This window comes from Candidatus Neomarinimicrobiota bacterium, assembly GCA_016784545.1.
Classification (GTDB): domain Bacteria; phylum Fidelibacterota; class UBA8477; order UBA8477; family JABMPR01; genus JABMPR01.
In genome coordinates, this window is sequence record JADHUM010000001.1 from 1 (window position 1) to 57,671 (window position 57,671).

A 57,671-nucleotide genomic window follows, 5' to 3' on the forward strand; every position below is an offset into this window, starting at 1 on the left:
GATATTATGCACTTGGTGATGGTATTTCGGCCATTCTGACCAGAAATCCTGGACAAATCAACCCGATTTACACCAAGAAACACCGATATCGACAACTTGACCTAAATTTTAACTGATATAACGGGGGAACTTCAATTAAGACAAGTATTTGATACTGTTGAATTATTTTGTAAATAAGAGGCTCGAATAGAGAACAAGTAAAATGATCAAAAAGGGAGGCGAGAGGCTTCAATGGACAAGATTAGCGTTCGTGATTTTATGACAAAAGAGCTGGTTGTCTTTACTCCTGAAACGGATATCTACGCAGCTATAGATGAATTGGTAAAATCTGAAATCTCAGGTGCACCTATTGTTGATAAGGATGGCAGGCTGGTTGGCATTATCTCGCAAAAAGATTGTCTGCGTACTCTGGCAAATGGTGCTTTTCACAACGCACCAGCTGGTCCTGTTAGCGAGTATATGACCGAGGCTGTTATGAGCATTGGACCGGATATGGATATTTTTACGGTAGCTGACCTCTTTTTAAACAATGTATACCGTAGAATTCCCGTCGTACAAGATGGTGTGGTCATCGGCCAAATCAGCCGACGTGATATCCTTCGGGCTATTCAGCATATGATTGGCAGCGCCAAAACTTAATTGCCTCGCTCGCCTTGGACCCAGTTTACATCGAGCACCAGTAAGGTAAAAAAACTCCTCTTGTCAAGGGCTCATGTTCAGATATCTTGGCGCCATGAAATTTGATACTAATATTGTAATATTAACAAACACAGGAGAGACCCAGTGAAGATCGGTATACCCGTCGAGACAACTTCTGGTGAGACCCGCGTTGCGATGGTCCCCGGAATGGTTACTGCATTTACTCGCTTGGAGCATGAAGTCATTATCCAGAAAAATGCCGGAGCTGGCTCGTTCATTTCAAATGCAGAATTTGAAAAAGCCGGAGCCAGTATAGTTGATGATGCACCATCGCTTTTTGCGGGAGCAGATGTCATCTTTAAAGTTCAGCCACCCACTGTTGATGAAGTCAGCATGATGAAGGAGGGGGCCATCTATATGGGTTATCTCGCTCCACTGAGTAATCATGAGACCCTCAAGGCAATGAATGCAAAAAAGATTACCAGTTTTGCCACTGAGTTCATACCTAGAATTTCCCGCGCTCAGAGCATGGACACCTTGAGTTCCATGGCTACCCTGGCCGGGTACAAGGCTGTGCTTATTGCTGCCAACCATCTTGGCAAAATATTCCCCTTGCTCATGACCGCAGCTGGATCTATTCCACCGGCCAACACTTTTATCTTAGGTGCTGGTGTTGCCGGACTGCAGGCTATTGCTACTGCAAAACGTTTGGGCTCCCGAGTTGAAGCGTTTGATCCCCGAGCTGCTGTTGAAGAACAAGTAAAGAGCCTGGGCGCTACTTTTGTCCACATGGAGGTTCCTGAAGAGAATGTTGAAACAACTGGTGGCTATGCTAAACAGCAGTCTGATGCATTCCTCATTGCTGAGCAGAAAGCTATCGGCGCACGTTTGCCAAAGGTAGATATTATTATTACTACGGCTCAGATCTTTGGAAAAGCTGCTCCCATTCTCATTACTGAAGAGATGGTAAAAATGATGCGACCTGGTTCGGTCATTGTTGACCTGGCCATTGAAGGTGGCGGAAATTGTGAGATCTCCGAAGCTGGTAAAACTGTGGTTAAGCATGGCGTCACAATTGTTGGGACATTGAACTTGCCTGCCACCTTGCCTATCAATGGCAGTGGAATGCTTGCCAAAAACCTGCTCAATCTTTTCAAAAACCTTTTTCAGAAAGAAGATAACTCTCTTGATTTCGAAGAGGAAGTCACCGCTGGCGCATGTATCACCCACGCTGGCGAAATTCAGAATGATCTTGTTAAAAAATCTATATCAGGAGGGAATGCATAATGGAAAGTCTAGTTGTATCCATCTATGTTTTCACTCTCGCCGTTTTTATCGGCTTTGAGTTGATTACAAAGGTTCCACCGCTGTTGCATACCCCTCTCATGTCTGGTTCAAATGCCATTTCAGGTATTACCGTAGTGGGTGCCCTGTTGGCTGCCAATGCCAATAATTGGAAAATCAGCACCATCCTGGGAGTTCTGGCCATCGTTTTCGCCATGATCAATGTGATTGGTGGATTTATGGTAACAGACCGCATGTTGGGGATGTTTAGAAAAGATAAAAAGACTGAGAAAGGAGCTTGATGATGATCTATTTAGAACAGTTCACCTATCTCCTGGCTTCAGCACTTTTTATTATTGGATTGAAGTACCTTGGTTCAGCTAAAACTGCCCGGAAAGGCAACCAATATGCGATGATGGCTATGGCCATCGCCATTGTAATCACCCTGGTGGTGTCTGGTATCGCCGGTCCCGTTCAAATCATTGTCGGTATGGTTGTTGGTGGACTCATTGGTGGAGTTGTTGCCAAAAAAATCGAAATGACCTCCATGCCACAAATGGTAGCCCTTTTCAATGGGTTTGGTGGTATCGCTTCAACCCTGGTGGCTTATTCAGAATATCTTGAGCCAACCACGCTGCCTGTGACACTGGATGTGAATATTACGCTCATTCTGAGTTTGTTCATCGGTACGGTCACCTTGACCGGTTCATTGATTGCCTTCGCTAAACTACAAGGTCTTATGCCAGGTCGTCCCATCGTTCTGCCCATGCACCAAATACTTAACTTTCTATTAATGATCAGTGTTGTGATTTTCGGTGTCATGTATGTTTTGGCTCCCGATGTACCTATGTGGCCACTCCTCATTATCGCAATTGCTGCTGTCTTTGGTATTACCTTTGTAATTCCAATTGGTGGCGCAGATATGCCGGTGGTGATTGCCCTCCTGAATTCCTATTCAGGTCTGGCTGCTGCTGCAACAGGTTTTGTACTATCCAATAATGTATTGATCATTGCGGGTGCTCTGGTTGGTGCCTCTGGGTTGATATTGACCCAATTAATGTGCGATGCCATGAATCGCAGTCTTTTCAATGTCCTCTTTGGTGCTGTAGGTACCGATGACAGTACAGGTGATGCCGGTACAGGCGGTGGCGAGCAAAAGACAGTGACACGCTATACTGCTGAAGATGCTGCCATGATTATGGATACAGTTCAATCCGTAATCATTGTGCCAGGTTATGGTCTGGCTGTTGCTCAGGCTCAACATGTTCTTAACGAAATGGCTGAGATCCTTACAGCACGGGGAATCGATGTTAAATATGCCATTCACCCAGTTGCTGGAAGAATGCCTGGTCATATGAACGTCCTCTTGGCTGAAGCCAACGTACCATACGATGTGTTATATGAGATGGATGACATCAATGATGAATTCCAGAACACCGATGTTGCCCTCATTATCGGAGCAAATGACGTTGTAAATCCGGCTGCCCGGACCAAGAAAGACAGTCCACTTTACGGCATGCCTATTTTGAATGTTGATTATGCCCGAACCGTTATGTTTGTCAAACGATCCATGGGTGCCGGTTTTGCCGGTGAAGCTAATCCATTGTTCTTTGATGATAAGACTATGATGGTCTTTGGTGATGCCAAAGCTGTGATTACAGGTCTTGTGAAATCCCTGAAAGAAGAGTAAAACGCTTTATATAATTGAATAAAAAAACCTCGGTCCCCGGGGTTTTTTTATGTCAGTTAAATGGAATTCTAAGGATTTCCTGCCATTGATTTGGCGCGCCATTGGTGTCGACCAACACAGCAGCTTCGATTCTCACCGAGAGAGGGGATTCAAGGGCAATGCCGTGCATCAAGATCTTCTTCTGAGATATTTGAAAATTGCTATAGAGCAGGCTTAGGTGTGGCATAAATGCATCTCTAGTCTCTACCTGAAAATGGATTTTTGCGCTGGCCTGCATCTTTTCAAGGTCAGGATTGGGATGAGTGTGCAGGACGATACTTCTGAAGTAGGTATCAAACATCCCGGTATGACTGAAGCTGAGATAAAATGAGGTGGCATCTTTAAAAAACGCCATCATTTTAGATTTTATCCAATCCACATCTGATGTCATTTGACCTAACAAGGTAACATGTGGCGAGAATAGCGCTGTTGTTCCTCTCTCGGAGAGTTGGGTTATCAAGTTTTGCAGATAGTCATATTCAGGACTTGCCGGGATGAGCCAGATTGAATGGCCCTGTGTCTGTTCAGCTACGATAATTTACCCCTTCATCTCATGCAACACTGCGATCTATTCAAGATGAGTCAAAATATGCTGTTTAGATTTTCTACCAAGAGCAATTCTAGCGAATCAAATATACTTTTTTGAGACAGGTCCAGACTTTTCCAGCCTGATCATCGAATAGCAGTTTCATGATATATAGGCCTGTTACAGCCTTGCCCCCATAGTTTGCTTCACCATCCCACCAGACCTGCCCGCGATGACTGACTGGTTTTAATTGAACAGGCCAGGCTATTTGTCGGCCTGCCAAATCAAAAACCATAATGGACATCAGACCCCGCTCAAATGGGAGTTCATATACGATGCCTAATTGATCATCTTGTCCGTCCCCATTGGGTGAGAAGGGATTGGGACTCAAGTCAACATCAAGCTTTGATCCAAGAGCATCCAGGTAGAGGCTGTTCTCTTCACCAGGTGTTGAACCGAACTCAGCTATGCATATACTCCAGTTTCCCGGGTCCTCACCAGACGTGTGTGAGCGGATTCTTTCCAAAGAGCGTCCCGTTACCAACTCTGTAAAGTTGTTATAGGACATCTCATCCATGGTAATGCCCTGGGGATCAAATAATCTAAGCATTTCTTCCGTATTGTTGAGAGTCGGGAAGTGTTGAATTCCCTGATACACCCCTTCAAAGATGTCTGGCCCCATAGAATCATCAGGACCAAAAACGAGGTAATGCTTCGGTTCCAGAAGCAGACTGGTATCAGAAAGACTTACACTTGCCCCTGAGTTATCAGCCAACAGCCACCCCATCAGGTCAATGGTTTTATCAGATCTATTGTAAATTTCCACCCATTCGCTCTGTTCCACCACGGGCAGTGACATCACTTCATTGAGGATAGCACCTGTGGCATTTTCAGAGATATATATCTGTTCGAAGATGGTGTCATCATAGGGGGTTTCATCCCCTTCATAATGAATCGTGACTTCCAGGGTAACCCAGCCTGCGGTTTCTGAAATCAGCTCGATGTCCGTGGTAAGAGTATCTCCTGCGGCCAAATCAACCAGTGTCCATGACCAATTCCCGATTGGCAATTCATTTTGTGCCAGTATTGCATTCAGGACGGCCTCCTCTACAAAATCAACCCCTGCATTCAGTACGGGAATACGGACAAAAAAACCTTCACCCACCCATAGAATCGAATCCAGGGTTGTCAATTCTTGGAGCGTAAGGTTACGGGGTGTCAGAACCGTCGAATTTTTCACCCCAGGAGTAATGCCTGCTGGATCTTGACAGACAGACCAACTGGTTACCAATTCTTGTGACTTCCAGAGCGCTAACCGCTCAAGACTTTTCCCAAATTCAGCATTGGGAGGAGATTCATAGCCATGGGCTATCATCCTGTGACCCAGGGGATCAAGAATGATTATTGAATCTGAGCTATTGTTCAAACTTGGCCAATTTGAAAGCTCAACCATACTGGCAGATGGAGGAGACCAATCAGAGAGCTTGAGGACATCACCCGTCCATAAAAACAGGCTGTCTGGTTGGACAACCAGCTGAGACACCACATCGCCTTCAGCACCACTTCTATCCCTGTAAGTCCAGCCTCTCAAGTCAATTTCTCTTGAGCTTATATTTACAAATTCGAGGAATTCGACCTGATCTTCATGGGGAATATAGTGAATCTCGTTAATTGCTATTTGACCAGGCTGATAACCCAAGATGACCTGCATTGAAGTATCAGCCAGAACCTCCTCACCATGAATGATGCGAATTGGAATCTCGTTATAACCGGGCCACAGCATGGAGCTTGCGAAAGTAAGGGAGTCAAGTCCGAAGCTTGATAGGATGCCAGACCAGTAAATGTCAGCATCAGAATCAAGTTCCAGTATATGCAAAGTGTCCATCCCCATATTTTGAAATTTTAAAAACACTTCAGCCTGTGTCGGCCCAATCATGGTTGGCATTTCTATCTTGATTTCATCGACCTTTATCTCCACGGGAAGCAGATGTCTGGTATTCATTTTAGAAGGGGTTCCCCCATCTGCCTGAATACTGGCCGCCCAGTTTATCTCATCACGGGGATAGATGTTCGGATGACGTCGTTCCAGAGAAGTGGCGGATTCACCCCAACTGCCTCGATAAAATACTGATGCTACTTCATGACCACTGGCATCAAATAAACGAACAGAATCGGACGAGCTATTTAAGGCAGGCCAGGAACTGAGTTCGTGGACTTGTTCTAACTCAAGACCAAAGTAGTTCGCCATATTTGAGGAAGCACATAAGGTCAAATACTCTAATGGATCAACAAACATGAGTGTGTCACTAATCCTATGTCGAGTTTGATTGGCATCTGAAAAAGTCCACCCCTGCAATGAGACCCTTCCATCACTTCTATTTTGAATTTCGATCCATTCCCCCTGTTGATCAGAAGATGGACTGTACATAATCTCCATAATACTGATGCTGTTTCGAGGGTAGGAGCCGACTACTTCAAACCGCAGAGAATCGTCTTCCGCATTTTCATCATTTGCAGTGAACACCCCGGCCTCAAGTTGATGCATTCCAGGGATGAGGGGAAATAGCTGAAGTGGATATGCAATCACTTCCTGTGGCTGTACCTCTGTATTTACCTGTGAGACCATTTCCCACTCGCCATTATTCTTTTCACCATTTTGGTTATCATCGCGATAAATAGAAATTGAAAAAGTTGGCACCAGATTTTCCCCCGTATTTTTAATTCCCAGTATGATTTCCACAGGTTCACCAGCTGTAGACGATTCGATTATCACGTCTACTAAACGCAGATTAATAAGAGGAGGGGTGACTGAATTGCGATATCCAGGTGTACCATTTATCTCCAGGGATTGCTGCCAGACACTCAATGAATCCTGGGTATTCAAAGACACTCGTTCCCAGGAAAAGCCATTTTGAGTTGATGAGACCCAGGACATTTCACTGGAGATTAACGAGTCAGGACTCTGTATGAGAACAGACTCCCCGGCATTGGAAAGTCCACCACTACCAAAACTCCCATCTGTGGAAATAGTATATATTGGAAGCGTGTCATTCAGGATGTCAGTGTATGGTCCTGATGAAAAATTATACCCAGGATCCAGGATAAGGGCGTACCTGGCAGGTTGAATCTCAGTTGGTCCTGATAAATGAGAAATGGTATCCACGCCATTTCCATCACTTAGAATCCAACCATTGATGTGAATCACATGATCTGAGGCATTATAGACTTCGATAAATTCATTTTCATATTCCGATCCCTGAGGATTTGACATCACTTCAGAGATACGTATGTCATTGGCATGTAAGCATATAGCCAATAACACAAGGCATGTCTTGTGCATAATAATCCCATCTGTTTGTTTTGAGGTTTACTCGATGTTTGGAAATTAGTCAGGAACAAAAGCCATTGCCAACTTTTTCATGATATCAGCGAGAATTAACTTATATTAAAATCGCTTCGCCAAAGTGAGTTTGAATAATGAGGAGGAAACATGAAGATAGTAAAACTAAGTTTTTTAATTGTACTGACCGCTTTGGTCATGCTTAACTGCTCAGGTGGAAAAGAAGTCATCGATATGCCCGATGGTGCCAACAATCCCAAGGGACCCGCTGATTTACCCGATTGGTTTACCAATCCCCCTGAAGAAGATGATATGTATATCTATTCCGTGGGAATGGGTGAATCCAGAAAAATGGATTTAGCCATGGACAAAGCCAAACAAGCTGGTAAAGTTGAGCTGTCAGAACGCATTTCAGCCAAAGTCCAAAGCCAGGTTAAAAGTTTTACCCAAGAAGCAGGTATGTCTGAGAATACTCAGATTGTTGAATTCTACCAATCCACCTCAAAAACGGTAACTGACAACACTCTAAACGGTGTTACCGTATTGAAACGCTATCCCTATGAGAAAAAGGGTGGTACCTGGATTGCTTATGTTCAGCTCGGTTTGAAAAAAGATGCTGTTAGTACAGCAGTCGTAAATGTCATCAAGAACGAAGAAGCACTTTATGCTGAGTTTAAAGCTTCACAGGCATTTAAAGAACTGGAAGCAGCAGTCGGAACCGCTAAATAGTCCTTCATACTTCAATTGAAAAAGGCTCTCGTTTGAGAGCCTTTTTTGTTTCACTATAATTCTTCCTAATTCCCTATAAAGTTAACTCTATCAAAGAATTCCTTTTTAAAGGCGTCACCAATAGGAATTTCCCTACCCTCGATCTGGATAAATTGTTTGTGGATAACTTCAATCCTGGGGATAGCTACCAGATAGGAGCGGTGGATCTGGATGAATTCATCTCCTGGTAGTAGTTCGAGCAGCTGAGTAAACGTCATCCGTGATAGCAATTCCTTGCCATCAATCTTAAATATTATGTAATGGCCATCTTTTTGAATGAGTGAAATCTTGCGGGTATCCACCTGGTGGATCTGGGAGCCACTTTTAATAAATATCTGATGAGTGGGGCCTCCCTTACTCGTTCCCACATCTGGTGCTTTCTCCACTCGTTTTTGAAATTTGTTCACCGCTGCCAAAAATCGATCAAAGGGAATTGGTTTTAGCAAATAATCCAATGCTGGAATTTCATAGCTCTCCACAGCATGTTCGGGATAGGCAGTACAAAAAATGATATCCGTTTGCTCCGGAGGGATCAGGCGAGATAACTGGAGCCCACTGAGATCTGGCATATTGATATCCATAAAGACCAGATCAACTGAGTTGCGTGAGAGATGGTTCAAAGCTTCCATGGGATCACGAAACACTGCTTCCAATTGAAGCCAGCTCACCTTTGACACATAATTTGTCAGAATTTCTATAGCACCATTTTCATCGTCTACAATAATGCACTTTACCTGGTCAGTCAAAACTGAATCTCCAATGCAATGGCATATTCATCCTCTGATGTCTCAATAGATAAGCTATGCTGTTCGGGATAATGATGGTCCAGGCGACGCTTCACATTGTCCAGCCCAATTCCCTTGTGGTCAGCTGATGCCCGTCGGTCTGGAAAGTGGGAATTCTTAACAGAAAAGGAAATCTTGTCTGTTGAAAGGTTCAATAGGATTTTGATATAGCCCTGGCCTTGATTATCAATCCCATGTTTAAAGGCATTTTCCACAAATGGTAAAAGAATGAGGGGAGCGACCTGGGTTGTTTCAGGATTTCCTTCTACTATCAGTTCTACCTGTGGTAGATCTTCCTTATCATATTTCAGGAGCATGAGATCTATATAGTTGTTGAGGTGATCTATCTCCTGCTGGAGCCCAATAACATCACCCTCACTATCATATAGCATATATCGCATTAATCCGGAGAGACGCAGAAGGGCATCGCTGCCTTCCTGGTCATGGTGACGTTGGGTAATGGCATAAATATTATTCAAGGTATTAAACAGGAAATGTGGATTGATTTGGGAGCGAAGATATTTTACCTCCGCTTCAAGATTCTCCAGCTCCAGACGCTCTTGTCGACGAATCTGCTGATTTCGTTCACGCATGAGCCCATAGAAGATGCCCCCTACCATTACCAGCACATTTCCAGGGAGGATGGTCAATTTCAAGATCTCTTTCCGGGAGGTTAGCAACATCTTATCAGACACCTCTCCCGGTGAAGTGGGGAGATTGAATGCCCTCAGCACCAGTTGGTCCCATCCCCATTCCAAACCAGAACCTAATAGTAACAAACCCACAAATAACCCTACAACTTGCAGGAGGGTTGCCAGGTTGAGCCGATTGGGAATCAAGGTTCGCGCCACCAGCATAACCAATGCGACGGAAAGTAGGATATCAAAAATGCGGACTGCATACAGACTGCCGTCCAAATTATTAAACTCGCCGTAAAACACCGGCCTGGTGGCAGACTGAATCGGCGAAAAATAAGCAACTCCAAAGAGCAGTATAAGCAGGACAGGTTCTATCCATTTACGTAACATAGTGAGCCAATATATCTTTTTTTTTTACTTCTTCGACCCCTAAGGCGCTCAAACCATGTATCTCTGGCACAAATGACGCATTACATGGCACCAACGAGATATTGAATAAATCAATTGATTCAGAGCCACGAATCAGTGTATTCATGCCATTTCTCTCATTTGCTCTTTTTATTCTCTATCTTCCCCTCCATAAACATTGAAAAGGAGTCTAATATGACATCAAAGAAACACATACTACTTATACTGCTTCTTGGGGTTTTTGCCCTCTCAGCAGTAGCCCAGGAAAAAAAGGTCATTGTCCATAAACAGCCCCAAGGAGAGAAGCATCATAAAGAGATCTATCTCATCCAGGATGGTGACGAGTCAGATTCAGTAGCTGCAAACATCATTGTACATAGAATGCCACGACATGAACAGAAAGCCGCACGTATCGTCATCAAGAAATCAGGATTTTTCAAAAAGAATAAGATCATCATTGATTTTAACCCAATGACTAAAAAGATCATTAAAGTTTTGGATAATGAGAAGGAGATGCCAGAAAAAAAATTCCATAAATATCAGGAATACCTTGAGGATGCCACTGAACTCGCTTCCCTGGAAGCTCTCCATCCCGTTATGGAAGAGATGGACCTGAAAATTGAATTAGGAGAACTGCCCAGCCTTGAGGGTTTAGAAGGCTTGGATTCTTTGATTGTCCATCTTGAAGCGCTTGAATCAGCACACGCTATTATTAAAAAGAAGCACTACAAATCGATCAAACAAGTCATCAGGCTAGACAATTTGGCCGAGACCATTCAAAACATTCTGGCAGAAAGCGGTGCTACCCCTCCTCAAAAGATTGAAACCATCTCGATTGAAAAGGGCAAGTTTTTTGTCAACGGTGATGAGATAATAGGTGATACTGGCCAAAAATGTCTTCAGGCCTATATGGCCAATTCAGACCTTACTCCTGAAGATATGCAGAAAAAAGGAGAAGAGATCAGCATTAAAATTCTCTTCGATTGATCCAACAAAAATTGATTCTTCCACTAACGCTCGACTATCGGGGTCCGCGCTAGTTAAAAACCGCTCGCAAGGGCGGTTTTTTTATTCATCCCCCTTATGCGAACGGCGGTCTCGTTCATTTCCGAACTTAAATTTGCCTGTGATCTTGGCCATAATATGTTGAGAGTCCAGATCACCAGCACCGCTAATCTTAAACAAAAATCGCTCCGCTTCTTTCCCCTTGATAGTTTTGGCAAGTCGACCTGAATAAAATATTTGGATCTGCCCATCTTTTATTTGCTCATAAGAAAAAGGCTCATGGGACAGGGGATCGCCTTTCTTGAATTGATTCATGTTAACCAACCTCCATACTCATCATTAAAAAACCGGTGAACGCAGCATTGTTGGGTGCCAGTCTGCTATCAACTTTGGATTTCATCTCATTGATGATAGAACGGAATTCATGATAAAATTCCCAACTGGGACGGGGTTTGTATACCAGGGAATCCAATTCGAATTGTTGGATCACCCCCTTGGCCGTTGTGGGTTTAACAAACACTTCTTCATATGGCTTATGATACACAGGAAGAATTGAAATGAGAGACCACTTGGCCAGTTTTCCAGTGAGCAGCACATCCAACATCATATTAAAGCCCTGCTCTTGATTACCATGCAACATTTCTTTCAATCCATTGGCAAGAATAGTCTCATGCTGATGATTTAGTGTGTTTACAAAATCTCTAAACTTGGGTTTCTCGAAGAGACTGACCATGGATGAACGACTCACAAACTTGCTCATGGCTTGAACAATGGTTTTAGAAACTCCAAATTGATCCTCTGAGAAGGCTTCCTGAACCTGAATAATGGTCTTGTCCATATTATGTTTTTTACCCACAGCTACCATATCAGGGTGTTCAAATCCTCCGGGATACATGTTGAAGAATTTCTCTTCTGCCAGTTTTAGCTTTTTTAAATTCATTATCTACCTTAGCATCAATTAAGTTGACTATTGAAATCTTGGGACACAAATAAAAGTTATTTAGTAAGTATCAGAAACTTCCTACACGAAAGAAATTCTCCACCATTTCAAGCCCACAGCTTTTAGCTTCGGATAAACTCCCCTGGAACAGGATCTTGCCTTTATCCAGAAAAACAATGCGGTCGGCGATTCGATGGATGCTAGCCAGTTCATGGGTTACCACAACAATACTCATCTGTAACTGATCACGCAAAGTCAAAATGAGTTCATCAAGCGCGGCGCTGGTAATGGGATCCAGCCCAGCTGAGGGTTCATCACAAAACAGCAATTCCGGATCCAGAGCGATAGCTCGGGCAAGTGCGGCCCGTTTACGCATACCCCCAGACAGCTCTGAAGGAAGCTGAAAAGCAGCATGAGCCAGACCCACCATTCCTAATTTTACTGTAGCCATTCGACGAATCATTGCCTTATCGAGGTTTGTGTGCTGCTCCACTGGAATAGACATGTTGTCGAGAACGCTCAAAGAATTCAGCAAAGCCCCATTCTGAAAAAGGACCCCGATTCGTTGGAGGGTTGTCTTGACACCCTGCTCATCGAAGGTATTAAAATCCTGGCCAAAGAGCTTGACCTCTCCTTCATCAGGTATTACCAAACCCAGGATACTTTTTAGAAGTGTGGTTTTGCCGCTCCCGCTGCCACCGAGTATTACCGCGACCTCACCGCGATAGAAGTCAAGATCAATGTGGTCAAGAATGGTTCGATCACCAAAACGAGTCACCATGTTCTTGATTTGAATGATGAGTTCAGTAGTCATATCAGAGCATATATATCAGGCTGAAAAGTGCATCCAGGATTATTACAGCAAAAATAGAGCTCACAACTGCAGAAGTGGTCACACGACCCACACCTTCTGCTCCGCCCTGGACTCGAAAACCAAAATAGCTGCCAATGATGACAATGACTCCGGCGAAGAACAGACTCTTGCTTAGACCAACAAAAAAATCCTCCAGGGTTAAAACGCTCAATGTTTCAGTGAAATATGAGAGAGGAGTTAAATCTAGATATGTAATCCCGATTATAAAACCACCAATAATTCCCAGGATCATTGAAAGGATCACCAGCAGCGGCATACTAATGCAAAGAGCGATAAATTTCGGAACTACAACATAACGAATGGGATTAATGGCCATCATACGCAAAGCATCGATTTCCTCACTGACCTTCATTGAGGATATTTCTGCGGCAAAGGATGAACCGCTGCGCCCTGCAACAATAATGGCAGTCATCATGGGACCCATTTCGCGGACCATGGAGACAGCAATTAGATCTGCGACATAGATACTGGCACCAAATTGTCTGAGTTGAGCTGCCGATTGCAGCGCCAGGATTAGTCCCAATACCAAAGAAAGTAGAGCGATAATGCCAACTGCATCACTCCCAACAAGGAGGATCTGATGTAAAATCGCGCCTTTTCGACGACCTCTTCTACTGAATATTCCAACAGCGGACCAAAAGGTAACTTCGGAAATCAGCAGAACTAATTCACTGATGGTGTGGCGTAGGCTGTAGACCCCGGCTCCAAGCCTCTCGAAGAGACCAGTAGCTGGAGGAAGGGTGGGTAAGGCGTGATTTCTAGAGGTAAATGTTTCCAGGGATTGCCGATGTGTTTCTGACATATTTGTGAGTTTAGCTTCTGGACATTGTTGCTCAATGACCTGATCCAGAAATGCCACTCCAGCACTATCCAGCTTGGTGATCCCGGAAAGGTCAAGGCTGTTAATTCCGATGATTTTCATCCGTTTGAGCTGTTTGTGAATATCCGGAATCGAATCATGAGTCAGGGGGCCATTCAGATATAGGGACTGGGCTTCGACTTTAATATTTGAATTGTCTTGATCCACTTTTTAGCTATCTCGGAGATTATGCATTAGCGCAGGAAATAAGTTAACCTTACAAACAAAGCGTGACGATACTCTAGGTAGTCCTTCCCGTTTTCATCTTCCTTGTTGCGCAAGCGTATACGATCATCAATGGAAATATGTTTAAACACCTTGATGTTGAACACATTTTCCCAGTCGATGGTGGTTGATTCAGTATTGTCGAACGGGATCAGAAAATCAGCACTGGTGTAATAGGTCAGATTAAAGGGTAACTGAAAATTACCTACAATGGATATTTCAGTTCCTCTTTTGTTTAGAGATTCCCGAGAATTCCAGATTTTGTAGGTTACGCCATTGCTATCGATTTCAGTGACATCAGAAGGTAGAAAAACAGAATTGTAGTAGTCCTGGCGCAGACCTAGTCCAACACGGATGTTTAGGTTTGATCGCCCATTGTTCAAAGCTCGGAAATTTAGCCCCATCCCTTCTTTAAGGGTAAGCGGCATAAAACTGGGGCTAATCTGAACTGTTTTAACACTATGTCCATAAGCCACAATTTTATCCTCAAGATCCTTCTTGCGATAATTGATCGATTCTGTAAAATACTGAAACTCATTCAAAATATGGGATTCAACATCACCACGACCGTAAAGACCAAGATTCTTCATGAAATAGACCACCAACGTATTCCTGAAATAAAATTTGTCATTGGAAATACGAAACCCTGAACCTGTCTCTGAATCCTGTGTGGTTCCCAACTCAACAAGACTGCGCAGGGTGTAACTCCATGGGAAATCGTCATATGTGATTTTATTTTCAAACTGGGTGTTCAGGGTGATTGACGATTCATCCTGGTTCCGGCCTTTTTCATTGTCACCCACATAGGTGGCATTCCCAAAGACTGCGTTGAGAAAACGCCAGTTACCAGTTCGACCTGCAAGTTCATTTTCCTCAAGCAAACCTGCGCCAACTAGATTGTTCGGGGTGCCATCCTCATTGGTCCCCACCACAATGGTCAATTTCTGGTGCTGTCCTTCCTTCAGATAGACTGTTGAAAAATCCAGGTAGGTATTAAATGGCTCACTGTTGAGTGTGATTTTGTATAATCCCGGCTTTAGCAGCCAAACTTTTTGGGCTTCACCATATTCACGATCGACAGGGATATGGGTCCCATAACTCTCCCCATTTTCTGAGGAAAAAACCTCATATCGAACTTTGGCTACTTCTCTGCGTTCGTCAATAATGTCAACAATTAAAGTGCTCCAATCAGGCTTGAGAATAGTTTTATAGCGAGGAATGATCTCAATATTTTCCTGCTTTAATATTTGACTTGTGCTTCCAGACCCATATTCGATTTTATAGTTCCCTGCTGCCAACGGCATGCCTTTATCAGGAATTCCTATGCTCTCCTCGCCGGTTTCACTAATAATTTTATAGGGAAGCTCATTATCTGTTTCTGAAATGGCTGGAAAGAAAAGAATCCCCAACCCTTTTGACCCCCCGTCTAGAGAATCAATGAAGGTGGAATCTATTTCTGTGATCAGACGGTCTTCGGGCTTCTTTTCCGTTCCATTGAAATGTTGTATGACTTCCGTGAGAAAGTTGTCCGTCTCTTCAAGGATGGTTTCGTTGATGACCTGTACAAATGTTTCCATCTGATCATCGGCCAGGACCACCTCGCGGTTGACTGAATGTTCCACCGTATATTCCTTGGTACCCAGGCGCTGCAGAGTAAAATCCATATTCAAGCGCGAAGCTGTTAAATCTTCTGATTCATAGACCTCAATATTGTTGATCTTTGCCCGAATCTCATAATCAGGACGTGAACTCAGAAACTCGCGGGCCACCTGTCTGAAAATGCCATAGCGACTGATGCGTTTTGTCATAAGACTTGGGATGATTTCAGTTAGGTCAACCGCCCAAATATCGTTTTCAGAGTAGGTGATCCGCGGTCCAAAATGGCGAATGACTATTTCTCTGCGGTTATAGGTATTGGGAATGGTTACATCGCTTACCTGCACCGCGAAATTGAATGGCTCTTTTTGAAATAATTCCCGTTTCTCCGTATGCTGAAAATATTCCAGCACATAGTAATTCCTTGATATGGGTGCCTGGCTGGCGCAGGAGATGAACAGAAATGTCAGCAGCGCTGCATGGAAGCGTTTCATTGCATCACCTTGATTTTAACGTTTTGAGCGCAGCAGGAGCGAAGGATCATCATTCACTTTTCGTGAAAACTCACTCAAATATTCTGCGGATAATTTTAAAGATTCAATAGATTTAATCAGATCCGGACGTGTTTTTAGAATAGTCAGATCAATATGGGTAAAGGTTTCATTTACTGTATTTAGTGTCTTGTTAATATCAGCGACAATAACAGCGATGTTAGCATCAGCCAGGTTGTCACTAAAAATTGCTGCATTATTTAGTACCGTATCCAACCGGCTCAAGCTCTGGCGGGTTGCAACCATAAAACTGGCCATGGCCAGGCTTGCAGAGTCCATTTGACTAAAAGTTTTTTGTAGCGGAGCGCGACTTTCCTCAATGAGGGAATTTGTGTTTTTTAGCGCCAGACTGAGCGTGGCTCGATTTTCATCAATGAGTTGATTAAATGAATTGATGGTCTGCTTCAGGTTTTTGCGATTTTCTGCAAGGAGGGCATTCATGTTTCCCAAACTGGCATTGAGCACTTCTCGGTTCTCAGCAACCAGATCCTGAGTACTTGTAAGGATATTACCCACCTTAATGCGATTGTCTTCTGAGGTTAAAGCGATAAAGTTGTTCAAGAGGACTTCAAATTTTTCGGCAATCAATTCTGCCTTCCCCGTAATATCCTCCATATAGGAGGTACCCGGCTGGATATTGGATCCCGGGCTGAGTAGTTTGGCTTCATTGGTACCACCGGTTAACTCCACTTGCTTTATTCCAGTAATACCCACACTGACCAGGGTGGCCAGTACATCTTCCTTGATGGGTGTGCCCTTTTTCAGACTGAGCTTCACCGTCACATTATTAATGTCATTGTTATCAATACTGATATCATCCACCTGACCAACATTAATACCGTAATATTTGACCGAACTTCCTGACTGTAAACCAATAACGGAAATGTTGCTGTATTGAATAAAGTAGTGGTCCCGTTTCTCCAATAAGCTTTTTCCTGCGACAATTACCAATGTCACCAGTAACAATACCGTGGTAATAAATAAAAATATGCCTAAGCGGATTTTTTGTGCACCGGTAACCATAGCCTACCTTTCCGAGATATCCCACGAACATTTGAGCATCGAGACTGCGTCGCCTTATTAATCTTGCTTAACGCATGCCCTGTTGAATTATTTTTCCTCACGATTCCGTGGAGTGATCAGAACAATATAAACCGAAAAAATGATGGTTCTGATAGAGTTCTGAAGTTTGTTTGTTTAAATCAATTGAATTGGTCTTCTAGCAAGAATAAAAGCAGGAAAACTGTTTATTGACCTGATACTTAATGTAAAGTGGAACTATTTTTATCATATATCGTAAAGAAGCGCATGTATATTGTGGTTAGATTAATTAGAAAGAGGAGGCCATGCGAAGCCAAAAAGAATCGAAGTGCTGCCCAAAATCATTGGCCATCCTGCTTATTAGCCTATCATTTTTTAACTGCAACCAAGCGCAGGAGCCTATGAAATACAATAAATTGACCCCGGAAGAACAACGAGTGATCCTCAAAAAAGGCACTGAAAGACCATTCAGTGGTAAATATGAGCATCATGAAGATACTGGAACGTATACCTGTAAACAGTGTGATGCTCCCCTCTATCAGTCCAGTGATAAATTTGATGCCCAGTGTGGCTGGCCCAGTTTTGATGATGAAATCCCAGGTGCTGTAAAACGTGTAACTGATGCAGATGGACGGAGAACTGAAATTCTTTGTTCAAATTGTGGTGGACATCTCGGACATGTTTTTCTGGGGGAAGGATTTACTCCCAAGAATACCAGGCATTGCGTGAACTCAATTTCTTTAAATTTTGAACCAGTGGAGATACACATGGAAAAAGCTATTTTTGCATCGGGTTGTTTTTGGGGTGTTGAATATCAACTTCAAAAACTGGATGGCGTCATCTCAACCAGCGTGGGCTACACCGGTGGGTTTCTGCCTAACCCTACCTATAAACAAGTTTGTACTGGAACCACAGGACATGCTGAAGCTGTAGAGGTTGTTTTTGACCCAAAAAAAGTAAGTTATGAAACGTTAGCAAGACTGTTTTTTGAGACCCATGATCCTACTCAGGAAGATGGACAGGGTCCAGATTTGGGAACGCAATATCGATCAGGTATCTTCTATCTCTCTGAAGAACAGAAGGCTACGGCTGAAAAGCTTATCGGCCTGCTTGAAAAGAAGGACCTGGATGTGGTAACGGAAGTGACCCCCGCCAGTGAGTTTTATTCTGGTGAGGATTATCATCAGGACTATTATATCAAGTCAGGTGGTACACCCTATTGTCACACCTACACAAAGAGATTTTGAATAAATATTCTCTAAACTAGGATTTGTCTATTTCAACATCCCCATAGAGTTTTTGCAGTCTGACTAATTCTTGTTTGGTCTCCTGAACGATTTTGGCATAAGCCGGATCTGAATAAACATTGTTCATTTCAGATGGGTCTTTCTCCAGATCAAACAGTTCCCAGAAACCATCTTCCTCATAATAGTGAATCAACTTGTAACGTTCGGTTCGAACCCCATAGTGCCGTCTCACATCATGCCAGCCATGGGGATGCTCATAGTAGTGGTAGTATATGGAATCTCGCCAATCCGCAGGTGGATTTCCCCTCACAATGCCCCGTAATGAATGGCCCTGCATCTCAGCTGGAATCGCAATCCCGGCAAAATCAAGGAAGGTGGACGAAAAATCCAGATTCATAACCATATTATCAGATACCTGACCTGGCTGAATCTCCTGGGGGTAGCGCATTACCAGGGGCATGCTCAATGATTCTTCATACATAAACCGCTTATCATACCAGCCATGTTCACCAAGATAAAAACCCTGATCTGATGTATACACAACCAGCGTGTTCTCAGCCAGACCATTTTGATCAAGATAGTCAAGTACGCGACCAACATTTTCATCAACGGACATGATGCAGCGTAGATAATCTTTGAGATAGTGCTGATATTTCCAGTTTAGTAATTCATCGCCAGTAAGTTTGAGACGCTTAAACTCCTCATTTACTTTATCATAGTGGGCATCCCAACCAGCCTTCTGCTCATCTGTCATCCGATTGTAGGTACTTTTCCAGGTCTCGGTGACCTTTTCTGCAAAAGATTGCTTGCCACCAGAGCCTGTTTCTTTTTCGATTGACTCGGCGTGAAGCTTCAAATCGAAAGTGAGATACATATCATCAATACGCATATCAGCCTCACCTGCTGCTATCCGACCTACATATTCATCATGAAAATTTGCGGGAAGGGGAATTTCCTGATCGGTGTAGGCATCCAGATGTTTCAAGTTGGGCATCCAGTTGCGATGGGGCGCTTTATGATGGATTAGCATACAAAATGGGTTTGACTTATCCAACTTGTCCAGGGTCTCAATGGCCTGGTCAGTGATAATGTCAGTGGCGTACCCGATGTGGGTTTTCTTTTCGCCATTTTCGTTAAATTCTGGATTATAGTATTGCCCCTGACCCTTGAGAATATTCCAATAGTCAAACCCTGTTGGCTCAGTCTTCAGATGCCATTTGCCGACAATTGATGTGTGGTAACCTGCCTTTTGAAGCAGCTTGGGAAAGGTGAGCTGGCTGCCGTCAAAGGTGCAACTATGATCCAACATCCCATTTAAGTGTGAATACTTTCCGGTGAGCAGGGTAGCTCGACTGGGTCCGCAGATAGAATTGGTGACAAAACTGTTCTGGAATCGAACACCCTCAGATGCAATACGATCAATATTAGGGGTCTGGATCAAGGAGTCGTTATAGCAACTGATAGCCCGCTCGGCATGATCATCACTCATAATGAAAATGATGTTGGGGCGAACCTTCTTCATACACGAATTCAAAAATAAGTTTGGCGCCATCAAAGCAGTGGTACCCATACCTACGGATTTGAGAAATTCTCTGCGTGTTGTTTTCATAGTCTCCCCTTTTCTATACTGTCTGAACTGACAGTTTACACATTGATAATATTAAGCCTATATCAGAATATGTTTTAATTAAGTTTTGCAGCAATAAAAGCTGTGGTCCAGGCTGCCTGGAAATTATAGCCACCAGTAATGCCATCAATATCCAGAACCTCACCGGCAAAATACAGATTTTTACATACTTTGCTCTCCATGGTTTTCCCATCAATACTGTCCAGGCTTACTCCTCCGCAGGTCACAAACTCATCCTTAAAACCTGTTTTTCCAGATACTTTATATGAGTCGTTGGTGAGAGCTGTAACCAGCTTATTCAATCCCTTATTGCCAAGCTCACTCCACTTTTTCGTCGGAGACAATCCACTTTTTTGAAGCAGATAGCGCCACAACCTATCTGGCAAACCGAAGGGTCTTATGTTGGGTAGGAGCTTACAGGCATGTTCTGCAACCACTTCCTTTAACTGGATCAAAACGAGTTCATGATTGGCTTGATCCAGCCAATTGACTCTGAGATTAAAATTATAGTCTTTTTCATTGAAAATTCTGGCTCCAAAAGCTGAAAGCTTCAGAATAGCTGGCCCACTAAATCCCCAATGCGTGATGAGTAGGGGTCCTCTTGTTTTCAAACTGGTGCCTGGTATGCTGACCAGCACCGGATCTACTGCAACACCCGTAAGCTCAACAATGGATTCATCGGGCATATTGAATGTGAACAGGGATGGTACAGGTTCCACAATGTGATGCCCAAGCTTTGCCAACCACTCCAAACCCTCAGATTTAGGTGATCCACCACTTGCCACAATCACCTTATCAAAAGTCCTGGGGCGTAAATCCTGACGGGAAAATTCCAGTTTTAACTTATTCCCTATAGGAGAAATAGCTTGAATGCCAGACCAATACTCACAGGCAATACCCTTTGCTTCCGTCTGGTCCATAAGGCAATGAATAATACTTGTAGAATCCTGGGAAACTGGAAATACGCGCATATCTTCCTGGACAAAGAGCGGCACACTCCGAGATTCAAACCACTCCATCGTATGTTTGGTGTTAAAAATTTTTAATGCTTTTTTCATGAGTGCTTTGCCCCGGGGATACCCGCTGGCCAGCACGCTGATAGATGTATTGCCATTGGTGATATTACATCTCCCCCCACCGGATATCTTGACTTTGGCCAGGGAGAAATGTGTTTTCTCAAAAATAACCACATCGGCGTCTGGATAATTTTCTTTAACGGATATGGCTGAAAAATAACCTGCTGCTCCTCCCCCGATGATGGCAACATCCACGTCATTATCCTTTACGATTATTTGTTCAGAAGATACTGGAAGTAGCTGGGAATTTTTGCCTCAAAGGTCATTCTTTGTTTTGTGCCTGGGTGTTTGATGTTGATGGATCCTGCATGGAGGGTCAATCTCTTTATACCTTTAGCACTATCGCCATAGACTTTATCTCCAGCTACGGGACAGTTAATATCAGCGAATTGAACGCGTATTTGATTTTTTCGACCAGTGATCAGATCAATCTCGACCAGGCTATATCTTTTAGACTCCTGGAGAACCTTATAACCTGTTTTGGCAAGCTTGCCCACTTTTTGATCCTCAGTGGAATACATTTTGTAGACCACATTTTCAGCCAGATATGAAGAAAGGATACCCTCCTTCTCATCAAGATTCCCATGAATTACTGCATAGTATTTTTTACTGAAATTTTTCCACTCTTCCTGCAAATAGCGTTTGTTCTTTTCACTTTTTGCAAAGACCAGGACACCTGAAGTATCTCGATCTAAACGATGAACTATATAGATTCGTTTTCGAGATTTTGCATTCCCCTTGCGGACATAATTGTTCAAGACAAAATAGGCTGTTCTATCACGGGTTTTAGCATTACTCATAGACAGGAGGCCACTCATCTTATCAACAACCAGAATATCGTTGTCTTCAAATAAAATGGTGAGCCCTCGTGGCTGGTGACGCTTGGAAGGTTTTTTGGTTTTCTTAGTTTCGAAAGGATCCATGGGTTTAGAATTTACCTTAATTATACTTTAAGAGTAGAAGGATCTTGGAAATAATCTCGTTTGAAATATACATAGGCTACAAAACCCCACCATGCAATCAGTGTGGCAACAACAGTCAATGCAGAAGCCTGGGCCACGACATCTTGCCCCCCGGCTCCCATCATCTCACCGTATTCACTTAAGAGGCTGGATGTAGCCTGACCATACATGATAAAGAGAAGCCTGTCAACCGTGTAGATCAAGGTTCCTGAAAACAGCATTTGAAAACCCCAATATTTTGCAGTCCACAAGCCCAATCCCACGCCCCCATATATTCCCAGGTATAAGAGGTGGTAAACCACTGCCATAAACCCCGCGCGCTCAGCACCAAACAAGGATACTGGAGAACCAATTGTAACAACCTCTATCAATGCCGAGATGAAGAAAAAGAAAGCTGCAAACCTCATGGTAAAACGTGGTCCTATGAGACCACCAGATTCAGAACTTTTTCCTGCAGAGGGCGGTATCCAGAGATCATTTTCTTTCATTGCTGAACAGTAACGGCAAAAAATTGCACCATCCTGGATTTCTTCAGCACAATATGGACATTTCATTCAGCACACCTCATGGTTTGGTGAGAGTATAATACTATTTCCCCCTTTTCCTCAATGAAGCTTAAGACCTCCAGCGAATAATAATTGTTTCTCGCGACCCTTTATCTGATCAATATCGTATGAATAGTGAAAATTTGTGTAATCATAATCCATTTTTAATTCAAAATAGAATTCTGTTGAGTAGCCTGGTTTTAGGGGTTCACGGACCACAAAATTCTGAGAAAGTAGCACTTTTGAAGAATCCAGAGAATCTGCTCCGGCGTATATTTCAAATTTGAAGATAGATGAGGTGATATTATGGGTGCCATTATTCTGAATTTTACCTCTGATATAATCCCTATCCATATTGACTTCAAAATCGCTGATCTCCACCTGGGTAAACTGATCCCTGGGGATGGCATTATCATCCATTTGGGAACAGGTCATAAAGAGAACTGCTGGTAACATCATCAGGATTGATTTCATTCTAGTCAAAAATCAGCCTCAGGATTCCTTGATTTCTTCTCTACCATCAGCGTATCTGGCAAATCTGCCCTGACCTATAGGGTTTACGGGGTCATTTCTGTCCCAGGGCCATCCTCCAAATTGTGTCGACCTAAAATCATCAAAGGCTTTCTGAATCTCAGCCTGAGTGTTCATGACAAAGGGTCCATATCGAACCACGGGTTCGTCAATGGGCATGCCTTGCAGGAGAAGTATCCGTGACTGCTCCCCTCCATTTTTGATCTTGACTTCATCTGGCGTTGTCAGTTCTACGGCATGATATCCTGGGATTTTTTGACCAGTAATATTTATGGAGCTGCCCTGGTAAAAGTAGAGGTCTCGATTTACTCCCGCCTTACTCGATGGGAGAACGAACTCAGCCTCCGCCTCCAGTGTGATCACCCAGATTGCTACCTGGTTTGTTGATTGGGCTGCCCAGGAGTCAGGTGCAGGAGCCGGTGCAGATGTTTTTTCAAAATTGCCGGCAATGACCCGGGTTTCTGTTTTTCTTCCATCTTTGTCATGAGATTTGATGACAGGAATGGATTCTGACCAGAGCATTTTAAATGCTGGTTCTGCAGTTTTTGACCTTGCTGGAAGATTTATCCAGATTTGAAACAGTTCCATGGGATTGGGTTGGTTTTCGTGAACCAGAGGGAACATCTCTGAATGCTGTAGACCACTTCCAGCAGTCATCCACTGCACATCTCCATTCCCATAGCGACCAGCAGCTCCAGCTGAGTCATGGTGATCTACCAGGCCATCCAATACGACAGTCACTGTTTCAAACCCTCGATGCGGGTGAGCAGGGAATCCTGGTATCTGACGACCATGATACATATTCCAGCCATCTTTTTGGTCGAAATCCTGACCTATATTGCGTCCAGATAACGAAGCTGACGGACCCATTTTTTCCATCACCTACAGGATAGGCATCGTTATGATGAACACAGAAGAGAAAGGGGTCTCTGGTTTTCCACATGAATCCCAGGGGTTTTATGTTATTGATCATAAATTATTACTTCCTTTTATCCCCCGAGATACAAGCCTAACAGGCCTCAACATGAATCGTTGAATGGTACGCAGAAAACTATTCTTGATGCTTTGAGATACAAGGTGGATATAGGGCAGGAAGCCTGGAATTTTTGCTCATTCTGATTTTATGGGCTCAGCCCAAACAGCAAATTCGTTTCCATTGGGATCGGAAAAGTGAAACCGTCTCCCCCCAGGGAATGAAAATATTGGTTTAATGATCTTACCCTGGGCCTGTTCAACTTTCGCAAGCGTTTCCTCGAGTGCATCACTATAGAAGACAATAAGCACACTTCCTGAACTCGTCTCAGCTGTCAGATCTGACTTAAAAAACCCGACATCAATCCCTGCATTGGCACAAGCGACATAATCAGGTCCATAATCAACAAAGGACCAATCAAACGCCTCCCCGAAGAAGGTTTTGGTCTGCTCCATATTTTTCGCAGGAAATTCCAGGTAGTTTATTTTTTCATGATTACTCATGTAATATTCCTCCATAAGTTACGCCACTGAGGTCTGCCATCTCGCGTTTCCAGGTGGTGAGATCAGTATGATTAAATTGATTTAAATGAGTGTGTCCACAGGCTCTTGCCATGACTTGCATTAACTCAGTAGACGCTCTGAAAAAGTTGTTCAGCTGTTGGGCTCCTTTTTCAATTTTAATGCGTGCTCTCAATTCAGGTTTCTGAGTGGCGATCCCCACGGGGCAATTGTTGGTGTGGCAAGCGCGCATTCCGAGACACCCAATGGCCTGGATAGCAGAGTTGGAAACTGCTATGGCATCAGCACCCAAAGCCAAGGCTTTAATAAAATCTGCTGGTAATCGAAGTCCTCCTGTGATAACCAGTGAAATATCCTGACGACCCTGCTGATCCAGATAACGGCGAGCACGAGCGAGAGCTGGTATGGTTGGTACAGATATATTGTCTCTGAATATGAGCGGTGCTGCACCGGTTCCTCCGCCTCTACCATCCAGAATGATGTAGTCAACGCCAATATCCAGAGCTGCCTGAATGTCCTTTTCAATATGCTGGGCTGAAAGTTTTACACCAATGGGGATTCCACCGGTAGCTTCTCTGACCTCCCCAGCAAACTGTTTATAATCTTCCAAGTCTTCCCAATCTGGAAATCGAGGTGGTGAAATGGCTGGTTCTCCCTCAGCCAGGCCACGGACTTCAGCGATTTTACCTTTAACCTTGTTCCCTGGGAGGTGACCACCTGTTCCCGTTTTTGCGCCCTGGCCGCACTTAAAATGAAAGGCCTGACATTTTTGGACCTTATCCATGGAGTAGCCAAATCGAGCTGAAGCCAATTCGTAGAGATAACGGCTATTGGCTGCCTGTTCATCGGGAAGCATGCCGCCTTCACCTGAGCAGATGCCGGTTCCTGCCAGTTCGGCGCCTTTTGCCAGGGAAACTTTGGCTTCTTCAGAGAGGGCGCCAAAACTCATATCTGAGACGAAAAGAGGTCGGTCCAGAACCAGTGGTTTCTTTGCATTTGGACCAATAATTACCTGGGTTCCAACTTGGGTCTCATCCAAAAGGGGTACTTTATGCAGTTGAGCTGTCAACAATTGAATATCATCCCAGCTGGGTAGCTCCTGTCTGGGAACACCCATGGCGTCAACGCGCCCATGATGCCCTGTTTCACTGAGTCCTTTTTCGGCCAAATGTTGAATGTATTGGGCATGTGGTTCTTCTGGAGCACCGTGAACGTCCTGATATAGCCCCTGATACGCATCTCGGTTATAGGGCTGAGGATTTTGGATTTCCCAGGCTTTAATCTCATCTTCATCTACCCAGACTTGCCCATCCTCAACCCATGCTGTAAATTTATGAAGTTTTTCTTCATTATTGTAGGCACTAACCCCTGACTTATAATTGTAATCCCAATTATGCAAGCCACAGATGAGGTCATCCCCCTGAATATGTCCATCTGCCAGCAAAGCGCCCCTGTGGTGACACCTCCCATAGAGAACTGAGACCTCATCTTTATCTTGAAATCTGGTGATAACCAGATCAACATTGGCAAGCATGGCATAGACTGGCACCAGTGGTTCAAGTTTATCCCATGCAGCGATGGCGATTTTATTCATATTTTGGCTCTTTCGGTTAATATTTCAGGGATTTATCTAATCAATCTGCTCAATTTCCTTTGGCCGCTCTTTGCCAGGTAATCCGGTTCAAATTCATTCTCAGAAGCGTCCATTTATCATTTTCCAAATTTGGAATGGTTATGTATGGCTCGAATCCAAGCTGCTTGTAGCAATGCACGGCTGTTTTGTTAAACTTGAATACACCAAGATCAAGATTGTCCAGTGCCAGATCATTGAATGCAAAATTCAGGGCTGACTGAATCATTGATTTGCCCCAGCCCTTACCTCGATGATTTTTGGGACCAATAAGTATTCTGGCAAGTACGCCACGCTTCTCAACATAATCCACAGCCATGATTTCAACATGACCAACTGTGACGCTGTTTAACATCGCTTTGAACATGAAATGGGAAGGATGAGCGCCTCTGGTTTTTTTGAGAGTACGATTAAGTTGCGCTTCATCCAGGGGAAAAACATACTCCGGGCCGGCCCATTGCAATAAAAAATCAGAATCTGGTATCCAGTCAATCAGTCTCTGGATATCGCTTGTTCCAAATATTTCCAATGTAATCATTGATACCCGGTTCCTTTTCAAATCTCTGAATAACCAAGCGCCCCAAACTCTAATTGATAGAGCAGGACGCTATAACATTCTTTCCGTGTATACAATAATATTTTTATGGAATCATTGTGTCTTCAAGCTTACACATAACCAAGTGGATTAGATATTTTAAAACCCCATTAAACCACAACAGCGGCTGCACTGAGGCAGGGTTCCCCCTTCTTTATTCAGAAGGGTTCTGAATTCACGAAAACGGTCATTGTTCCACAACTCGAGTATGGGGGTTTCCTGAATGTTACCCACTTTTACATCAATATAATCTCGGCAGGTCACAACATCTCCGTTTGGCATGATATCAATCATCAAGTAGGGAGCAACGCAGGGACCATAACCCAGGAAGTTTTCAGGCTCCTCATAGTAAGGAATAAGCTGGTCAGGTTTAATAAAGGGTACGGGAAACCAGCCAAAGGGATATTTCTTTTTAGCAATTTTCTCCAGGCTTGCTTTCACCCCTGGCGCATTAATCCTGGTGTTTTGTCCGATATAGGATTTCCAGGTATTAGCATCTACATCCATTTCTGTTTTAAGAATACTGGCGTGTTTCTCACCAATTTCCTGGGTGGTGAACCAGGAGAGATATAAAATGAGGCCATCGGGACCAAGCTCAGCGGCTGTATCAAACATTTCTGATAGATGATCTTGATTGGTCTCAGACACGGTAGAGGAAAGCAAAAAATAGGGGTCGGGTTTTCGCCCCCGTTCTTCAAGCAGCAATTTTATTCCACGAGCTGTTTTCTTAAAGGTTCCTGGAACGCCGCGGGCTTTATCATGAATCGCCTCTGGTCCGTCAAAAGAACAGGTGAGCATATCCCATTTCTGTTCAACAATCTGCCTGGCATTGCGTTCAAGAGAGGCGCCATTGGTGATCACATAGACGTAGCAGCCCTTTTCTTTGATATATGCTGTAAGCCTGAACAGATCCTTATATAAAAGGGCTTCCCCTCCTGTGATATAGAAAATTGGTTTATAGTGAGATGTGTCATCAACCACTTTTTTATAATGTTCAAATTTCAGCTCCGAAAGCAGATAGTCACCCTCACCCTCATTCATATATCCAGTATCACCAAATTGTCCGCAAATGGCACAGCGCTGATTACAACGATTGGTGATGCGCAAACTGATTTGATAAGGAGGTCTTCGGGCAAATCCGTTTCCGGCTTTCAGGTCACCTTGAACATGGAGGTGTTTACGCCAGGCAGCACGAGTAACAACAGGTAGGTATTTTAATCTGGGTGCCAATGCTTTGGCGAACATTCCAATGGGGAGGCGACTTAACATGTGAAAACCTTTTCAGAATAATTGGTTAAATTGATTCAACTCAATGAGCGTCAGTTCAAGCTGTCAATTTCTAGTATTAAATATTGCTCGGCTTTGATTATAGCTCAAGATTACCTAAAACAATTAAATTTTATGGATCAAAGATTAGAATCCATAGGCTTCTGGTATGAAATATTGTCCATATCCCTTGATGAGGTATTCCAGAGCCTCTGATTCGTTTTTGGGTAATGATTCCAGAGCTTGGGGGACACTTTGTAACCAGCCTAGATCAGCATCTTTGATCTTAAGCGTTTTCTGCTTATGGGCGGTGATAATTGATTCGTAGGCTACTTCTATGGCTGCTTTAGTTTGCAGATATCCATCTGTTTGACCAATAATGGCACCTGCTATTTTAATCACAGTTTCAGGTTCAAGCATGAGAGCTTCGGGACTGTACTCCAGATCACTTTTCACCAACATGTCTCTAAGGGCAATTGGATTAGATTGAGATGCCGTATTAAACAAACGACAATCATAGGCCAATAATTCCATAAAGGCTTCAGGAGCTGAGCCGCTGAGAAGTTGGATGTTCTGTACTGACTCATTACTCCATAGATCTGCCATGGCTCCGGCTATGTTTCCCAAAGGGCTGAAGTGAGCACAACATGAAGATCGGCCTTCCATGCTGATGGGCACACCTGTGATGGCCTTGATAATTGGACCCTCGTAGGCGCAATCCTTTGACGGACCCACTGCTCCATGTTCAAAGGCAGCCAGACTTCGGGGAGCAGACGCGGCTCTATCCAGGGCAGCCAGAGATGAGGGCAACATGCCCCGTCCTGCCAGTTGCATGGCGGTATTTGAAAATCCACATGCTGTATCGCCACCTGCAACGACACCATGCCTTTCTGCGATTTCAGTAATCTCTTCCCATAACCAGGCAACGTCCCGGAAAGCCAGGACGCCAAGACTGGCAACGATTCCTGATAAATCTGCATAGAGCAAAGCTTGATCGTGAACCTCTTTTCCACCCACAGACTCAATGGACAAAATATCAGCACCTGCCTGGGCAGAAAGTTCGAAAGCGTTGCGAGTATGCTCCCAGCTTTCACCCCTTCTCAGCAGAGGCGGCTTGTCAGCATCGCGCAAATCAACCACTGTAACACGCAACGCATTGGGGATGCCCGAAGCTTTAAAGAAATCATCAAGCTGTTTTTTGATTAGCATGGTGATTTCAGCACCCCACTCAGGATGCATAGTCATAACAGGAAGTTGCTCAAACTCAATGACCAGACCTGGCACTTCAAGTGTTCTGGCTCGGTGGATGACACTTTCACATATACTGGTGTAGTGGTCTAGTACTGTTTTCCAATTTGCTTCATTTATGAGTATTGTTGGGAGGGTAAAATTGATTTCCGGGATTACCAGACCATTACCAATGACGAGACCATTCCCGCAGTGCACTTTTTTTGGGGATACGCCGAAAATTAGATCTTCCGGGTTACTAATAGCTAGCGAAGTATATCTGCTCATGATAAAATCTCCAATTATCGGGTGCGGAGAGACCGGGCAAAACTGTGTGGATCCCGAAAGTAGCCATCGGCACCAATTTCTTCTGAGAACATCTGTGAGACTGGAGCTCCTCCAATGAACACCCGTGTCTTTGGATTTCTGTTCTTTAGAGCCATAATCACCTCCTCCATATTTAGCATGGTGGTAGTCAGCAATGCACTCAGCCCCACCAACGCCTGAGGATTCGCATCAACTGCTGTTACAAATTCGTCAGCGCTGACATCTGTCCCCAGATCGATAACATCCCAGCCATCTCCTTTCAGGATCATTTTGACTAAATTTTTACCTATATCATGGAGGTCGCCCCTGACGGTTCCCAGAACGAGGGTACCCGTTGACTTTATCTCTCCAGATTCAAAGAATGGGCGTAGATGTTCCATAGCCGCATTCATAGCCTGAGCAGAAATGAGCATGTTGGCGATAAAGGCTTCACCCCTGGAAAACTTTTCCCCAATAACACTCATCCCCAGTAAAAGACCTTTGTTCAAAATCTCATTGGGAGCAATACCGAGTTTAACTGCCTGGGCAGCAAGTTCATCGGCACCATCCATTCCAATCATATCCGCAGGCCGAGGTGTATTTTTGTTAATTTTTCCAACTGCAACCATATGACCTAATCGAGCCAAAATATTGTCCATTGCTCTATCCTTTGATAATTCTATCAAGTTATTAAAATTCACTTCTTGCAGATATCATGGCGAAGTAATTCTCATCAGGTATATAGTCAGGAATGCTATTCCCAGACCCCAGAGCGTAGCCACCTCGTGCCATACCGATTCGGAGCATCTCTAGCGATCTTTGCTTAATTGATTCGGTGTCTTTCCTTGCCAGAAAATCCATATCGATACCACCGAGAATAGCTATGCGATCTCCCCATTCCTCATAGGCATCTTCAACTCTAGTGATTTGGTCCTCGAAAGAGTGCTTGGCATCATACTGCATATCATCTATGACATCATCCATGACATCCTTGAGCTGGCCGCAGGAATGCAGGATGGCTGACTTCCCTGATTCGTGTATCGCAGTAACGATTTTTTTATGCCATGGAAAGACCCAGCGTCGCAACATTTCGGGTGAAAACATGGTCTGATTTTTAAAGCCCCAATCATCATTTACGATACAGGCACCTACCGTTTCGATACTGGCAACGATTTCATAGAATTTTAGTAATCTGGAACCAACAGCATCAAAGATTTCTGTAGTCAACTCTTCATCTAGAATTGTCATGAGACTCAATGCTTCGAACCCAACCAGATCAATGACATTTTCCAAAAGTCCGCCATTTCCACTAGCTATCAACTTCATACCTTCTGGTAGCTCGGGCTTCAAATCCAAATACAGGTCATAGTCTCCGACATTTGGGTCCGGCCACAGGTATTTATCAAAGCTCTTGTGGTCTGTAATCATGCATCCGGAGTTTAAAGATTTACTTTTCTTTTCCTCAATTTCACCCTTGGGAAAACTCAATGTATTGGTACGAAAACCTGATACCGTTGCATAATCATATCCTGCTCTATGGAAAGCTTTGATAATCCGGCTGAGTGGCGCCAGACGCTGTGTCCTGTTTTCTTGAATTTCTCCAGACAAGATGCCCAATAAACGATCATTGATACCAAACTCAAAAAGTGTAGGTCGACCAGGGATTTGACGGGCCAGGACCTGGCTGATATTATTGAAATCTGCTGCTGTCCTGGTCACTGGAAAATTCGATGTCATGATTTTACCTCTTTTAATTGATATCAATTTAGGTCCTTTGCAGCACAAGAACTTCCACCCCATTTGCAAAGAATTACACTATTTTGATGTTTTTATGTGTTTAATCAATATAGTGTGTTATCATTAGCATAAATTTTTACTGCAAGGCCAATGAAGATTTGAAGTTAAAACAAGAGAAAATCATCTTTCCTGTAAGAAGTGCTTTTAAGGCTATTAAGTACTCTGTCCCATATTTCGACATGTCATTTCATCATCATCCTGAATTTGAACTTGTGTATATCGTTAGCGGTACTGGTACGCGAAACATTGGAGCGTCTGTTCATCGATACAAAGCTGGTGACATGGTGTTTATTGGACCTGATCTGGCTCATGTCTGGATGAGTCCCAAGGTATACTTCACTGAGGATTCCACTCATATTGTTGAATCCATCGTGGTTCAATTTTCTAAAGACCTTCTAACATCAATGCTTGATATTCCAGAATTTCTCCAGATCAAAACACTGTTGGAAAGAGCGCATCTTGGGATCAAGGTCGGCCAGAAGGCTGTGGCAGAAATTGCAGAACTCCTGGAGGCATTATTAACTCATAAGGGAGTTGATCGGATACTGGAGCTAATAAAAATTCTGGATTTATTGTCCAGAGACAATCAACAAGTTTTACTAAACACGCCAGATATTCTTCCAATTTCAAGCAAGTCAGGTGGACGGATTAATGCAGTGCATCAGTTTGTTCTTTCCTGTTCAGATCAGAATATAAGTAGTCGGGATGCAGCCCGCCTGGCGAACATGGACCATGCTTCCTTTTGCCGATTATTCAAATCCAAAACTCAAAAGACCTTTACTGAATTTCTGAACGAAACTCGAATTGATCAGGCCTGTCAGCAGTTACTTAGACGACAAAAAACGGTTACCAGCATTGCCTACGACTGTGGATATAAAAATCTTGGGCATTTTTATAAACAGTTCAAGAGAATTATGGCTATGACACCGCAAGAGTATGTTCGGGATTCAGAGAATTGATTGCCGGAAAGAACCCTTGAGGTATATGCGAATGGTCAACTTTTCTTTCTCTATATTCAGATATCAGACTAAATTACAGACCGGCTCAAAAAGAAACCGACTAGAATTGATCATAAACATGTACTTGAGATTGAGACCATGACATATAACTCCTTTTCCCTCTCTGGAAGCATTGTTGATGTTTTAAATCAACGTGTTTTTTCCGGTACTATCCATATTGAAAACGGCAGAATTAAGTCTGTAATTGAAGAAGCCGTTATCGAAACCCATCATATCCTACCAGGGCTCATTGATGCCCACATTCATATTGAAAGTTCCATGTTGGTTCCAACTGAGTTTGCCCGTGCTGCCGTTATTCATGGAACAGTTGCCACCGTTTCTGATCCCCACGAAATTGCCAATGTTCTGGGTATGAGAGGTGTGGAATTTATGCTGGACAACGCAGGTCAAACACCCTTCAAATTCCATTTCAGCGCACCATCCTGTGTGCCGGCTACCCCTTATGAAACCGCCGGCGCTGAGTTGTCCGCATCGGAGATAGAATCTCTTTTAGCAAGACAAGATATTGTCAGTCTCTCAGAAATGATGAACGTGCCCGGCGTCCTGAATGATGCCGCAGATGTGACCGAAAAATTGAAACTCGCCAGGGTTGCCGGGAAAGTTGTTGACGGTCATGCACCAAGATTACGGGGCGCGGCAGTTAAAAAGTATGTGGAATCAGGAATTAGCACTGATCATGAATGTTTCAGCCTGGAAGAAGCCCTGGAGAAACTGTCGCTGGGGATGAAGGTGCAGATTCGTGAGGGTTCTGCTGCGCGCAATCTTGATGATTTGATGTCCCTCCTCAATGAACATTATAAAGAATGTATGCTGTGCAGCGATGATAAACACCCTGATGACCTTGCTGAAGGACATATTAATGAGATGGTCAGACGCGCCATCGCAGCCGGAATAGACCCCCTGAAAGTGTTGTGGAGTGCTACAGTTACACCAATCAAAACCTATGGTCTTGGTGTAGGACTATTACAAACAAATGACCCGGCTGATCTAATCATTGTAGATAATCTGACCGACTTTAATGTTCTCAGCACATATATAGATGGAAATCTCGTCGCAGAACAGGGTGCCACAAGGCTTGTATCTCAGCCAGTTATCGCCGTGAATCGCTTTGAAGCAGAACGTCAAAAACCTGCAGCTTTTAAAATCAAAACAAGTCTCTCTGATGTACCAGTGATTGAGGTTATCGATGGCCAGCTCGTAACCAATAAGTATATGTGGCAACCAGAGTTGGATTCAGACGGATTTATCAAGACGAACCTGGATGAAGATATCTTGAAAATCGCTGTTTTGAATCGCTATTCGATTTCCCAACCTGCTGTGGCATTAATTCGAAATTTTGGACTAAAAGAAGGTGCCATCGCGTCCTCCGTTGCCCACGATTCACATAATATTGTAGCAGTGGGTGCTTCAGATGAAAGCCTGGCGAGGGCCATTAATTTGATTATTGAGAACAAAGGTGGCATTTCAGCGGTTACCAACACCCATGAACACATCCTGCCTTTGCCTGTTGCTGGGATCATGTCTGACAATGATGCTTTTGCGATTGGGAAACAGTATGGGAAGATGGATGATCTGGCTAAAAAGATGGGCTCACAACTCAGTGCACCTTACATGACATTATCCTTTATGGCACTTCTGGTTATCCCGGATATCAAGCTCAGCGATAAAGGTCTTTTTGATGGGGAAAGCTTTCAATTTATGGATGTCTTTGAGAATGGGTCTGGGTAGGTTTAAGGGTATAAGGGTTTAAGGGTATAAGGGTATAAGGGAATAAGGGAATAAGGGAATAAGGGAATAAGGGAATAAGGAGCTTAGTTAGTGGTAGAAGAGAATCAAGATTACCAAATTATGGATGAAACAGTTTTGCTTGATAGTTCTATCTCTGAACCAAAGAATGGATATCAGAACCAGAAAGATTTTACTACACTTATTGCATGGCAAAATGCTCGAGAGGTAAAATTGTTTTTCTATAAGAAAGTGATTCCCCTACTCCCAGCTTCAGAAAAATATGCCCTTAGCAGCCAAATCCAACGAGCCGCAGTCAGTATTACTGCTAATATTTCTGAGGGATATGGCAGATTTCATTATAAAGAAAGTGTACAATTTTATAGAATTGCCCGAGGCTCATTGTATGAGCTAAAAGACCATCTCATCACCAGTCTAGATTTGGAATATGTTGATAAAAATATTGCGGTAGAGGGGTTCACACTCATAGAAAAAACAAAGATAAGTCTAAATGGTTTTATTAATCTTATCCGATCAAAATATGAGAAGCGATAGCCCCTCAATGGCCATTTTCACTCTATACCCTTATACCCTTTACCTTCGAGAATGCTGGTCACATATACGAACTGTTTGGTTACTCCAGTGAACTCTCCCAAAACAGGAATAGGTGCCAGACTCCAACGCATTGATGCTCGTGGTAAGACTACTGGTGAAACCAAGTTTCTGACTGATATCAAAGTGGATAATATGCTACATGCAGCACCCGTTTTCTCGCATGTTGCCTCTGGACATCTGCTGGGAATTGATACTGTCGTGGTTGAGAATGACCCTGACTTTATTGCCTTTTTCTCTGCAAAGGATATCCCTGGTGAAAATCAGGTCGGTGTCATTCTGGAAGATCAACCGCTTATGGCCGATGACGTGGTTAGATACATTGGCGACAGTGTCGGTATACTCGTTGCCAGGACAGCTGAATCAGCCCAACGTTTATCCAGGTTGGTGATGATAAACATTGAACCCTCCCCTCCCATTTTCTCAATCAATGATAGCCGGGATGCAGCTGATAATTTTATACATGAAACCAATCTTGCCTGTAAGCATCAGGTAAAACGGGGAGATCCTGATAGTGCTTTTAAAGAGGCGGATCACATCATCGAGGCTCGTTTTGAAACACCCTTTCAGGAGCACTATTATCTTGAACCTCAGGCCTGCATCGCCCAGGTGACACCTGAAGGCGGAATTGACATTCTGGGATCCATCCAGTGCCCCTTCTATGTTCAAAAAGCGGTTTCCAAAGCTCTCGCCATTCCCTTTGCCAAGATACGAGTGGAACAAGCGCCCACGGGAGGTGCATTCGGAGGCAAGGAGGATATTCCCTCTGAAACCTGTACTCGAGCAGCCCTGGCAGCCCTTATTCTCAAGCGCCCCATCAAAATGGTATATGATCGAACCACAGATGTTCAACTTACCAGCAAGCGCCACCCTTTTCAAATGCACTACAAAGTCGGTGTCTCTAACTCCGGGAAACTGCTTGCCGCAGAAATACTCCTGGAGGAAAATGCTGGAGCGTACGCCACCCTGTCATCCGTAGTCTCTTATCGGTCAGCCATGCAGGCCATGGGTCCGTATGTCATTGATAATATCTCAGTCGAATCTAAATCCTATTACACCAATCTGCCTCCCACTGGAGCGTTTCGTGGTTTTGGGTCACCCCAGGCAGCCTTCGGTCATGAACGCATGATGGATGTCATTGCAACGGAGCTGAATATTGACCCAATTGAAATACGCCTACAAAATATTTTGAAAGTTAATACTCAAACCCTCACAGGCCACCTCCTGAAAAGCAGCGTAGGTGCGGAAGAAACACTTCATACAGCTGCCGAGGCTAGCGATTGGACAAATCGGGAATTTGAAAATGATGCCCGCTGGAAAACAGGCTATGGGGTCTCTCTCATTCACTATGGCAATTGTCTCGGTGCGGCCGGTTGGTTTATGGATGGTAGTGGAGTTAAAATAAAACTACACCGTGATGGGTCTATTTCAGTGGCATTTGGTCTTGTTGAAATGGGACAGGGAGCCCTTACCATCGTCCAGCAAATGACTGCTGAAGCCCTGGGTGTGGAACCCTCGAGAATTACCGTTTTGCCAACAGATACGGACCAGGTACCAGATAGTGGTCCATCAGTAGCCAGTAGAAATGTTGTGATGACAGGAAACGCGATTCGTGATGCGGCGAGAAAATTACTCCCCATCCTGAAAGAAGCCGCAGCAGAACTCATGCAATGCGATTTGAAGGAGATTGGTATTGAGAATGGTCTGGTAAGCAATGTCAGGAATAAAGAGATCTTAAGTTTTTCAGAACTTACTAATTATCTCTATTTGTCCAACCGCCCTATGGATGTGTTGGGCTGGTGGCACGTGCCTGAACTCGAATACGATCCAGCTATGGGAGTCGGTGAAGCTTATTTTACATATTCTTACGCTACACAGATAGCCCGAGTAAAAGTGGATACCCTGACTGGAGTGGTGAAAGTGGTTAAGATCTGGGCTTCCCATGATGTGGGAAGAGCCATTAATCCAGCTGGTCTGGAAGCTCAAATCGAAGGTGGGACCGTCCAGGGAATTGGTTGGGCACTCACAGAGGATTTCATAGTTGATGAGGGGCGGGTGCTCACTGATAACCTCACGACCTATCTCCTGCCAACAGCTATGGATGTAGGTGAAATCGAATCAATTCTGGTTGAAGCCCCTGAACCTGAGGGCCCCTGGGGCGCCAAAGGTATTGGGGAACCCGCCATCATTCCAACAGCCGCAGCCATCGCCAATGCAGTGAGTAATGCCCTGGGGAAATCAGTTACTCACATTCCAATAAAACCAGAGTACATTTTAGAAATGGTAGGTGATTGAAATGGGACAACTCTTACTGCATAATTTGCGCATTATCGATCCATTTGGTGAAAGAGAGTTTCTGGAGCATGCTTCCATTCTCATTGAAGATGAAGTCATCAAATTTGTAGGACGCGGCTTCTCACATGTTGGCTTTGAGGGGCAAATTTTGGACATGGAGGGCAAAACGGTCCTGCCTGGAATTATCAACGCCCATACCCATCTTTACTCAACTTTGGCCCTGGGAATGCCACCACCCCAGAAAACCCCAAAAAACTTTGTTGAACATCTCGAAGAAGTCTGGTGGAAACTTGACCGAGGACTGGACAAAGCTTCTACCCGGGCCTCCTTTGAAGCAGGACTGATGGACTGTATTCAGAATGGTACAACCACCATCATTGATCATCATGCAAGTCCTAACCTGGTTGAGGGATCGCTGGATATCCTGGCTGATCTGGCGGAGTCATTCGGGCTTAACATCAGTCTTTGTTTTGAATGTTCGGACAGAAATGGCGAGTCCAACTTTAAGGATGAGTTGATAGAAAACATCCGCGCAATGAAGAAATATGCCACCAACCCTCATGTCTCTCCACGGCTCGGGCTTCATGCTTCATTCACATTGTCAGATGAGTCTTTGGAGCTGGTTAGCAAACACTTGCAAAAATTCCCTGAATGCGGCATTCACATACATGTCGCCGAAGATCTGGCGGATGAAAAAGACGCCCAGGCCAGGGGATATCGTTCAGTTATTCAGCGTCTGGATGATTTTAATCTCTTATCCAATCAATCCCTGATTATTCATGGTATCTTTATGTCTCGTGAAGATCGCCATATCTTATTGAAACATGGCTGCAAGCTGATTCACAATCCTTCGTCCAACGCTAACAATCAAGTCGGTGTTCTGGAGACGGAGATCATTGAATCGATGACTCCTGGATTGGGTACTGATGGCATGCAAAACAATATGCTAAAAGAAGCCAAGGAAGGTACACTCATCCGTTCAGCCACCGAGAGCCCGGCGGTAGATTATCTAGAACTTCTTTTTCACAACAATCCCGATATTGCCGTGAAAATTTTCGAAAAACTTATAGGTCACATTGAAGAAGAAGCGCAGGCTGACCTGGTCTTTTATGATTATAAACCCCGTACTGATTTAAACGCTGACAATTTTGGCAGTCATCTTCTCTTTGGATTTGGAAAACCCAGTGATGTCATGACTCGAGGTGAATTCCGGATGCGAAATAAACACCTGGTCGGCATTGATGAATCCCGGATTCGCGAAAATGCCCGCAAACAGAGCAAACGCCTCTGGTCCGCAATGAAGGCACTGTAAGTACATTAGTGATTGATTTAATAGAAAGAAACAATATGAATATTGATTTCCAACTGATACTCAACCAGGCCGAAAAATATCGCCCGGAGATTTCCAGGTTTTTGCGAGACATGATTGCCATCCCCAGCGAAAGCACTCAGGAAGAACTTGCCATTCTGCGCATCAAGGAGGAGATGGAAAAAGTTGGTTTCGATAAGATAGAGATTGATGAAATGGGCAATATTTATGGCACCATTGGTCATGGTTCACATGTCATCGCCATGGATGCCCATATTGACACTGTCGGAGTTGGCAATCTCGAGAACTGGAATGTAGATCCCTATGAGGGGTTTGAAGATGATGAAATCATCATGGGACGGGGAGCTTCAGACCAGGAAGGTGGCATGGCCAGCATGGTCTACGCTGGGAAAATCATCAAAGATCTTGGACTGGAAGGCGATTATACATTAGTAATTACCGGAACGGTTCAGGAAGAAGATTGTGATGGCCTGTGTTGGCAGTACATCATGGATAATAAAAAGCTGCAACCAGAATTTGTGGTAAGTACTGAGCCAACATCCTGCAGGATTTATCGTGGTCAACGTGGGCGGATGGAAATCAAGGTTACCACCTCTGGAATCAGCGCTCACGGGTCAGCACCGGAACGAGGAGATAATGCTATCTATAAAATGGCTCCTATCCTTCAGGAACTGCAGGAGCTGAACACACGTTTGGCAGACCATGATTTTCTGGGGAAAGGTTCTCTCACTGTATCTGAAGTCTTTTTCACCTCACCATCTCGATGTGCTGTGGCTGATGGTTGTTCTATCTCGGTTGATCGACGTCTCACTGTAGGTGAAACTGCGGATTCTGCCATGGATGAAATTAAAAATCTTCCCTCAGTGATCGCTGGAAAAGCCATGGTGGAGATGTATGACTACGAGCGACCGAGTTATACAGGATTCAGCTATCGAACCGAAGCTTATTTCCCAACCTGGTTGATTGAAAAGGATCATGTTGCTACCACCTCCTTGGTTGATGCCTACAAAGGTTTGTTTAAGGAAGAGCCTGTGGTTGATAAATGGACTTTTTCTACCAACGGCGTCGCTATTATGGGAAAATACGGAGTGCCATGTATTGGTTTTGGTCCAGGCGCCGAAGAGGAGGCCCATGCCCCCAATGAAAAAACCTGGAAAGATCATCTGGTAAAAGCTGCAGCCATGTATGCGGCGATACCGCTTACCTATTTGAATAAATTGGAAAACTAGGCGGGGATTCTAATCCCCGCCTGGAAGGATATGGTTAAAACGAAGTACTATGGAAACGCTAATAAATAGAGTCAAAGCGCTGGATCTGAACAACTATGGCCATGATTTTCTATTAACCTGGAATAAAACGCCAGATGAACTGGAAGCGACCTTGCTCCTTGCAGAACTCCTGAGAGAGAGACATCGTCTGGGAAAACCAAACCTGGTATTCGACTCCGGTCTGGCTGTTTCCATATTCAGGGATAACTCTACCAGAACTCGTTTCAGTTTTGCCTCAGCGGCCAATGCTCTCGGGTTAGCAGTCTCGGATATGGATGAGGAAAAATCTCAGGTATCCCATGGAGAAACGGTCCGTGAAACAGCCAATATGATTTCATTTATGACCCGCGTGATTGGTATTCGGGACGATATGTATCTCGGTGAAGGTCACTCCTACATGAAGGAAGTCTCTTCTGCTGTTCAAACTGGTTTTGAGGAAGGTGTTTTACACAACAGACCCGGGTTAATCAATCTCCAGTGTGACATTGACCATCCCACACAGAGTATGTCAGATCTGGCCATGCTAAAAAGCTATTTTGGATCCCTGGAAAATCTCAGAGGTAAAAAGATCGCCATGTCGTGGGCTTATTCGCCCAGTTATGGCAAGCCCCTTTCGGTACCACAGGGTATTATCGGATTACTCACCCGCTATGGCATGGATGTTACTCTAGCACACCCGGAAGGCTATAACCTCATTCCAGAAGTAGTAAAATTGGCAGCAAAACAGGCACAGGTCTCAGGTGGATCCTTCCAGACCACCAATAGCATGGATCAGGCATTTTCCGGTGCTGATATTGTGTACCCAAAGTCCTGGGCGCCATTCCACGTCATGGAAGAGAGAACAACACTCTTAAAACAGGCCGATCATGCAGGGTTAAAAGATTTAGAGCAGAGCTGCCTGGCCAACAATGCAAAATTCACAGACTGGGAGTGCACAGAAGAGAAGATGCAACTCACCAGGGATAGTAAGGCACTATATATGCATTGTCTACCTGCTGACATCACCGGAGTAAGCTGCAAGCAGGGAGAAGTGAGTGCCTCTGTTTTTGATCGGTACCGCAAAGACACGTACATGGACGCCAGCTTTAAGCCATTTATCATAGCTGCCATGATGTTTCTGACAGGACTAAAGGATCCCCTGGCAGCACTGGAAAAACTAAAGGATTAATAACTTTTAATTTTCACAACGAAAGAAACGAAAACAACGAATGATTTTTAAACTGAAACCAGGGATTAAACAGATTTAGTCACGAGAGTTGAGAAACCTAAAAATTGATTTCGTCAACTTCGTCTAATTCGTTGTAAAAAACTAAGGATACCTAGAGTGAACACAGAACAGATTCTCAAGAACACGATTCAACGCTGTAAAGAACAGAATATTATTCTACCCACCTACAAACAGATGGCTGATCCAGATTTGATACCGGAAGGGATAAAGGCTGAACTTGCTGATATTGGACTATGGGATCTTAACCCCCGAAACTTATTTCGAATCAGCTGGCAAAATGAGCCTGTCCCCAGGGGTGGTGGATTTGGAGATGTCAACTATCTCGAACTACCTCCAGAATTGACGGGAGTAAAAGCCCGGATCATTGTACTTGTTGGAAAATTCTTCCCCACTGGTGCCCACAAAGTTGGTGCAACCTTCGGTCCTCTCGTTGAAAAATTGATCTCTGGTCAATTTGACCCAACCCGTCAAAAAGCGCTGTGGCCTTCCACAGGAAATTATTGTCGAGGAGGTGCCTATGATGGCTATTTGCTGGGATGTCCTTCCATCGCTGTGCTCCCAGAAGAAATGTCCCGGGAGCGTTATGAGTGGCTTGAAAAAGTTGGTGCTGAAATCATCCGAACCGAGGGTGGTGAAGCCAATGTAAAAGAAATCTATGACAAGGTGAAACAGCTGGAGGCTGAACGGGGGGATGAGATTGTTACCTTGAACCAGTTTGATGAAATTGGCAATGCCTTGTGGCACTATGCAGTTACTGGTAGAGCCATGGAAAAGGTTTTTAACAATCTAAACTCTGGCGAGCACCGTTTTAGTGGGATGTTTCTGACCCAGGGTTCTGCTGGTACTCTGGGTTCAGCAGACTATCTAAGAACCAAATTTCCAAAAATCAAAGTGGCTGCTGGTGAAGCACTTCAAGTACCTACCCTGCTTCAAAATGGTTATGGAGCTCACCGTATCGAAGGTATTGGCGACAAGCATGTTCCCTGGATTCACAACATGAAAAACATGGATATGGTTATCGGAGTAGATGATAATATTTCCATGAACTTGATACGTCTTTTTAACGAGACCGAGGGGCACACTTTGCTGAAATCTCATGGAATCGATCCTGACCTGGTTGGGAAACTGGATTATCTGGGCATTTCAAGTATTGCCAATATTGCTGGTGCCATCAAAATGGCCAAATATTACGAGTATAATGAAAATGATGTGGTCTTCACAGTAGCCACAGATTCAATGGAAATGTATCAGTCCCGCCTTACAGAGCTTCAGCTGGAGCATGGTGATTATACTGAAATTCGAGCCAATATTGATTTCGAGCGATACTTGCTGGGCCTAGATGATGAAGGTGTGCTGGAATTGAGTTACCGAGACAAGAAACGCATGCATAACCTGAAATACTTTACCTGGGTAGAGCAGCAGGGTAAAACAGTGAGTGAATTGGATGCCCAATGGTACGATGATGATTATTGGTCCTCAAAATTCGCTCTGGCAGATGAATGGGATGCGAAGATTGAAGCGTTTAATGCGGAGACAGGGTTATTAAAAAAGTATGTCTGACATTAGTTTAACTGATGATAAATACTTACCCTGCGCTTTAGCGCGGGGCTCACAAACCCCACTTGAAACAGGGGGTTTTAACCCCAGGTTAGGACTAAAGTCCGCTTTTATTCGTGCCTGCGGCCCCGGGCTGAAGCCCGGGGTAGTTGATAGGGCTACAGTAGCCAAGGTGAGGAGCACTTTTTGATTCCTGAAGCGATAATTGGTTTAAAGTGTTTTCAATGTAGTTGGGAAGGACTAGCTGAACCTTTTACCTATACTTGCCCAACATGTGGTAAAAATCTGGACTTCATCTATGATTATGATCGCATAGCGGCATCTTGTGGTCCCTTATCACTGAACAAGGATCATGATGCTTCCATGTGGCGATATCTTCCCTTGCTTCCAGTGCAGGCTGCACCAGAAAACAAATCTCTGCGTGTGGGTGGCACACCACTGGTGGATTTTCCGCACATTGCCAGACGAATGGCGATAGGTCGTTTACAGATTAAAGATGATACTCGCAACCCCTCTGGATCCCTGAAGGACCGGGCCAGTGAAGTGGCCATTCAACATGCCAGGGAACTGGGCAAAAAAACAATAGTTGCTGCTTCTACAGGTAATGCCGGTTCCTCGCTGGCGGCACTTTCTGCATACCATGGAATGGATAGCATTATTCTGGCTCCTGCCACAGCACCAATAGCCAAGCTGACCCAAATCCTTCAGCATGGGGCTCGACTGGTTCCAGTGGATGGGAATTATGATGCAGCATTCGATCTGGCGTTTGAATGGGCTCAAGAACACGAGAGTTATTGTCGCAACACCGGCATTAATCCCACTTTGGCTGAAGGCAAGAAGACGGTAGCCCTGGAGATTGCTGAGCAAAATGACTGGAACGCGCCCGACCACATTTTTGTACCTGTAGGTGATGGCTGCATCATATCAGGAGTGTACAAAGGATTCTTCGATCTGCTCTCACTCAAATGGATTGATCTAATACCAGCCATACATGCTGTGCAGGCAGAAGGTTCAGCGGCTATTGTGGATAGTCTTACTCAAGAAGGTGACATTCGGTCAGTTTCAGCCAATACCATTGCTGACAGCATCAGTGTGGATCAACCTCGTGACGGAGACAAGGCGAGACGGGCCATTATTAAGAGTGGTGGCAGTGGTTTTAAGGTAAGTGATGATGATATTCTAAAAGCTCAAAAACTGCTCTCTGAGACCACAGGGATATTTGCAGAACCCGCTGCTGCAGCTGCCTATGCAGGGTTTCTGCAAGCGTCTGAAGCTGGCATTTTTAAGGCCGGAGACCATGTGGTTGTACTCATAACGGGCTCAGGACTAAAAGACACAGCAAACGCTCAAAAATTACTCAAGCCCGTAGAAGCTGTTAAGGCAACGCTTGTTGATGTTGAAAATTATCTGGAAAAACTCCAGGGCTAAGCATGTTACATCATCCCCAACCCCATACCTTTCAGCTGGAAGTCACCATCAATGGTGAGCTCGTTCAACGAGAGATTCCAACCCATTTAAGACTCTTGGATTTTCTGAGAGAGGATCTGGGTCTTACTGGGAGCAAAGAGGTTTGCGGTGAGGGTGAGTGTGGTGCTTGTACAGTTATACTCAACGGACAAACTGTAAATTCATGTCTCATCCTGGCTGTGGAAGTCCACGGAGGCTTCATCATTACTATTGAGGGTCTGGCTGATACGCAAGAGCTCACAGAGATGCAAAAATCATTTGAAGAACATCACGCAGTTCAATGTGGTTATTGCATACCAGGCATGGTACTCACAGGTGAAAAACTTCTGGAAAGAAACCCCCATCCCACCAGGGATGAAATCAAGTACGAATTGTCAGGTAATATATGTCGCTGTACAGGCTATCATAAAATTGTGGATGCCGTAGAAGGAGCCGCAGATGATCGCGGATAGGCACGCCTAAAATGAAATTTTATCAACCCACTTCAATACGCGAGTTTATAGAATTGAGCGCTAGCCTGTCGGATCAGTTCGCAACCCTGCTCGCAGGTGGAACTGATTTATTGCCTCGCTATGAGCGTGGACAAGCCCTGCCCGATCATCTCATCGATCTCAAAAAACTGTCTGATCTATACCATATCAACATAAAGGATGACGCAGTTCAAATTGGGGCCTTGACCAGTATCCAGGTCATCCAGGAGAAGCCGCTGATCCAGTCTGAATTTACGGCCCTGCATATGGCAGCCCATGATTTTGCCGGCGCCCAGATCCGTCACCGGGGAACCATAGGAGGCAACATCGTCAATGCTTCTCCTGCAGGAGATCTGTTGCCAGCTCTCTATGCCTTTGAATCAATGCTCACACTGATCGGACCAGAGGGTGAGCGACAACTACCCATTCAAGATTTTATCCTGGGTCCTGGAAAAACGGCATTGAAGCAGAGTGAAATTCTAGTGTCCATCAGCCTAAAGCGAAGCGGATATAAATCCACATTCCAAAAAGTGGGTCTCCGTCATTCCATGGCCATTTCAGTGGTGAATCTGGCCTTCGTTTATACTGAAAAAGAGGGCGTTTTTGACTATCTAAAGATCGCCTCTGGAGCTGTGGCCCCCACAGTGGTGACCCTGGATAAATTGACCAGCACAATTCTTGATAATGCCAGTAAACCAGAAGATTGGCCCCTGCTTATTGAGGCAGATATTTCGCCAATAGATGATATCAGAGCCACAGCGAGATATCGAAAACAGGTCGTGATCAATTTGGTCCAAGCATTCTTGAAAGGAGAGTTAGGTGTCTAAGATTAGTGATGCTGAGCTTGCAAAATGGGCTGAAATCAGGGAAAGAGGAAAGTGGAAATACATTTTTGATTATGGGCTATTGAGATTTGGGCTGTCGATGTTGATATTTTTTCTAACCTATATCTGGTTGTTTCAACCCAATATTTTTGGTTTGCCCCTTATCCTTGTTTCAGCACTTATTTTTCCTGTGGCGGGAATTGCCTGGGGCAGATGGATGTGGTTTTATCTGGAAAAACTCCACTCTAAAATGTTAAAAACACACGAGGGTGAGATTAATAACGATGAACGATAGACTCTACCCTGTCTCCATTCAACATCTTGTCACATGGATGTTATCAGAACTCAAAAGCGATCAGCTGTTTGGGATTCATAAAGATTTATTTTTCACACCTGATAAAGCAGACCCTTTTCGCATGCAGCGTTATGGGCAGATGCTGGAAACTCCCATTGGTGTGGCTGCCGGCCCCCACACTCAACTATCTCAGAATATCATCGCGGCCTGGTTGTGCGGAGCCCGCTATATGGAGCTCAAGACAGTTCAGACCCTGGACGAGCTTGAGGTCAGCAAACCTTGTATTGATATGCAGGATGAGGGCTACAACTGTGAGTGGTCCCAGGAGCTCAAGCTAAAGCAATCCCTGGATGAATATCTCAATGCCTGGATAGCCATTCACATTTTGAAAGACCATTTTGGCTGGCAATCTGATCAGGGTGTTGGTGTGATATTTAACATGAGTGTAGGTTATGACCTTGATGGCATAATGAAACCCAATGTCCAACAATTCATGGACCGCATGGAAAACAGCCAGGATTTGTTGAATGAAAAATTGAATCTTATCGAATCCATTTATCCCAACATTAAGAACCTGAATATTCCGGCGCGCATGACGGATAATATTACCCTGTCCACCATGCATGGATGTCCCCCCGATGAAATTGAACGCATTGCGACCTACCTCATTAAACAGCGCAAATACCATACTGCTGTAAAACTGAACCCCACTTTACTGGGTCCAGAACAGCTTCGGCAGATATTAAATCATAATCTCGGTTATGAGGCTTCCATCGTTCCAGATGAGGCTTTTGAGCATGATCTGAAATATCCAGATGCCTTGAACTTAATCGGGGATCTTCAAGCTCATGCTGATGAGGCCGGTGTAGAATTCGGGCTAAAATTGACCAATACCCTGGAAGTTGAAAATCACCGACCTGTTTTTCCTGAAAATGAAACCATGATGTATCTCAGTGGTCGGGCGCTGCATCCCATCAGTATCAATCTCGCCGCAAAACTTCAAAAAGATTTCGATGGAAAATTAGACATTTCATTTTCGGCAGGGGCAGATGCTTTCAATGTGGCTGACATTCTGGCCTGCAATCTTCGTCCCGTCACAACCTGCACTGATGTGTTGAAACCAGGGGGATACACGAGACTGGGACAGTATGTGTCGAACCTGAAACAGGCCATGCAAAAAGCCAAAGCCCCAAGCCTGGAGCAATTCATCGTGGGAGATGAAAACCCCTCTCTGGATATGGACAATGCCGGGTTAAACACCTTGACTCAGTACGCAGAAAAAACCATTCAGAATCCCCATTATCAAAAACATAGTCACCACTTTGATTCCATTAAAACCAAGCGTCCTCTGGGAGCCTTTGATTGCATTTCTGCCCCCTGTGTTGATGCCTGTGCAGCCGATCAAAATATTCCGGAATATCTATATCAAACATCACAGGGTAATTTTGGTAAAGCCTTTAAAGCCATTCAGGACACCAATCCGCTTCCTGGTGTCACAGGTCATGTATGTGATCATTTATGTCAGTTAAAATGCACTCGGAATAATTATGACTCTCCCCTCTTGATCCGTGAGATAAAACGTTTTGTGACTGAGCAGGAAATCGCAAAGGTAGAGGGTACTGAAATAGCCAGGCGAGATCACAAAGTTTCTGTTGTTGGAGCAGGTCCAGCTGGATTGTCCTGTGCTTATTTTTTGGCTAAAAAGGGCATCGCTGTGGATGTCTACGAGAGCAAATCCTTTGTTGGAGGCATGGTCTCTGGAGCCATCCCAGAATTCAGACTAAGTGATGCAACCATTAATCTTGATATTGAGGTTCTGAAAAACCTGGGGGTCAATTTTCATTTTGATAGCCCGGTGGGTCCTGAGCTCTATACACAAATCCAGGAATCAAGTGATGATATTTTTATTGGTGTTGGCGCTCAGCGTGCTTTGAAACTGGGGGTTGAAGGTGAAAGCCTCTCTGGCGTACTGAATCCATTAGAATTTCTCGCCGAAGTCAGGTTAGGCGCTCGTCCAGACCTGGGCCAGAAAATTGCCATCATAGGAGGTGGTAATACAGCCATGGATGCCGCACGCACGTCACTTCGATTGGCTGGCGAGTCAGCTGCCGTTGGTATCATCTATCGGCGAACCATGTCAGAAATGCCAGCAGATATTGATGAAATCGAAGCTGCGCTGGCAGAAGGCATTACCTTCCATGAGCTCATGGCACCACTACGTTTTGAAGGGGATGGCAAGGTCAAGCAGATTCATTGTCAGAAAATGGAGCTGGGTGAACCAGATGCCAGCGGTCGCCGTCGTCCAGTACCGCTGGATGATGAGTCCCTGAAATTTCCTGTAGATACCGTTATACCAGCCATTGGACAGGCCATTAGTATAGATTTTATTGGCGAGGATGATCTTCAGGTGGACTATGATACCTGTAAAACGACCCTTCCCCATGTGTATGCCGGCGGCGATGCCGTGCGGGGTGCCTCCAGTGTCATCAACGCCATTGGTGACGGACAAAACGCAGCCCGTCATATTCTCCAGAGCATTGAATTACCGACAACTCCCCTGGGGAATGCACCGCGACTCATATCCATTAATGATTTGAAAGTGAAAGCTGCTTCTCGTGAGTATGGAATTAATCCCCCCTTGGCTGAACCAGATCACTCCCAGGAATTTCCAGAAGTCCACCGCACCCTGACTCAAGTAGAAGCAATAGAAGAAGCCAGCCGCTGTTTGTTGTGTGATGATTATTGTAGTGTCTGTGTCGGTGTTTGTCCAAATCTGGCAAACCTGACCTACATGATAAAACCTGTCAATTATGAAATTCATGATGTTCGGATGGAACAGGGTGAAACAACATTTCAATCGCTGGGGTATCTGAATCTTAGGCAGCAGCCTCAAATTGTAAACATTGGGGATTTCTGCAATGAATGTGGAAACTGCACCACCTTCTGCCCCACTTCTGGTGACCCCTACAAAGACAAGCCTAGAATTCACCTATCAGAAAATAGCTTCAATGATTCCAGTTTCGGATACTTCATTCATGATCAGGGGATATCCTTTAAACATGACGATATTCAAAATGAATTGTCTCTTGATGGAGAGTGTTTCCTGTTTCAGTCAAGCCATGGGTGGATCCGTTTTAATCGGGATTCAAAACATATCATTTCGGCAAAGCTGGAAAATTCAGGTAGCATCAATACTGAAGCCGCCCTGGCCATGATGGTTTTATATGAAAATCTTAAAGATCATCCAATGCTAATTAGACACGATTCTCACGAATGAGCACTAATAGTCACAAAAAGATCTATTCGAAAAAAAAGAGTCTAGCAAACGAACGACAGAAATATTATGGATGACCTGAAATTTGAAACTGGAAATTTGGCTTGTAAAAGGGGTAGATAAATTTGATACTATGCCTACGGTTTAAAATCAATTCAGCCCAATTTCCTGGAACTAATTATGAAAGAGCTCACAACGCTTGACATTTATGTATTGTCTGAAAAACTATCCGATTATATCTGGCAATTGTTTGACGCCTGGGATAGAAAAGCTCAAAACACACTTGGATATCAAATCATTCGAGCAGCGGACAGTATCTCTGCAAGTATTGCTGAAGGGTATGGACGCTATCATTACGCGGATAGAAAACGATTTTATTTTTATGCCAGGGGGTCATTCGAAGAAGTCAAAACATGGCTCGGTAAGGCCCGGAGAAGAAACCTGTTATCAGATGAAGACACCATATTTTTACAGAACATCACCCATGAGTTGGGACCAAAATTGAATGCTTTTATCCGAAGCACAAATAAAGGGGCAAAAAATTAAAGCTATGACCCAACACCTCTCCAAATTTCAAGTTTCTAGTTTCACTTTTAAAAAGTATCGAATTATATGAGTACTCTCCTTATTAAAAAGTCTCTCGCTGTTGCCACCATGAATGATTCTCAGGAAGAATTTTCTGGTGGACATATTCTCATTGAAAATGGTGTGATAAAATCAATAGGGCCTGAATCGCCAGATATCCAAGCGGATAAAACAATCGATGCCACTGGGATGGTGATTACGCCTGGATTCATAAACACCCACCACCATCTATATCAAACCCTGACTCGAAATATTCCTTTAATGCAAAACCAGCCACTCTTCTCCTGGTTAACCAATCACTATGAAGTTTGGCGAGAACTCACCACTGAGGCTGTTGCAGTGAGCACACAAACGGGGTTGCTGGAGCTGATGAAAACCGGTGTGACCACCAGCTCTGATCATCTATATCTGTTTCCATCAAAGGCCAGCCCAGAATTGATTGACACAGAAATTGAAGCCGCAAAAGCACTGGGTATTCGCTTTCAACCCACACGGGGCTCCATGTCCCTTGGTAAATCCAGGGGTGGCTTACCTCCTGATGATGTGGTGCAGACAGAAGATGTCATCCAAAAGGATACAGAAAGATTACTGGCAAAATATCATGAGGATTCAGACGGCGCTATGATCCGTATTTCTCTTGCCCCCTGCTCACCTTTTTCTGTGACCACAGAATTGATGAAGCAAACGGCAGCATTTGCCAGGACCAATGGTCTTCAAATTCATACTCATCTTGCTGAAACACTGGATGAGGAAGCGTTTTGTCTGGAGAGCTTTGGATTAAGACCCGTAGGACTCATGCAGGAGTTGAATTGGCTCACCTCAAACGCCTGGTATGCTCATTCCGTGCATTTGAACGATGATGAAATCAAGCTTATGGGTGAAAACCAGGTTGGGATTTCACATTGTCCCTCATCCAACATGCGACTGGGTTCCGGGATTGCTCGAATTCGTGAACTCCTCGATGCAAACGTCAATGTGAGTCTGGGTGTTGACGGCAGTGCCTCAAATGATTCAGGAGATATGCTTCTGGAAATGCGCAATGCCATGCTCATCTCACGATTAAGGGAGCAAAATTACTGGCTCAATGCCAGGGACGTCCTGAGAATGGCAACCAGAGGAGGAGCTGCAGCCCTGGGTCGTGATGATATCGGACAGCTCAGTGTGGGCAAGCAGGCAGATCTGGCTCTGTTCGAGATGAATGGCTTAGCTCAAGCGGGCAGTCTGGCCGATCCCATTGCCGCCCTTATCTTTACTACCCGCCAGCGTCCCGTGGATTGGCTGATTGTTCAGGGCAAGATCATCATGGAAAAAGGTGATTCAAAAGTAGATGAAACAAATCTGGTCTCCAGACACAATCGGATCGCCGCTGAAATGCTGCAACTTGCGACCCAACGAACTAAAATCGAATTCTCAACCCATCAATAAATAGGTCAATCATGTGGTCTTCAATTGAACAAATTATTAAACCTGACACCCTGAGTGAAGCTTCTATATTGCTCAAAGAATCGGGCTCAGTCCTTTTTGCAGGGGGAACTTACCTTGTTGGACAAAAAGATGATGCTGTACACACCCTCCTTGATATCAATCATTTGCTAAACGATCAGATAAAAATGCAGGGGGACGAAATTCACATTGGTGCAGGCTGTACACTTCAGGAAATTATCAGTTTTGATGATGCGCGACTCAATGGTGCCATTCTTTCAGCCTGTCCTTCCAAAAACATTCGCAATCAGCGGACCATTGGCGGCGAAATTGCCAGATTAAGAACTGATTCCGATCTCCTGGTTTTTTTGTTCGCGTCCAGAACAAAATTATGCTTAAATGAGTCTGAGTCATCCGTTGAGTTCTGTGACTGGAATGGCGAAGGTATTATTGAAAAGATGATCATCCCTTCTCATGATGTGAAGCTTGAGCGGGTAGCCTTGCTGGATTCTGCCCCGGCCTTTGTTATCGTTGGTATCAATGGGTTGAATGATTCCATTGCTGTTTGTGTGGGTGGCAAAACGTCTAAAATTTTATTCTTTCAAACCAAGCCTGAACCAAATGAGGCCGATATACGAAGTTTTATGGATGAGGTGGAAGCGAGTTTCAGTAATGATCATCTTGGGACCCCAGCCTACAAACGTCATCTGGTTTCTGTATTGCTCCAGGAAATGGCGGTGGTGAAATGAACATCCAATTCGAGCTGAATGGTCGTCTCGTCCAGGCCAGCCCATTGCCTGGAACCACACTCCTGGAATATTTGAGGAATGAAGAATACCATAGCGTAAAACATGGTTGTGACCATGGAGAATGCGGTGCCTGTACGGTTCTCATGGACAATAAAAGTGTGAATGCCTGTCTGATCCTCATGCACTCAGTGAATGGACGAAAAATAGAAACCCTTGAGAGCATTTCCACCCATGAGGAACTGCACCCACTTCAACAGGATTTTCTGCATGAGGGCGCAGCGCAATGTGGTTTCTGCACACCGGGAATGATCCTCTCCCTGGAAGCTCTGGACCGTGAAGGTGGTGAGATAAAGGAAGCCAATGTCCGTGATGCCCTGAATGGAAATCTCTGTCGTTGTACTGGCTATGTAAAACCAGTAAAAGCAGCACTTGTTACCCTCCAAAAATCTAGCAACACTGGAGGTGACTCATGAAAGTGATTGGTCAAGACACTCAGAGGGTCGACGGTCATGCTCTGGTCCGTGGAAATGCGGTTTTCGCAGATGACATCAAATTGAAGGATGTACTACATGTAAAAATTCTCCATAGCCCCGTAGCCCATGCCAACATTCTCAAAATTGATGTTTCCAGGGCCCAAGCTCTGGAGGGTGTTGTAGCTGTCTTCACCCATAAAGACTTTAAGACCCATTTCTATACCACAGCAGGCCAGGGTTATCCAGAGCCGGGTCCTCGAGATATGCGAATCCTGGATTCAACTGTACGTTTTGTAGGCGATCGTGTCGCTTTTGTTGCTGCGGAAACGCTTGAAATCGCCGAACATGCTCTCAGTCTTATCGAAGTGACATATGAAGAGCTGCCAACCATCTTTGATGTAGAAGGCGCTATGACATCAGATATTTCCCTGCACTCTGAATCTGGCAAAACTGGTATTCACGATGCAGCTCATAATGTGGCTGCTCATCTGGATGCTGAATTGGGAGATGTGGATAAAGCTTTGGATGCTTCTGCACATGTATTCGAAGGCACGTATAGCACACCCTTTGTTCAAATGGCTTCCATCGAACCCCATATTTCATTGACCTGGTTGGATGAAAATAACCGTCTGGTCATCCGAACCTCCACCCAGGTTCCATTTCATGTGCGACGCATTGTTGCCGAAGTATTGGGCATCCCTGTGGGTAAGATTCGAGTAATAAAACCTCGTATCGGTGGTGGATTTGGAGGGAAACAGGAAATCCTCAATGAGGAATTAGTATCTGCTGTTACCCTGAAAACTGGCAGACCGGCTCGCATTGAATACACCAGAGCAGAAGAACTTTTTGCTGCTCGATTACGACATCCCGAGGTAGTGACTTTCCGGCTGGGTTTTGATAAAAATCAAACCTTAACAGCCATTGACTTAAATATTCTGGAGAATTGTGGTGCCTATGGTCCTCATGCCCTCACAGTCATGTCAGTCACAGCACAAAAAGCATTGAGCATGTATAAAGCGCCCAGCATTCGAGTTAATGGAGACGGAGTTTATACCAATCTGCCCATAGGTGGTGCGTACCGCGGATATGGAGCACCCCAGGCATTCTTCCCTCTGGAAAGTCTCATGGATGAGGCTGCCGATGCAATGAATATTGACCCCATTGAGTTGCGTCTGAAAAACATATTCAAGATCGGTGATGATATACCCATAGCCAAGATTTTGGGTGAGGGACGTGAAGGTTTTCCCATGGTCCTTTATAGTACCGAAGTAGCGGCTTGTCTGAAACAGGGACGGGAGCTTAGTGGTTGGGAGCAACTCAGAGCTGAAAAGCAAACCGGCCGATACAGAAGAGGTATAGGCGTTGCCGTTGCAGGACAGGGCTCGGGAATCCCTGGAATTGACATGGGCTCGGCCTTTATCAAAATGAATGAAGATGCCAGTTTTAACCTACAGGTTGGAGCTACAGATATTGGAACCGGATCTGATACTGCACTGGCTCAAATTGCAGCGGAAGTTTTAGGTGTTCCAGTTGAGAAGATTATTGTCTATTCATCAGATACTGACATGACCCCTTTTGATACCGGTGCCTATGCATCAAGTACCACCTATATATCTGGGTCAGCAGTAAAAAAGGCAGCTGAAAATTGTAAAACTATGATCCTGGATCAGGGAAGACTCCTGCTTGACAATGATAAGGCAGAAATTGAGGGCACCTTTGTTGTAGGTGAGGAGGGTAAGCAAATGTCATTCGAAGATATCTGCACAAAAAGTTTTTACACGGATGAGCAAAAGCAGATTATGGGTACCGCCTCCTATATGAGCTACGATTCTCCCCCACCTTTTAATGCAACCTTTGCAGAGGTGGAAGTGGATACGCTGACTGGAACGGTGCGAGTAATCAAGATCGTATCGGTGACAGATGCTGGTCAGATTATAAATCCTAAAATGGCTGAGGGTCAAATCGAGGGTGGTATTCCGCAGGCCCTGGGAATGACACTTTCAGAATTCATGCCCTTCGACGAAAAGGGCCGTCCCATCAATCTGGATTTCAACAGCTACCATATTTACACGGCTAAGGACATGCCTGAGTTAGTTGTACGTTTTGCAGAATCCCATGAACCAACAGGTCCTTATGGCGCCAAGGCCGTAGCTGAAATCCCCATAAATGCCCCTGCTCCAGCAGTGGCAAATGCAGTATACAGTGCCGTGGGAGTGCGGGTAAAACATCTTCCCATCAGCCCTCAACAAATACTGGAAGAAATGGATATTGACTGATCAAACCACCCTATGAAAAGAACAATCACATCAGCGCTCCTTATGCAACTGCTCTTCCAGACCACTTTTGCCGCGAATACACCCAGCGAACTTTTATTCCTGCCCTGGGGAGTTGATAAAGGTCAGATCAAACTTACAGAAACACCATTTGGATGGGAAAGTGTTGAATCATTCCAGGTAATTGGCGACAACTACTACCTGCTCACCTCAAATACAGGGCAAATCCTGAAATATTCAGACCAAACCTTGAGTATTTGGCATAGGAGTGATCATATTCAGGCTTTAGACTTTCAACTTAGTCCCATGGGCGAGCTTCTGTATTTCATGGATGTGAAGCAAATTTATGATATGTCAAGTGAAAGTGGACCAATTACCTGGGTAAACCACCTGGATATGCGACCTAATAGCCGATTATTAAGGTCTAGTAAAAATACACCAGCCATTTTGCTGGGGCTTTCAGAAACACTATTACCCACAGTATCGACCCGAGATACGCATATGGGAAAATTAAACCTCAGCGGTGAATATGGGCGTCTGGTTAGACAGTCTGGTTCGGAGATGGATTTCCTGCTGGATGAAGTAGCACTGGCTTCTTTTCAACCGGAGAGAGGCATCTGGGGTTCAGGTCAATACCTTGGGTCAACTGAAAAAGGTCATCATTACTTGCTGTTGGAAACCCTTCTGGAGCAAAACCCGCTGATTCTCAAGCGAGAGGTCTTCATTATTGATGCTTCTGGTAAACTGTTAATGATTCTGGAGATACCCCACACACAGCATGTCCCCGTTACGCGGGAGTTCCAGTTGGATAAAAATGGCACTCTCTTTGGTCTTTTCACAACCACAGACGGAATCCATCTTTTGGGATGGGACCTCTCCCGTCCAGGTGATACTCCTCTCCTGCAATTTTCACTACCCCAGAAATTCCATAATATTCATCCCCGCCCTTTCCAGGGAGACAACCGACTCCCCGGGGAAAGGCATGATGAAAAAAGCGCTGGGTCCCTAGAACTCGATCGCCTGGACTTCCCGCCTGTCGGTCGCGAAGAAGCTCTGAACACTGCTGATACCTATGTTACATTGATCTGGACAGCTGGTCCAGAGAATCTCACAGATGGCGTTATTAATGACCCTGCTGGGCATGCCATCCAGACACCAACCTGGATTCAGGTGGGTCAAAATCAACGCATGGCTTACCAGTGGGGTGGTTTCTCAACCATCGATGGATATGTAACTGGTCTGGCAAATGGTAAGTATGCTGGAGATATGGAAACATCAGATGTTAGCGCTTATGCTGTGGGAGTTGACTGCTCCGGTTTTGTTTCGAGGTGTTGGAACATGCCACAACACTACTCAACCTATATGATGAGCAATCATCAACCCCTGATTACCTTGCCTCTGGGTTCCTGGTATGATCTACGACCCGGTGATGCCATTCACAAAGTAGGTCATGTTCGGTTAACTGTGCTGTGGAACACCAATGGTACTATTCTCGCAGTTGAAGCTGGAGGTGGTTGGATAACCCACTATCAATCCTATACCATCAGTCAACTTGCTGACTACCAGCCCCGATATTATATCAATATGGAAGGAATGCCGGCCACAATTGACAGGCCCGTCGTGGGCAGCGTTACGACGTCTGACAGCACGACAATTTCCTGGACCTTGTCTGATACTGCTGGCATCCAGGGGGTTCAGCTCTACCAGAAAGATGTTTTTCAAGTGCAGGACTGGGAAGCTGTGACAGATGGTCTACTTTCCGTTGATCAAACCTCAATAGCATTCCCCTCAACTGACCTGTCACTGGCTTGGTGCTTTCGATCGGTGAGCGACAACACCCCCCCAACAGAAAGTTATCCTTCTGATGCCTATGCCTCAGCCCAGAAGGGGTCAAATGAACGCCTGTTGATCATTGATGGCTTCGATCGCACGACGGGGAGTTATCCTTTTCCCTATCATGATTTTGCACTTGATATGGCCAGGTCTCTGGGTCATTTCAACTATTCCTATGAGACGGCTGATAATGATGCAGTGCTGGCTGGTTCTGTAGATCTGATTGACTACACAGCGGTTTTCTGGTTGCTGGGAGATGAGAGTACTATTCGTGAGACTTTTTCAGACCAGGAGCAGGACATTATTGAGGCCTATCTCAGAGGAGGTGGAAAGTTATTCGCTTCCGGGTCGGAAATTGCCTGGGATCTGGACTCTCAAGGAAACACTGCAGACCAATCTTTCTTTCACGATTACCTCAAAGCGGCTTATGAGGCTGATGATTCCGAAAGTTATACGATCACCGGTGTAGTGGGGACTCCTTTTGAAGGGCTGGCTTTACATTATGATGATGGTAATGGTGGTGTCTACGAAGAAAACTATCCTGACGCCTTCCAGACATCGGGAGGATCCGAAGCTGTTCTGAGATATTCCAACGATATGATTGCAGCGACGGCCTATACTGGAATTTTTGGTAATGGCTCCAGCGAAGGGCAGGTCGTGCTTCTGGGTATCCCTTTCGAAACCATTTACAATGGAACTGAGCAACTTGAATTGACCACCTCAATCCTATCCTATTTTGGATTGTCGGTTCAATTGAATTCTGGTCCACAAAATTTACCTGTGGCACTGAGATTGTTAAATCCCTTTCCCTCCCCATTTAACAGCACAACACAAATAGGTTTTGAATTAGCTGAAAAAGCTCATGTTGAACTAAATGTTTATGATATCCGGGGACGAATTGTCACCAACCTTGTCAATCAGCCTTACCCAGCTGGTCGCTGGCAGATTCCGTTTCACGCTGATGGAGTCCCTGGAGGTATCTACATCATACAGGTCAAATCTGGCGGTATGATACAATCGAAAAAGGTCATTTTGTTAAAATAACACGCTAAATCTGAAGGGACTCCTATGCCTGACAAAACTCGCTGTGGTTGGGTACCACTCAACAAGCCAACCTATGTTAAATATCATGATGAAGAATGGGGTGTTCCTGTACGAGATGATCAAAAAATGTTTGAATTTCTCATATTGGAATCATTCCAGGCAGGACTGAGTTGGGAAATCGTGCTCAATAAGCGGGATAATTTTCGCAAAGCCTTTGCAGAATTTGATTTTAAAAAAGTGGCGCTTTTCGGCGAGGATAAAGTTCAGGAGCTACTCCAGGATAAAGGTATTGTAAGAAATCAGCTCAAGATCAGGGCCGCGATTAATAATGCTCAACGCTATCTTGAAGTTATTGAGGAGTTTGGCAGTTTCTGCGTGTATTTCTGGGGGTTCTCAAATGGAAAGCCACTCACAAAT

General features: G+C 44.5%; 49 protein-coding genes and 1 pseudogene (1 of these 50 running past the window's edge). 27 read left to right on the top strand and 23 right to left on the bottom strand.

Going from position 1 to position 57,671, the window contains the following annotated elements:
* Nucleotides 1–231 precede the first annotated feature (231 nt).
* The 4 genes from ISR87_00005 (at nucleotide 232) to ISR87_00020 (ending at nucleotide 3,613) form a co-directional block, all read left to right on the top strand.
* Nucleotides 232–639, top strand: coding sequence for a CBS domain-containing protein (locus ISR87_00005; protein MBL7023806.1), 408 nt, complete (start codon nucleotides 232–234; stop codon nucleotides 637–639).
* Between the two features lie 144 nt (nucleotides 640–783).
* Complete coding sequence (locus tag ISR87_00010) at nucleotides 784–1,926, top strand: Re/Si-specific NAD(P)(+) transhydrogenase subunit alpha (protein MBL7023807.1); 1,143 nt, start codon at nucleotides 784–786, stop codon at nucleotides 1,924–1,926.
* The gene (locus ISR87_00015; protein MBL7023808.1) at nucleotides 1,923–2,225 is read left to right on the top strand and encodes an NAD(P) transhydrogenase subunit alpha; all 303 of its coding nucleotides are present in this window, start codon (nucleotides 1,923–1,925) and stop codon (nucleotides 2,223–2,225) included. Before ISR87_00010 ends, ISR87_00015 begins: the two co-directional genes overlap by 4 nt.
* Before the next feature lie 2 nt (nucleotides 2,226–2,227).
* Nucleotides 2,228–3,613 (top strand): NAD(P)(+) transhydrogenase (Re/Si-specific) subunit beta, encoded by a 1,386-nt coding sequence (locus tag ISR87_00020; protein ID MBL7023809.1) that lies wholly within the window; start codon nucleotides 2,228–2,230, stop codon nucleotides 3,611–3,613.
* A 52-nt stretch (nucleotides 3,614–3,665) separates the two neighbouring features.
* Here ISR87_00020 and ISR87_00025 read toward each other — a convergent pair whose 3' ends face one another.
* Entirely contained in the window at nucleotides 3,666–4,112 is a 447-nt protein-coding gene (locus ISR87_00025; protein MBL7023810.1) for a 2'-5' RNA ligase family protein, read from the bottom strand.
* A 160-nt stretch (nucleotides 4,113–4,272) separates the two neighbouring features.
* Complete coding sequence (locus ISR87_00030; protein ID MBL7023811.1) at nucleotides 4,273–7,518, bottom strand: lamin tail domain-containing protein; 3,246 nt, start codon at nucleotides 7,516–7,518, stop codon at nucleotides 4,273–4,275.
* A gap of 150 nt (nucleotides 7,519–7,668) precedes the next feature.
* Between ISR87_00030 and ISR87_00035 the strand changes: the two genes are divergently transcribed.
* Complete coding sequence (locus ISR87_00035) at nucleotides 7,669–8,247, top strand: LPP20 family lipoprotein (protein MBL7023812.1); 579 nt, start codon at nucleotides 7,669–7,671, stop codon at nucleotides 8,245–8,247.
* A 65-nt stretch (nucleotides 8,248–8,312) separates the two neighbouring features.
* On the opposite strand, the gene ISR87_00040 is transcribed toward ISR87_00035, so the two are convergent.
* Both ISR87_00040 and ISR87_00045 read right to left on the bottom strand, forming a co-directional pair.
* Nucleotides 8,313–9,032: a response regulator transcription factor gene (locus tag ISR87_00040; GenBank protein MBL7023813.1), complete on the bottom strand. Its 720-nt coding sequence runs from the start codon at nucleotides 9,030–9,032 to the stop codon at nucleotides 8,313–8,315.
* Nucleotides 9,029–10,099: a histidine kinase gene (locus ISR87_00045; protein ID MBL7023814.1), complete on the bottom strand. Its 1,071-nt coding sequence runs from the start codon at nucleotides 10,097–10,099 to the stop codon at nucleotides 9,029–9,031. The genes ISR87_00040 and ISR87_00045 overlap by 4 nt, the downstream gene beginning before the upstream one ends.
* A gap of 213 nt (nucleotides 10,100–10,312) precedes the next feature.
* Between ISR87_00045 and ISR87_00050 the strand changes: the two genes are divergently transcribed.
* On the top strand, nucleotides 10,313–11,104 hold the full coding sequence (locus ISR87_00050) for a hypothetical protein (protein MBL7023815.1): 792 nt from the start codon (nucleotides 10,313–10,315) through the stop codon (nucleotides 11,102–11,104).
* A gap of 81 nt (nucleotides 11,105–11,185) precedes the next feature.
* Here the strand turns inward: ISR87_00050 and ISR87_00055 are convergent, their stop codons facing one another.
* From ISR87_00055 to ISR87_00080, 6 genes are all read right to left on the bottom strand, one after another.
* Complete coding sequence (locus ISR87_00055) at nucleotides 11,186–11,437, bottom strand: hypothetical protein (GenBank protein MBL7023816.1); 252 nt, start codon at nucleotides 11,435–11,437, stop codon at nucleotides 11,186–11,188.
* A 1-nt stretch (nucleotide 11,438) separates the two neighbouring features.
* Nucleotides 11,439–12,062, bottom strand: coding sequence for a hypothetical protein (locus ISR87_00060; GenBank protein MBL7023817.1), 624 nt, complete (start codon nucleotides 12,060–12,062; stop codon nucleotides 11,439–11,441).
* Nucleotides 12,063–12,132: 70 nt separating this feature from the next.
* Nucleotides 12,133–12,876, bottom strand: coding sequence for an ATP-binding cassette domain-containing protein (locus ISR87_00065; protein ID MBL7023818.1), 744 nt, complete (start codon nucleotides 12,874–12,876; stop codon nucleotides 12,133–12,135).
* Nucleotide 12,877: 1 nt separating this feature from the next.
* On the bottom strand, nucleotides 12,878–13,963 hold the full coding sequence (locus tag ISR87_00070) for an MlaE family lipid ABC transporter permease subunit (protein ID MBL7023819.1): 1,086 nt from the start codon (nucleotides 13,961–13,963) through the stop codon (nucleotides 12,878–12,880).
* 26 nt (nucleotides 13,964–13,989) lie between these two features.
* Complete coding sequence (locus tag ISR87_00075) at nucleotides 13,990–16,110, bottom strand: membrane integrity-associated transporter subunit PqiC (GenBank protein MBL7023820.1); 2,121 nt, start codon at nucleotides 16,108–16,110, stop codon at nucleotides 13,990–13,992.
* 15 nt (nucleotides 16,111–16,125) lie between these two features.
* The gene (locus ISR87_00080) at nucleotides 16,126–17,190 is read right to left on the bottom strand and encodes an MCE family protein (GenBank protein MBL7023821.1); all 1,065 of its coding nucleotides are present in this window, start codon (nucleotides 17,188–17,190) and stop codon (nucleotides 16,126–16,128) included.
* A 419-nt stretch (nucleotides 17,191–17,609) separates the two neighbouring features.
* Here ISR87_00080 and ISR87_00085 point away from each other — a divergent pair, with 419 nt between their 5' ends.
* A complete protein-coding gene (locus tag ISR87_00085; GenBank protein MBL7023822.1) occupies nucleotides 17,610–18,455 on the top strand; it encodes a bifunctional methionine sulfoxide reductase B/A protein in 846 nt (281 codons plus the stop codon).
* 16 nt (nucleotides 18,456–18,471) lie between these two features.
* Here ISR87_00085 and ISR87_00090 read toward each other — a convergent pair whose 3' ends face one another.
* From ISR87_00090 to ISR87_00150, 13 genes and pseudogenes are all read right to left on the bottom strand, one after another.
* Nucleotides 18,472–20,025 (bottom strand): sulfatase, encoded by a 1,554-nt coding sequence (locus tag ISR87_00090; protein MBL7023823.1) that lies wholly within the window; start codon nucleotides 20,023–20,025, stop codon nucleotides 18,472–18,474.
* 113 nt (nucleotides 20,026–20,138) lie between these two features.
* Nucleotides 20,139–21,353 (bottom strand): NAD(P)/FAD-dependent oxidoreductase, encoded by a 1,215-nt coding sequence (locus tag ISR87_00095; GenBank protein MBL7023824.1) that lies wholly within the window; start codon nucleotides 21,351–21,353, stop codon nucleotides 20,139–20,141.
* 17 nt (nucleotides 21,354–21,370) lie between these two features.
* Entirely contained in the window at nucleotides 21,371–22,081 is a 711-nt protein-coding gene (locus tag ISR87_00100; GenBank protein MBL7023825.1) for an RNA pseudouridine synthase, read from the bottom strand.
* A gap of 20 nt (nucleotides 22,082–22,101) precedes the next feature.
* Nucleotides 22,102–22,674 carry a zinc ribbon domain-containing protein gene (locus tag ISR87_00105; GenBank protein MBL7023826.1) on the bottom strand — a complete coding sequence of 191 codons (573 nt, stop codon included), beginning with the start codon at nucleotides 22,672–22,674 and terminating at the stop codon, nucleotides 22,102–22,104.
* A gap of 51 nt (nucleotides 22,675–22,725) precedes the next feature.
* Nucleotides 22,726–23,139, bottom strand: coding sequence for a hypothetical protein (locus tag ISR87_00110; protein MBL7023827.1), 414 nt, complete (start codon nucleotides 23,137–23,139; stop codon nucleotides 22,726–22,728).
* Nucleotides 23,140–23,157: 18 nt separating this feature from the next.
* A pseudogene (locus ISR87_00115) lies at nucleotides 23,158–24,169 on the bottom strand (pirin family protein).
* Between the two features lie 137 nt (nucleotides 24,170–24,306).
* Nucleotides 24,307–24,672, bottom strand: coding sequence for a VOC family protein (locus ISR87_00120; protein ID MBL7023828.1), 366 nt, complete (start codon nucleotides 24,670–24,672; stop codon nucleotides 24,307–24,309).
* Complete coding sequence (locus ISR87_00125) at nucleotides 24,665–26,284, bottom strand: alpha-hydroxy-acid oxidizing protein (protein MBL7023829.1); 1,620 nt, start codon at nucleotides 26,282–26,284, stop codon at nucleotides 24,665–24,667. Before ISR87_00125 ends, ISR87_00120 begins: the two co-directional genes overlap by 8 nt.
* A 49-nt stretch (nucleotides 26,285–26,333) precedes the next feature.
* Nucleotides 26,334–26,858, bottom strand: a complete 525-nt coding sequence (locus tag ISR87_00130; GenBank protein ID MBL7023830.1) for a GNAT family N-acetyltransferase — start codon at nucleotides 26,856–26,858, stop codon at nucleotides 26,334–26,336.
* A gap of 156 nt (nucleotides 26,859–27,014) precedes the next feature.
* Nucleotides 27,015–28,184 (bottom strand): radical SAM protein, encoded by a 1,170-nt coding sequence (locus tag ISR87_00135; GenBank protein MBL7023831.1) that lies wholly within the window; start codon nucleotides 28,182–28,184, stop codon nucleotides 27,015–27,017.
* Between the two features lie 144 nt (nucleotides 28,185–28,328).
* Nucleotides 28,329–29,696: a hypothetical protein gene (locus tag ISR87_00140; GenBank protein MBL7023832.1), complete on the bottom strand. Its 1,368-nt coding sequence runs from the start codon at nucleotides 29,694–29,696 to the stop codon at nucleotides 28,329–28,331.
* 14 nt (nucleotides 29,697–29,710) lie between these two features.
* The gene (locus ISR87_00145; protein ID MBL7023833.1) at nucleotides 29,711–30,373 is read right to left on the bottom strand and encodes a cobalamin-dependent protein; all 663 of its coding nucleotides are present in this window, start codon (nucleotides 30,371–30,373) and stop codon (nucleotides 29,711–29,713) included.
* 31 nt (nucleotides 30,374–30,404) lie between these two features.
* Nucleotides 30,405–31,451 carry a hypothetical protein gene (locus tag ISR87_00150; protein ID MBL7023834.1) on the bottom strand — a complete coding sequence of 349 codons (1,047 nt, stop codon included), beginning with the start codon at nucleotides 31,449–31,451 and terminating at the stop codon, nucleotides 30,405–30,407.
* Nucleotides 31,452–31,609: 158 nt separating this feature from the next.
* On the opposite strand from ISR87_00150, the gene ISR87_00155 reads away from it, so the two are divergent.
* From ISR87_00155 to ISR87_00250, 20 genes are all read left to right on the top strand, one after another.
* On the top strand, nucleotides 31,610–32,470 hold the full coding sequence (locus tag ISR87_00155) for a helix-turn-helix domain-containing protein (GenBank protein MBL7023835.1): 861 nt from the start codon (nucleotides 31,610–31,612) through the stop codon (nucleotides 32,468–32,470).
* A gap of 138 nt (nucleotides 32,471–32,608) precedes the next feature.
* Nucleotides 32,609–34,258 (top strand): adenine deaminase, encoded by a 1,650-nt coding sequence (gene ade / locus ISR87_00160; GenBank protein ID MBL7023836.1) that lies wholly within the window; start codon nucleotides 32,609–32,611, stop codon nucleotides 34,256–34,258.
* Nucleotides 34,259–34,348: 90 nt separating this feature from the next.
* On the top strand, nucleotides 34,349–34,810 hold the full coding sequence (locus ISR87_00165; GenBank protein ID MBL7023837.1) for a four helix bundle protein: 462 nt from the start codon (nucleotides 34,349–34,351) through the stop codon (nucleotides 34,808–34,810).
* An 87-nt stretch (nucleotides 34,811–34,897) separates the two neighbouring features.
* Complete coding sequence (locus ISR87_00170) at nucleotides 34,898–37,162, top strand: xanthine dehydrogenase family protein (GenBank protein MBL7023838.1); 2,265 nt, start codon at nucleotides 34,898–34,900, stop codon at nucleotides 37,160–37,162.
* Between the two features lies 1 nt (nucleotide 37,163).
* Entirely contained in the window at nucleotides 37,164–38,474 is a 1,311-nt protein-coding gene (locus tag ISR87_00175; GenBank protein MBL7023839.1) for an amidohydrolase family protein, read from the top strand.
* A 35-nt stretch (nucleotides 38,475–38,509) separates the two neighbouring features.
* Nucleotides 38,510–39,721, top strand: coding sequence for a YgeY family selenium metabolism-linked hydrolase (locus ISR87_00180; GenBank protein ID MBL7023840.1), 1,212 nt, complete (start codon nucleotides 38,510–38,512; stop codon nucleotides 39,719–39,721).
* Nucleotides 39,722–39,770: 49 nt separating this feature from the next.
* Entirely contained in the window at nucleotides 39,771–40,928 is a 1,158-nt protein-coding gene (gene ygeW / locus ISR87_00185) for a knotted carbamoyltransferase YgeW (GenBank protein MBL7023841.1), read from the top strand.
* A gap of 234 nt (nucleotides 40,929–41,162) precedes the next feature.
* Nucleotides 41,163–42,548 carry a pyridoxal-phosphate dependent enzyme gene (locus tag ISR87_00190; GenBank protein ID MBL7023842.1) on the top strand — a complete coding sequence of 462 codons (1,386 nt, stop codon included), beginning with the start codon at nucleotides 41,163–41,165 and terminating at the stop codon, nucleotides 42,546–42,548.
* A gap of 360 nt (nucleotides 42,549–42,908) precedes the next feature.
* Nucleotides 42,909–43,973: a threonine synthase gene (gene thrC / locus ISR87_00195; protein ID MBL7023843.1), complete on the top strand. Its 1,065-nt coding sequence runs from the start codon at nucleotides 42,909–42,911 to the stop codon at nucleotides 43,971–43,973.
* 2 nt (nucleotides 43,974–43,975) lie between these two features.
* Complete coding sequence (locus tag ISR87_00200) at nucleotides 43,976–44,464, top strand: (2Fe-2S)-binding protein (GenBank protein MBL7023844.1); 489 nt, start codon at nucleotides 43,976–43,978, stop codon at nucleotides 44,462–44,464.
* 11 nt (nucleotides 44,465–44,475) lie between these two features.
* Complete coding sequence (locus ISR87_00205; protein ID MBL7023845.1) at nucleotides 44,476–45,309, top strand: FAD binding domain-containing protein; 834 nt, start codon at nucleotides 44,476–44,478, stop codon at nucleotides 45,307–45,309.
* The gene (locus ISR87_00210) at nucleotides 45,302–45,601 is read left to right on the top strand and encodes a hypothetical protein (protein ID MBL7023846.1); all 300 of its coding nucleotides are present in this window, start codon (nucleotides 45,302–45,304) and stop codon (nucleotides 45,599–45,601) included. The genes ISR87_00205 and ISR87_00210 overlap by 8 nt, the downstream gene beginning before the upstream one ends.
* Nucleotides 45,591–48,878 carry a putative selenate reductase subunit YgfK gene (gene ygfK, locus ISR87_00215; protein MBL7023847.1) on the top strand — a complete coding sequence of 1,096 codons (3,288 nt, stop codon included), beginning with the start codon at nucleotides 45,591–45,593 and terminating at the stop codon, nucleotides 48,876–48,878. Before ISR87_00210 ends, ygfK begins: the two co-directional genes overlap by 11 nt.
* A 177-nt stretch (nucleotides 48,879–49,055) precedes the next feature.
* On the top strand, nucleotides 49,056–49,421 hold the full coding sequence (locus ISR87_00220) for a four helix bundle protein (protein MBL7023848.1): 366 nt from the start codon (nucleotides 49,056–49,058) through the stop codon (nucleotides 49,419–49,421).
* A 66-nt stretch (nucleotides 49,422–49,487) separates the two neighbouring features.
* Entirely contained in the window at nucleotides 49,488–50,885 is a 1,398-nt protein-coding gene (locus tag ISR87_00225) for an 8-oxoguanine deaminase (GenBank protein MBL7023849.1), read from the top strand.
* 11 nt (nucleotides 50,886–50,896) lie between these two features.
* Nucleotides 50,897–51,631: an FAD binding domain-containing protein gene (locus tag ISR87_00230; protein MBL7023850.1), complete on the top strand. Its 735-nt coding sequence runs from the start codon at nucleotides 50,897–50,899 to the stop codon at nucleotides 51,629–51,631.
* Nucleotides 51,628–52,104, top strand: coding sequence for a (2Fe-2S)-binding protein (locus tag ISR87_00235; protein ID MBL7023851.1), 477 nt, complete (start codon nucleotides 51,628–51,630; stop codon nucleotides 52,102–52,104). The genes ISR87_00230 and ISR87_00235 overlap by 4 nt, the downstream gene beginning before the upstream one ends.
* Entirely contained in the window at nucleotides 52,101–54,380 is a 2,280-nt protein-coding gene (locus ISR87_00240) for a molybdopterin-dependent oxidoreductase (protein ID MBL7023852.1), read from the top strand. Before ISR87_00235 ends, ISR87_00240 begins: the two co-directional genes overlap by 4 nt.
* A gap of 12 nt (nucleotides 54,381–54,392) precedes the next feature.
* Nucleotides 54,393–57,254 (top strand): T9SS type A sorting domain-containing protein, encoded by a 2,862-nt coding sequence (locus tag ISR87_00245; protein ID MBL7023853.1) that lies wholly within the window; start codon nucleotides 54,393–54,395, stop codon nucleotides 57,252–57,254.
* Between the two features lie 24 nt (nucleotides 57,255–57,278).
* Nucleotides 57,279–57,671: the 5' portion of a DNA-3-methyladenine glycosylase I gene (locus tag ISR87_00250; GenBank protein ID MBL7023854.1), read on the top strand. 177 nt of this gene lie beyond the right edge of the window; the window shows 393 of its 570 coding nt (coding positions 1–393); its start codon is at nucleotides 57,279–57,281; the stop codon falls past the right edge of the window.

Coding starts and splice junctions, on each gene's coding strand:
- ISR87_00145 (MBL7023833.1), bottom strand. CDS start 30,373: ATGGACAATATTTTGGCTCGATTAGGTCATATGGTTGCAGTTGGAAAA.
- ygeW (MBL7023841.1), top strand. CDS start 39,771: ATGGAAACGCTAATAAATAGAGTCAAAGCGCTGGATCTGAACAACTAT.
- ISR87_00055 (MBL7023816.1), bottom strand. CDS start 11,437: ATGAATCAATTCAAGAAAGGCGATCCCCTGTCCCATGAGCCTTTTTCT.
- ISR87_00135 (MBL7023831.1), bottom strand. CDS start 28,184: ATGTTAAGTCGCCTCCCCATTGGAATGTTCGCCAAAGCATTGGCACCC.
- ISR87_00090 (MBL7023823.1), bottom strand. CDS start 20,025: ATGGGTACCACTGCTTTGATGGCGCCAAACTTATTTTTGAATTCGTGT.
- ISR87_00240 (MBL7023852.1), top strand. CDS start 52,101: ATGAAAGTGATTGGTCAAGACACTCAGAGGGTCGACGGTCATGCTCTG.
- ISR87_00035 (MBL7023812.1), top strand. CDS start 7,669: ATGAAGATAGTAAAACTAAGTTTTTTAATTGTACTGACCGCTTTGGTC.
- ISR87_00085 (MBL7023822.1), top strand. CDS start 17,610: ATGAAATACAATAAATTGACCCCGGAAGAACAACGAGTGATCCTCAAA.
- ISR87_00230 (MBL7023850.1), top strand. CDS start 50,897: ATGTGGTCTTCAATTGAACAAATTATTAAACCTGACACCCTGAGTGAA.
- ygfK (MBL7023847.1), top strand. CDS start 45,591: ATGAACGATAGACTCTACCCTGTCTCCATTCAACATCTTGTCACATGG.
- ISR87_00045 (MBL7023814.1), bottom strand. CDS start 10,099: ATGTTACGTAAATGGATAGAACCTGTCCTGCTTATACTGCTCTTTGGA.
- ISR87_00020 (MBL7023809.1), top strand. CDS start 2,228: ATGATCTATTTAGAACAGTTCACCTATCTCCTGGCTTCAGCACTTTTT.
- ISR87_00140 (MBL7023832.1), bottom strand. CDS start 29,696: ATGAGCAGATATACTTCGCTAGCTATTAGTAACCCGGAAGATCTAATT.
- ISR87_00200 (MBL7023844.1), top strand. CDS start 43,976: ATGTTACATCATCCCCAACCCCATACCTTTCAGCTGGAAGTCACCATC.
- ISR87_00075 (MBL7023820.1), bottom strand. CDS start 16,110: ATGAAACGCTTCCATGCAGCGCTGCTGACATTTCTGTTCATCTCCTGC.
- ISR87_00050 (MBL7023815.1), top strand. CDS start 10,313: ATGACATCAAAGAAACACATACTACTTATACTGCTTCTTGGGGTTTTT.
- ISR87_00120 (MBL7023828.1), bottom strand. CDS start 24,672: ATGAGTAATCATGAAAAAATAAACTACCTGGAATTTCCTGCGAAAAAT.
- ISR87_00105 (MBL7023826.1), bottom strand. CDS start 22,674: ATGAAATGTCCATATTGTGCTGAAGAAATCCAGGATGGTGCAATTTTT.
- ISR87_00060 (MBL7023817.1), bottom strand. CDS start 12,062: ATGAATTTAAAAAAGCTAAAACTGGCAGAAGAGAAATTCTTCAACATG.
- ISR87_00220 (MBL7023848.1), top strand. CDS start 49,056: ATGAAAGAGCTCACAACGCTTGACATTTATGTATTGTCTGAAAAACTA.
- ISR87_00205 (MBL7023845.1), top strand. CDS start 44,476: ATGAAATTTTATCAACCCACTTCAATACGCGAGTTTATAGAATTGAGC.
- ISR87_00225 (MBL7023849.1), top strand. CDS start 49,488: ATGAGTACTCTCCTTATTAAAAAGTCTCTCGCTGTTGCCACCATGAAT.
- ISR87_00110 (MBL7023827.1), bottom strand. CDS start 23,139: ATGAAATCAATCCTGATGATGTTACCAGCAGTTCTCTTTATGACCTGT.
- ISR87_00125 (MBL7023829.1), bottom strand. CDS start 26,284: ATGAATAAAATCGCCATCGCTGCATGGGATAAACTTGAACCACTGGTG.
- ISR87_00180 (MBL7023840.1), top strand. CDS start 38,510: ATGAATATTGATTTCCAACTGATACTCAACCAGGCCGAAAAATATCGC.
- ade (MBL7023836.1), top strand. CDS start 32,609: ATGACATATAACTCCTTTTCCCTCTCTGGAAGCATTGTTGATGTTTTA.
- ISR87_00235 (MBL7023851.1), top strand. CDS start 51,628: ATGAACATCCAATTCGAGCTGAATGGTCGTCTCGTCCAGGCCAGCCCA.
- ISR87_00245 (MBL7023853.1), top strand. CDS start 54,393: ATGAAAAGAACAATCACATCAGCGCTCCTTATGCAACTGCTCTTCCAG.
- ISR87_00175 (MBL7023839.1), top strand. CDS start 37,164: ATGGGACAACTCTTACTGCATAATTTGCGCATTATCGATCCATTTGGT.
- ISR87_00130 (MBL7023830.1), bottom strand. CDS start 26,858: ATGATTACATTGGAAATATTTGGAACAAGCGATATCCAGAGACTGATT.
- ISR87_00005 (MBL7023806.1), top strand. CDS start 232: ATGGACAAGATTAGCGTTCGTGATTTTATGACAAAAGAGCTGGTTGTC.
- ISR87_00080 (MBL7023821.1), bottom strand. CDS start 17,190: ATGGTTACCGGTGCACAAAAAATCCGCTTAGGCATATTTTTATTTATT.
- ISR87_00065 (MBL7023818.1), bottom strand. CDS start 12,876: ATGACTACTGAACTCATCATTCAAATCAAGAACATGGTGACTCGTTTT.
- ISR87_00030 (MBL7023811.1), bottom strand. CDS start 7,518: ATGCACAAGACATGCCTTGTGTTATTGGCTATATGCTTACATGCCAAT.
- ISR87_00150 (MBL7023834.1), bottom strand. CDS start 31,451: ATGACATCGAATTTTCCAGTGACCAGGACAGCAGCAGATTTCAATAAT.
- ISR87_00190 (MBL7023842.1), top strand. CDS start 41,163: ATGGCTGATCCAGATTTGATACCGGAAGGGATAAAGGCTGAACTTGCT.
- ISR87_00100 (MBL7023825.1), bottom strand. CDS start 22,081: ATGGATCCTTTCGAAACTAAGAAAACCAAAAAACCTTCCAAGCGTCAC.
- thrC (MBL7023843.1), top strand. CDS start 42,909: ATGTGGCGATATCTTCCCTTGCTTCCAGTGCAGGCTGCACCAGAAAAC.